The 56,944-nt window shown below is 62.3% G+C and carries 54 protein-coding genes (2 of these 54 cut by a window edge); 38 read left to right on the top strand and 16 right to left on the bottom strand.

Annotated elements, in window-relative coordinates:
- The 8 genes from dnaN to AC0GUR_RS16525 all read left to right on the top strand — a co-directional run.
- A protein-coding gene (dnaN, locus tag AC0GUR_RS16490; RefSeq protein WP_472878591.1) for a DNA polymerase III subunit beta crosses the window boundary here: on the top strand, window positions 1–276 show its 3' end. 825 nt of this gene lie to the left of the window's left edge; only the last 276 of its 1,101 coding nucleotides appear in the window; its start codon lies beyond the left edge, outside the window; its stop codon occupies window positions 274–276.
- Between the two features lie 96 nt (window positions 277–372).
- Window positions 373–1,452, top strand: a complete 1,080-nt coding sequence (gene recF / locus AC0GUR_RS16495; protein WP_472878592.1) for a DNA replication/repair protein RecF — start codon at window positions 373–375, stop codon at window positions 1,450–1,452.
- A gap of 75 nt (window positions 1,453–1,527) precedes the next feature.
- Window positions 1,528–3,948 (top strand): DNA topoisomerase (ATP-hydrolyzing) subunit B, encoded by a 2,421-nt coding sequence (gyrB, locus tag AC0GUR_RS16500; protein WP_472878593.1) that lies wholly within the window; start codon window positions 1,528–1,530, stop codon window positions 3,946–3,948.
- Window positions 3,949–4,265: 317 nt separating this feature from the next.
- The gene (locus tag AC0GUR_RS16505) at window positions 4,266–5,552 is read left to right on the top strand and encodes a tetratricopeptide repeat protein (RefSeq protein ID WP_472878594.1); all 1,287 of its coding nucleotides are present in this window, start codon (window positions 4,266–4,268) and stop codon (window positions 5,550–5,552) included.
- A gap of 201 nt (window positions 5,553–5,753) precedes the next feature.
- Entirely contained in the window at window positions 5,754–6,413 is a 660-nt protein-coding gene (locus AC0GUR_RS16510) for an energy transducer TonB (RefSeq protein WP_472878595.1), read from the top strand.
- 53 nt (window positions 6,414–6,466) lie between these two features.
- Complete coding sequence (locus AC0GUR_RS16515; protein WP_472878596.1) at window positions 6,467–7,213, top strand: MotA/TolQ/ExbB proton channel family protein; 747 nt, start codon at window positions 6,467–6,469, stop codon at window positions 7,211–7,213.
- 11 nt (window positions 7,214–7,224) lie between these two features.
- Window positions 7,225–7,638, top strand: a complete 414-nt coding sequence (locus AC0GUR_RS16520; protein WP_472878597.1) for an ExbD/TolR family protein — start codon at window positions 7,225–7,227, stop codon at window positions 7,636–7,638.
- 5 nt (window positions 7,639–7,643) lie between these two features.
- Window positions 7,644–8,060: an ExbD/TolR family protein gene (locus tag AC0GUR_RS16525; RefSeq protein ID WP_472878598.1), complete on the top strand. Its 417-nt coding sequence runs from the start codon at window positions 7,644–7,646 to the stop codon at window positions 8,058–8,060.
- A 226-nt stretch (window positions 8,061–8,286) separates the two neighbouring features.
- On the opposite strand, the gene AC0GUR_RS16530 is transcribed toward AC0GUR_RS16525, so the two are convergent.
- Both AC0GUR_RS16530 and AC0GUR_RS16535 read right to left on the bottom strand, forming a co-directional pair.
- Window positions 8,287–9,030 carry a pyridoxine 5'-phosphate synthase gene (locus AC0GUR_RS16530; protein ID WP_472878599.1) on the bottom strand — a complete coding sequence of 248 codons (744 nt, stop codon included), beginning with the start codon at window positions 9,028–9,030 and terminating at the stop codon, window positions 8,287–8,289.
- A 72-nt stretch (window positions 9,031–9,102) separates the two neighbouring features.
- Entirely contained in the window at window positions 9,103–9,744 is a 642-nt protein-coding gene (locus AC0GUR_RS16535; RefSeq protein ID WP_472878600.1) for a 4'-phosphopantetheinyl transferase family protein, read from the bottom strand.
- Window positions 9,745–9,859: 115 nt separating this feature from the next.
- Between AC0GUR_RS16535 and AC0GUR_RS16540 the strand changes: the two genes are divergently transcribed.
- Window positions 9,860–13,324, top strand: a complete 3,465-nt coding sequence (locus AC0GUR_RS16540) for a hybrid sensor histidine kinase/response regulator (RefSeq protein ID WP_472878601.1) — start codon at window positions 9,860–9,862, stop codon at window positions 13,322–13,324.
- A 73-nt stretch (window positions 13,325–13,397) separates the two neighbouring features.
- Here the strand turns inward: AC0GUR_RS16540 and AC0GUR_RS16545 are convergent, their stop codons facing one another.
- Together AC0GUR_RS16545 and acs are read right to left on the bottom strand one after the other, a co-directional pair.
- Window positions 13,398–14,075 carry a response regulator transcription factor gene (locus AC0GUR_RS16545; protein WP_472878602.1) on the bottom strand — a complete coding sequence of 226 codons (678 nt, stop codon included), beginning with the start codon at window positions 14,073–14,075 and terminating at the stop codon, window positions 13,398–13,400.
- Between the two features lie 108 nt (window positions 14,076–14,183).
- Window positions 14,184–16,124, bottom strand: coding sequence for an acetate--CoA ligase (acs, locus tag AC0GUR_RS16550; protein ID WP_472878603.1), 1,941 nt, complete (start codon window positions 16,122–16,124; stop codon window positions 14,184–14,186).
- 213 nt (window positions 16,125–16,337) lie between these two features.
- Here acs and AC0GUR_RS16555 point away from each other — a divergent pair, with 213 nt between their 5' ends.
- From AC0GUR_RS16555 to AC0GUR_RS16565, 3 genes are all read left to right on the top strand, one after another.
- Window positions 16,338–17,843 carry a hypothetical protein gene (locus tag AC0GUR_RS16555; protein ID WP_472878604.1) on the top strand — a complete coding sequence of 502 codons (1,506 nt, stop codon included), beginning with the start codon at window positions 16,338–16,340 and terminating at the stop codon, window positions 17,841–17,843.
- Window positions 17,844–18,023: 180 nt separating this feature from the next.
- The gene (locus tag AC0GUR_RS16560; RefSeq protein ID WP_472878605.1) at window positions 18,024–19,682 is read left to right on the top strand and encodes an MFS transporter; all 1,659 of its coding nucleotides are present in this window, start codon (window positions 18,024–18,026) and stop codon (window positions 19,680–19,682) included.
- Window positions 19,683–20,337: 655 nt separating this feature from the next.
- The gene (locus AC0GUR_RS16565; RefSeq protein WP_472878606.1) at window positions 20,338–21,429 is read left to right on the top strand and encodes a PA0069 family radical SAM protein; all 1,092 of its coding nucleotides are present in this window, start codon (window positions 20,338–20,340) and stop codon (window positions 21,427–21,429) included.
- 3 nt (window positions 21,430–21,432) lie between these two features.
- Here the strand turns inward: AC0GUR_RS16565 and AC0GUR_RS16570 are convergent, their stop codons facing one another.
- Window positions 21,433–24,369 carry an autotransporter family protein gene (locus AC0GUR_RS16570; RefSeq protein ID WP_472878607.1) on the bottom strand — a complete coding sequence of 979 codons (2,937 nt, stop codon included), beginning with the start codon at window positions 24,367–24,369 and terminating at the stop codon, window positions 21,433–21,435.
- Window positions 24,370–24,542: 173 nt separating this feature from the next.
- Here AC0GUR_RS16570 and AC0GUR_RS16575 point away from each other — a divergent pair, with 173 nt between their 5' ends.
- The 4 genes from AC0GUR_RS16575 (at window position 24,543) to AC0GUR_RS16590 (ending at window position 27,491) form a co-directional block, all read left to right on the top strand.
- Complete coding sequence (locus AC0GUR_RS16575) at window positions 24,543–24,881, top strand: YadA-like family protein (RefSeq protein ID WP_472878608.1); 339 nt, start codon at window positions 24,543–24,545, stop codon at window positions 24,879–24,881.
- 98 nt (window positions 24,882–24,979) lie between these two features.
- Window positions 24,980–25,840, top strand: coding sequence for an OmpA family protein (locus tag AC0GUR_RS16580; RefSeq protein WP_472878609.1), 861 nt, complete (start codon window positions 24,980–24,982; stop codon window positions 25,838–25,840).
- 304 nt (window positions 25,841–26,144) lie between these two features.
- Window positions 26,145–26,795: a hypothetical protein gene (locus AC0GUR_RS16585; RefSeq protein ID WP_472878610.1), complete on the top strand. Its 651-nt coding sequence runs from the start codon at window positions 26,145–26,147 to the stop codon at window positions 26,793–26,795.
- 3 nt (window positions 26,796–26,798) lie between these two features.
- A complete protein-coding gene (locus AC0GUR_RS16590) occupies window positions 26,799–27,491 on the top strand; it encodes a helix-turn-helix transcriptional regulator (protein WP_472878611.1) in 693 nt (230 codons plus the stop codon).
- A gap of 5 nt (window positions 27,492–27,496) precedes the next feature.
- Here AC0GUR_RS16590 and AC0GUR_RS16595 read toward each other — a convergent pair whose 3' ends face one another.
- From AC0GUR_RS16595 to AC0GUR_RS16605, 3 genes are all read right to left on the bottom strand, one after another.
- The gene (locus AC0GUR_RS16595; RefSeq protein ID WP_472878612.1) at window positions 27,497–29,527 is read right to left on the bottom strand and encodes an alpha/beta hydrolase family protein; all 2,031 of its coding nucleotides are present in this window, start codon (window positions 29,525–29,527) and stop codon (window positions 27,497–27,499) included.
- 191 nt (window positions 29,528–29,718) lie between these two features.
- A complete protein-coding gene (locus tag AC0GUR_RS16600; RefSeq protein ID WP_472878613.1) occupies window positions 29,719–30,645 on the bottom strand; it encodes a patatin-like phospholipase family protein in 927 nt (308 codons plus the stop codon).
- Window positions 30,646–30,960: 315 nt separating this feature from the next.
- Window positions 30,961–31,974 (bottom strand): class 1 fructose-bisphosphatase, encoded by a 1,014-nt coding sequence (locus AC0GUR_RS16605; protein ID WP_472878614.1) that lies wholly within the window; start codon window positions 31,972–31,974, stop codon window positions 30,961–30,963.
- A gap of 336 nt (window positions 31,975–32,310) precedes the next feature.
- Here AC0GUR_RS16605 and AC0GUR_RS16610 point away from each other — a divergent pair, with 336 nt between their 5' ends.
- From AC0GUR_RS16610 to AC0GUR_RS16640, 7 genes are all read left to right on the top strand, one after another.
- Window positions 32,311–32,925, top strand: coding sequence for a DJ-1/PfpI family protein (locus AC0GUR_RS16610; RefSeq protein ID WP_472878615.1), 615 nt, complete (start codon window positions 32,311–32,313; stop codon window positions 32,923–32,925).
- 10 nt (window positions 32,926–32,935) lie between these two features.
- The gene (locus tag AC0GUR_RS16615) at window positions 32,936–33,133 is read left to right on the top strand and encodes a hypothetical protein (RefSeq protein WP_472878616.1); all 198 of its coding nucleotides are present in this window, start codon (window positions 32,936–32,938) and stop codon (window positions 33,131–33,133) included.
- Window positions 33,130–33,534, top strand: coding sequence for a GFA family protein (locus AC0GUR_RS16620; protein ID WP_472878617.1), 405 nt, complete (start codon window positions 33,130–33,132; stop codon window positions 33,532–33,534). The genes AC0GUR_RS16615 and AC0GUR_RS16620 overlap by 4 nt, the downstream gene beginning before the upstream one ends.
- Before the next feature lie 17 nt (window positions 33,535–33,551).
- Window positions 33,552–34,181, top strand: a complete 630-nt coding sequence (locus AC0GUR_RS16625; RefSeq protein ID WP_472878618.1) for a glutathione S-transferase family protein — start codon at window positions 33,552–33,554, stop codon at window positions 34,179–34,181.
- Window positions 34,182–34,397: 216 nt separating this feature from the next.
- On the top strand, window positions 34,398–35,105 hold the full coding sequence (locus AC0GUR_RS16630; protein WP_472878619.1) for a helix-turn-helix transcriptional regulator: 708 nt from the start codon (window positions 34,398–34,400) through the stop codon (window positions 35,103–35,105).
- A 757-nt stretch (window positions 35,106–35,862) separates the two neighbouring features.
- Window positions 35,863–37,521, top strand: coding sequence for a SulP family inorganic anion transporter (locus tag AC0GUR_RS16635; RefSeq protein ID WP_472878620.1), 1,659 nt, complete (start codon window positions 35,863–35,865; stop codon window positions 37,519–37,521).
- A 14-nt stretch (window positions 37,522–37,535) separates the two neighbouring features.
- Complete coding sequence (locus AC0GUR_RS16640) at window positions 37,536–39,302, top strand: DUF885 domain-containing protein (RefSeq protein WP_472878707.1); 1,767 nt, start codon at window positions 37,536–37,538, stop codon at window positions 39,300–39,302.
- A 149-nt stretch (window positions 39,303–39,451) separates the two neighbouring features.
- Here AC0GUR_RS16640 and AC0GUR_RS16645 read toward each other — a convergent pair whose 3' ends face one another.
- Window positions 39,452–39,985 carry an SRPBCC family protein gene (locus AC0GUR_RS16645; protein WP_472878621.1) on the bottom strand — a complete coding sequence of 178 codons (534 nt, stop codon included), beginning with the start codon at window positions 39,983–39,985 and terminating at the stop codon, window positions 39,452–39,454.
- 147 nt (window positions 39,986–40,132) lie between these two features.
- Here AC0GUR_RS16645 and AC0GUR_RS16650 point away from each other — a divergent pair, with 147 nt between their 5' ends.
- Together AC0GUR_RS16650 and AC0GUR_RS16655 are read left to right on the top strand one after the other, a co-directional pair.
- Entirely contained in the window at window positions 40,133–40,525 is a 393-nt protein-coding gene (locus AC0GUR_RS16650; protein ID WP_472878622.1) for an MbcA/ParS/Xre antitoxin family protein, read from the top strand.
- A 193-nt stretch (window positions 40,526–40,718) separates the two neighbouring features.
- Window positions 40,719–41,402: an RES family NAD+ phosphorylase gene (locus AC0GUR_RS16655; RefSeq protein ID WP_472878623.1), complete on the top strand. Its 684-nt coding sequence runs from the start codon at window positions 40,719–40,721 to the stop codon at window positions 41,400–41,402.
- 76 nt (window positions 41,403–41,478) lie between these two features.
- Here the strand turns inward: AC0GUR_RS16655 and AC0GUR_RS16660 are convergent, their stop codons facing one another.
- Together AC0GUR_RS16660 and phhA are read right to left on the bottom strand one after the other, a co-directional pair.
- Window positions 41,479–42,096 (bottom strand): OmpW/AlkL family protein, encoded by a 618-nt coding sequence (locus tag AC0GUR_RS16660; RefSeq protein WP_472878624.1) that lies wholly within the window; start codon window positions 42,094–42,096, stop codon window positions 41,479–41,481.
- Window positions 42,097–42,267: 171 nt separating this feature from the next.
- Window positions 42,268–43,161, bottom strand: coding sequence for a phenylalanine 4-monooxygenase (phhA, locus tag AC0GUR_RS16665; RefSeq protein WP_472878625.1), 894 nt, complete (start codon window positions 43,159–43,161; stop codon window positions 42,268–42,270).
- A 148-nt stretch (window positions 43,162–43,309) separates the two neighbouring features.
- Here phhA and AC0GUR_RS16670 point away from each other — a divergent pair, with 148 nt between their 5' ends.
- From AC0GUR_RS16670 to AC0GUR_RS16730, 13 genes are all read left to right on the top strand, one after another.
- Entirely contained in the window at window positions 43,310–43,786 is a 477-nt protein-coding gene (locus AC0GUR_RS16670) for an Lrp/AsnC family transcriptional regulator (RefSeq protein WP_472878626.1), read from the top strand.
- A 348-nt stretch (window positions 43,787–44,134) separates the two neighbouring features.
- Entirely contained in the window at window positions 44,135–44,953 is an 819-nt protein-coding gene (locus AC0GUR_RS16675; RefSeq protein WP_472878627.1) for a lysophospholipid acyltransferase family protein, read from the top strand.
- Window positions 44,950–45,951, top strand: coding sequence for a YheT family hydrolase (locus AC0GUR_RS16680; protein WP_472878628.1), 1,002 nt, complete (start codon window positions 44,950–44,952; stop codon window positions 45,949–45,951). Before AC0GUR_RS16675 ends, AC0GUR_RS16680 begins: the two co-directional genes overlap by 4 nt.
- 124 nt (window positions 45,952–46,075) lie before the next feature.
- Window positions 46,076–46,480 (top strand): DUF3224 domain-containing protein, encoded by a 405-nt coding sequence (locus AC0GUR_RS16685; protein WP_472878629.1) that lies wholly within the window; start codon window positions 46,076–46,078, stop codon window positions 46,478–46,480.
- A 61-nt stretch (window positions 46,481–46,541) separates the two neighbouring features.
- On the top strand, window positions 46,542–47,636 hold the full coding sequence (locus AC0GUR_RS16690) for a PQQ-dependent sugar dehydrogenase (protein ID WP_472878630.1): 1,095 nt from the start codon (window positions 46,542–46,544) through the stop codon (window positions 47,634–47,636).
- A 46-nt stretch (window positions 47,637–47,682) separates the two neighbouring features.
- A complete protein-coding gene (locus AC0GUR_RS16695) occupies window positions 47,683–48,303 on the top strand; it encodes a YbhB/YbcL family Raf kinase inhibitor-like protein (protein ID WP_472878631.1) in 621 nt (206 codons plus the stop codon).
- A 128-nt stretch (window positions 48,304–48,431) separates the two neighbouring features.
- A complete protein-coding gene (locus AC0GUR_RS16700) occupies window positions 48,432–48,587 on the top strand; it encodes a DUF1328 domain-containing protein (RefSeq protein WP_472878632.1) in 156 nt (51 codons plus the stop codon).
- 89 nt (window positions 48,588–48,676) lie between these two features.
- On the top strand, window positions 48,677–49,042 hold the full coding sequence (locus tag AC0GUR_RS16705; RefSeq protein WP_472878633.1) for an ElaB/YgaM/YqjD family protein: 366 nt from the start codon (window positions 48,677–48,679) through the stop codon (window positions 49,040–49,042).
- A gap of 24 nt (window positions 49,043–49,066) precedes the next feature.
- The gene (locus AC0GUR_RS16710) at window positions 49,067–49,528 is read left to right on the top strand and encodes an ABC transporter ATP-binding protein (RefSeq protein WP_472878634.1); all 462 of its coding nucleotides are present in this window, start codon (window positions 49,067–49,069) and stop codon (window positions 49,526–49,528) included.
- A complete protein-coding gene (locus tag AC0GUR_RS16715) occupies window positions 49,525–49,815 on the top strand; it encodes a hypothetical protein (RefSeq protein WP_472878635.1) in 291 nt (96 codons plus the stop codon). The genes AC0GUR_RS16710 and AC0GUR_RS16715 overlap by 4 nt, the downstream gene beginning before the upstream one ends.
- Window positions 49,812–50,960: an AI-2E family transporter gene (locus AC0GUR_RS16720; protein WP_472878636.1), complete on the top strand. Its 1,149-nt coding sequence runs from the start codon at window positions 49,812–49,814 to the stop codon at window positions 50,958–50,960. Before AC0GUR_RS16715 ends, AC0GUR_RS16720 begins: the two co-directional genes overlap by 4 nt.
- Window positions 50,960–51,418 (top strand): GNAT family N-acetyltransferase, encoded by a 459-nt coding sequence (locus AC0GUR_RS16725; RefSeq protein ID WP_472878637.1) that lies wholly within the window; start codon window positions 50,960–50,962, stop codon window positions 51,416–51,418. The genes AC0GUR_RS16720 and AC0GUR_RS16725 overlap by 1 nt, the downstream gene beginning before the upstream one ends.
- A gap of 175 nt (window positions 51,419–51,593) precedes the next feature.
- Window positions 51,594–52,517 carry a prolyl oligopeptidase family serine peptidase gene (locus tag AC0GUR_RS16730; RefSeq protein ID WP_472878638.1) on the top strand — a complete coding sequence of 308 codons (924 nt, stop codon included), beginning with the start codon at window positions 51,594–51,596 and terminating at the stop codon, window positions 52,515–52,517.
- Here the strand turns inward: AC0GUR_RS16730 and AC0GUR_RS16735 are convergent.
- The 5 genes from AC0GUR_RS16735 to AC0GUR_RS16755 all read right to left on the bottom strand — a co-directional run.
- The gene (locus AC0GUR_RS16735; RefSeq protein WP_472878639.1) at window positions 52,511–53,488 is read right to left on the bottom strand and encodes a hypothetical protein; all 978 of its coding nucleotides are present in this window, start codon (window positions 53,486–53,488) and stop codon (window positions 52,511–52,513) included. The genes AC0GUR_RS16730 and AC0GUR_RS16735 overlap by 7 nt on opposite strands.
- Window positions 53,489–53,619: 131 nt before the next feature.
- Window positions 53,620–54,384, bottom strand: a complete 765-nt coding sequence (locus tag AC0GUR_RS16740) for a LytR/AlgR family response regulator transcription factor (protein WP_472878640.1) — start codon at window positions 54,382–54,384, stop codon at window positions 53,620–53,622.
- Window positions 54,381–55,472 (bottom strand): sensor histidine kinase, encoded by a 1,092-nt coding sequence (locus AC0GUR_RS16745; protein WP_472878641.1) that lies wholly within the window; start codon window positions 55,470–55,472, stop codon window positions 54,381–54,383. Before AC0GUR_RS16745 ends, AC0GUR_RS16740 begins: the two co-directional genes overlap by 4 nt.
- A gap of 93 nt (window positions 55,473–55,565) precedes the next feature.
- Window positions 55,566–56,537 carry a TolB-like translocation protein gene (locus tag AC0GUR_RS16750; RefSeq protein ID WP_472878642.1) on the bottom strand — a complete coding sequence of 324 codons (972 nt, stop codon included), beginning with the start codon at window positions 56,535–56,537 and terminating at the stop codon, window positions 55,566–55,568.
- Between the two features lie 143 nt (window positions 56,538–56,680).
- Window positions 56,681–56,944: the end of an NADP-dependent oxidoreductase gene (locus AC0GUR_RS16755; RefSeq protein ID WP_472878643.1), read on the bottom strand. 771 nt of this gene lie beyond the right edge of the window; 264 of the gene's 1,035 nt are visible here — the last part of the coding sequence; its start codon lies off the right edge, out of view; the stop codon is at window positions 56,681–56,683.

Here is a 56,944-nt window from a genome sequence, read left to right on the forward strand (position 1 = left end):
GAGAAGTACCGCGGCGTGAAGCTGGAACTGTCGCCGGGCAAGCTGCGCATCGTGGCGCACAATCCCGAGCAGGAAGAGGCCGTCGAAGAGGTCGAAGCCGATACGCCGGTTTCGGATCTCGCCGTGGGCTTCAACGTCGGTTATTTGCTTGATGCACTGGCCGCGCTGCGCGGCGAGCGTGCTCGTTTGAACCTGCGCGACGCACAGTCCAGCTGCCTGGTGCAGGAAGACGACAACGATCAGGCCCGCCACGTGATCATGCCGTTGCGCCTCTGATGTCAGTTCATCGTTTGCCGAAGCAGGGCAAGCCACAGTCGAACGCCGGAGCCGTCGCAAGACGCTCCGGCGTTCTTGCTTACGGAGTTGGCTGAAATGTGGCTGGAGAGCCTGCGTATTCGAGGGTTGCGCTGCCTGGGCGACGTCTCAGTGCCGTTGTCGCCGGGAGTTACCGTGATTGCCGGCCCCAATGGGGCAGGGAAGACGAGCTTGCTCGAGGCTGCTTTCTTACTGTCCCATGCCCGGTCTTTCCGAGCCGGCGCAAAAGACGCCTTGCTTCAGCGAGGGGCAGATGCCCTGGCTGTGTTTTCCGAGTTGCGCCATGCGGACGGCCGAAGCAGGCGGCTGGGCCTGGGAAAGCAGGGCGCTCGCTGGGAAGCTCGCATGGATGGCGAGGTGGTGACGCTTAGCGAGTTAGTGGGGGAGTGCGCGGTTGTTTGCTTTGAGCCCGGCTCACATGCCTTGATCGCAGGAGGTGCCGAAGAGCGACGTCGCTACCTGGATTGGGGCGTGTTCCACGTGGAACACGAGTTCATCCTGGCTTGGCGTCGGTATCAGCGGGCGTTGAAACAGCGAAATAGCCTCCTTCGCGCCTCCTCGGCGGTTCCAGAGGCGCAATTTCTTCCCTGGGAGGCGGAACTAGCCGCCACCGCTACCGTTATCGACAACCTGCGCCAGATTTACTTGGCGGCTCTTCGCCCCCATATAGAAACAACCATGACTGGCCTCCTGCCCGAGCTGGGAGCGGTCGAGTTGCGTTATCGGAGAGGTTGGTCGGAGGAGGCTTCATTGGGTGAGCTTCTCGCTACCCAGCGCGGGCGGGACCTCGCCCGCGGCCACACCACTATCGGCTCTCATCGGGCGGATTGGTCCATAGCCTTCGAGCATGCACCGCTACGCGAGCATCTCTCCCGAGGACAGGAAAAGCTGACCGCATTGGGCTGCATGCTCGCCCAGGCCGCTCTGTATGCCGAGCGACGGGGCGAGTGGCCGGTGGTCTGTCTGGACGACCTGGCCTCGGAGCTGGACAAGGCTCACCAGGCCTCTGTCGTGAGCCAGCTGAGGGTAGTTGGAGCGCAGGTGCTGGTCACCGGCACCGAGGTTCCCGAGGCCCTGCAGGATGGCCCGACCCATGTGTTCCACGTGGAACAAGGCCATCTCAACCCCCTGCTATAATCATCGATTATGTCCCCATCCGGCCCTGCAAGGCGCCGAACCGGGTGGGAAAAGGCGCCAGGAATCGGTCACCGAATGAACGATACAACCTACGACTCGAGCAACATTAAGGTTCTGAAGGGCCTGGAAGCGGTGCGCAAGCGCCCCGGCATGTACATCGGCGATACCGATGACGGCACCGGCCTTCACCACATGGTGTTCGAAGTCGTCGACAACTCGATCGACGAAGCGCTAGCCGGCTACTGCGACCACGTCACCGTCACCATCCTGGAGGACGGTTCCGTCAGCGTGACCGACAACGGCCGCGGCATCCCGGTGGACATACATCCGGAAGAGGGCCGTTCCACCGCCGAAGTCGTCATGACCGTCCTGCACGCTGGCGGCAAGTTCGACGCCAACTCGTACAAGGTCTCCGGCGGCCTCCACGGCGTGGGCGTGTCCGTAGTGAATGCGCTCAGCTCGCACCTGTGGCTGACCATCTACCGCGACGGCAAGGAGTACCAGCAGGAATACGCCCTGGGCGAGCCGCAGTACCCCGTGAAGGAAGTTGGCCCGGCGACCAGCAAGACCGGCACTACCGTGCGGTTCCTGCCAAGCACGGGCACCTTCTCCAACATCGAATTTCACTACGACATCCTGGCCAAGCGCCTGCGCGAGCTGGCCTTCCTCAATTCGGGCGTCACCATCGACCTGAAGGATGAGCGTGGGGAAGGGCGTAGCGACCGCTTTGCCTACGAAGGCGGCATCAAATCGTTCGTGCAGCACCTGGCGCAGCTCAAGACCTCGCTGCACCCCAACGTGATCAGCCTGAGCGCGATGCAGGAAGGGATCTCGGTGGAGCTGGCGATGCAGTGGACCGACGCCTACCAAGAGACGATGTACTGCTTCACCAACAACATCCCGCAGCGCGACGGCGGTACCCACCTCACCGGTTTCCGCGCTGCGCTGACCCGTACGTTGCAGGGCTACATCGAGAAGGAAGGTCTGGCTAAGAACGCCAAGGTCGCTCTGTCCGGTGACGATATGCGCGAAGGCCTGATCGCGGTGCTGTCGGTGAAGGTGCCGGATCCGAAGTTCTCCTCGCAAACCAAGGACAAGCTCGTTTCCTCCGAGGTGAAAACCGCGGTGGAGCAGGCCGTCAACGAGAAGCTGGGTGAATTCCTGCTGGAACACCCGAACGAAGCCAAAGCCATCGCCTCCAAGGTGGTCGACGCCGCTCGTGCCCGCGAAGCCGCCCGCAAGGCCCGCGAGATGACCCGCCGCAAGGGCGCGCTGGATATCGCCGGCTTGCCGGGCAAACTGGCCGATTGCCAGGAAAAGGATCCCGCGCTGTGCGAACTGTTCCTGGTCGAGGGTGACTCCGCAGGTGGTTCGGCCAAGCAGGGCCGCAACCGCAAGACCCAGGCCGTGCTCCCGTTGAAGGGCAAGATCCTCAACGTGGAGAAGGCTCGCTTCGACAAAATGCTTGCCTCTGCCGAAGTCGGCACGCTGATCACCGCGCTTGGCACGGGCATCGGCAAGGAGGAGTACAACCCGGATAAGCTGCGCTACCACCGCATCGTCATCATGACCGACGCGGACGTGGACGGCTCGCACATCCGCACGCTGCTGCTGACGTTCTTCTACCGCCAGATGCCCGAACTGATCGAGCGTGGCCACGTCTACATTGGCCTGCCGCCGCTCTACAAGATCAAGCAGGGCAAGACCGAGATGTACCTGAAGGACGATGCGGCGCTCAACGGCTACCTCGTCAACAGCGCGGTCGATGGCGCTGGGCTCCAGCCCTCGGCCGATGCACCGGCGATTTCCGGTGAACCGCTCGAGAAGCTGTTACGCGATTACCAGACCGCGCTCGATCAGATCGAACGCCTCGGTCATCGCTTCGACGCCACTGTGCTCACTGCACTGCTCGAACATGCGCCGCTGGACCCGGTTTTGTGGACTGACAGCGCTGCCATGCAGGGATGGATGAATGGCGTGGAATCGCGCCTTGCGGCGAAAGGCCTGGGCAAGCCCCGCTATCGCCTCGCGCTGCGTCCGGCTGAAGGCGAGCAGCCGGCAGCCATCGAAGTGGTGCGTGAGCAGCACGGCCTGAGTCACACCTGGCTGCTGCCGCAGACGTTCTTCGGCAGCGCGGAGTTCCGTCCGATCCTGCAGATGAGCCAGCAGCTCGCCGGCCTGGTCCAGGCGGATGCCGTGGTTCGCCGTGGCAACGGCTCGCGTGGTGTACAGAGCTTTGCCGAAGCACGCCACTGGTTGCTGGAAGAGGGCAAGAAGGGCCGCATGATCCAGCGCTTCAAGGGTCTTGGTGAAATGAACCCGGAGCAGCTGTGGGAGACTACGGTTAATCCGGAAACCCGCCGCATGCTGCAGGTGGGCATCGAAGACGCTTTCGCGGCGGACCAGATGTTCTCCATGCTGATGGGCGAAGCCGTGGAGCCGCGACGCGATTTCATTGAAGCCAACGCGCTCAAGGTCGCCAATCTGGATATCTGATGCGCAGGCCGATGCGGTGCACCCGAACAACGGTGCATCGCCATCGGCCTCTTCTTTGACATCACGTACTAACGCGTTAATACGATGGTTTAAGTCGAAAAAAACTCTGCCGATAAGGGCTTTCCAAGGCCAGAAAGTCACGGATGGCACGGCCCTTCCGCTTGAAAATCACGTCCAGTCGCTGGCGTATGGCTCAACTTATTGATTCTTAACAATCTTTCTTGTGGCACTGCGACTTGTTATCTGCCGCCGAGTCAGGTTACGCTCAGCGATCCCCCGCGTATCCAACGCGTGAATACCTACACCCGAGGACTGCCATGAAGCGTGTTCCACTGATCAAGATGCTTGCCGGTACGGCGCTGGCCCTGGCCGTGGTGAGCACCCCGGTCATTGCGGGTAGCTCTTCCAAGGACAAGAAGGAAGCGCTTTATCCGAACGCGACGCGCCAGGAACCGAAGCTGGACCTGACCAGTGAGAAGGATCAGAAGGCCATCAACGACGGCCTCGACGCAGTCAACAACCAGGACAAGGCCAAGGCCGAGCAGATCCTCCAGCCGATCGCCGACAGCAGCAAGAGCAAGTACGCCCAGGCGCTGGCTCTGCAAGGTCTGGCCAACGTGCACTACAACGACGGCGACGTGAAGGGCGCCATCGATCTGCTCAAGAAAGCGCTCGACAACGGCGTGATGCCGAATGACACCTACTTCCAGCTCCAGTACATGCTCGCCCAGTTCTACCTGGCCAATGAGCAGTACCAGTTGAGCGTCGACACCGTCGAAAAGTGGCGTGCCGAAGGCAAGAAGGAAACTGCTGATTCGTACGCGCTGGAAGGCAACGCCTACTACCGCCTCGAGAAGTACCCGGAAGCGATTGCTGCCATCAAGAAGGCGCAGTCGATGACCGACAAGCCGAGCGACAGCTGGAACCAGATCCTGATGGCCTCCTACTCGGAGACTGGCCAGAGTGACCAGGCTGCCCAGATGGCACAGCAGCAGCTCGCCGCCAACCCGAACGATGCGAATGCGCTGAACAATGCCGTGGCTGTGCTCATGCAGTCGCAGAAGTATCCGGAAGCGATCGCGCTGATGGAGAAGGCCAAGGCCGCCGGCCAGTTCAAGACCGAAAAAGATTACGTCAACCTCGCCAAGCTCTACCTGATCACCGGTCAGAACAGTGGCGACCAGAAGGAACCGGCGAGCAAGGCTGCCGCCGTCCTGCAGGAAGGCATGAGCAAGGGCGTCGTCACTTCGACGGCTGAGAACTACCAGCTGCTCGGTGCCGCCAATTACATGTCCGACAACACCTCTGCCGCGCTCGCCGCGTACCAGAAGGCCATCCCGCTGGCCAAGGACGGCGAAGCTAACATTCGCGCCGGCCAGCTGCTGATTCAGGACAACAAGTTCACCGAGGCCAAGAGCCTCATCCAACAGGGCATCGACAAGGGCGTGCAGCATAAGGGCACCGCCTATATGTTGCTGGCCGAAGCAAATCGTGGCCTGAAGGACAAGCCGGGCACGATCGCAGCCATGGAAAAGGCGGCACAGGATCCCGAAACCGCAGCCAAGGCGAAGGCCTGGTTGAAGGCCCAGGGAGCCAGCAAGTAAGCCGTGGTTTTAGCGCCTGGGAGACGCAGCCGTATGGACGTCTATCCGCTTTCCAGGTGCTATACAAACGCCATGTGCTGTTGTACCGTTGAAACCTTTCCGTGCTCGCGTCCAGTGGCAAATGTCATCCCTAGGATCGATATGTTGCCAGCTGGGGCTGTGACCACGTCTCACCGATCTATTAGCTCCAGATAGTGACAGATGGCCTCAAGTAACGAAGCAACCGGCCAAGGGCCGTTCAATTGGAGGCGTACCTGGGCGCTGGCAGTTGCCATCGCGCTGCATGCGTTCGCGTTCCTGTTGCTGGTGGCGCCTATGGCACCGCCGAAGCAGGTGCAGAAGGAAAAGGAACGCACCGTCCAGGTGAACTTCATCGAGCCGCCGCCGCCGCCCCCGCCGCCGCCGCCGCCGCCGCCGGAACCGCCGAAGCAGCCGCCGCCGAAGATCATCACGCAGGTGAAGCCGCCGCCGACACCGCCGCCGCCGGCACCGCCGCCGTCGGTGGAAGAGCGTTCGGCCAATGCCGTCGCGGCTGCGCCGCCGGCACCGCCTGCGCCGCCGGCTCCTCCTTCCGACATTGCGGCCGGTCAGGACGTCAGCTACAACAGCCGTATTCAGCCCAAGTATCCGCCGCAGGCTATTCGCCAGCGTCACGAGGGCACGGTCACGCTGATGATCCTGGTCGCGGTTGACGGAACGCCTAAGGACATCAAGGTGGAGTCGTCCAGCGGTTTCCGCGAGCTGGATCAGGCGGCGATTGAAACGGCACGCAAGTGGCGCTTCAATCCGCAGGTCAAGAACGGACAGAAGGTGGAAGCTTTCGTCCGCGTCCCGGTCAATTTCAATCTCAACCAGCTGTAACTTCGGTTACGGTTAACTAATCAGTTCACGCTTGACTTTCCAAGGGTAGCGTTATGTTCCTGCAAACTTCTCCGGCCCCTGCGGGCGGTACCACCAACGCCGAAGCCATGAAGTCGATGGGCTTCGACCATCTCATCCACAACTTCGATTTCCTTGGTTGGATCGTGTTCGTGGTGCTCACGGTGATGTCCTTCGCCTCCTGGTACTTCATCATTGCCAACGCGATTCGCAACGCCATGGTCCGCGGCCGCGCCGACAAGGTCATCAACGGTTTCTGGTCGACTGGCTCGACCCAGGACGCCATCCGCGAGCTGGAAGCCCAGCCCAAGGGCGAACCGTTCTCCAAGATCGCCCTCGACGCCGCTTCGGCCGTTGCTCACCACCAGCAGGCTTCGGCCGGCGGTGGCCGCCTCGCCGAGTCGCTCAGCCGCTCCGAGTTCATTGACCGCGCCCTGCGCCAGGCCGTTGCTCGCGAGAGCCTGCGCCTGGAAGGCGGCCTGACCCTGCTCGCCACGGTCGGTTCGTCGGCACCGTTCATCGGTCTGCTCGGTACCGTGTGGGGCATCTACCACGCCCTGATCTCGATCTCGGCCTCGGGTAACGCCTCGATGGAAGCTGTGGCCGGTCCGGTGGGTGAAGCTCTGATCATGACCGCTTTCGGTCTGTTCACCGCTATCCCGGCCGTGCTTGCCTACAACTTCTTCAACCGCTCCAACCGCCTGACCTACGCTCAGTTCGACGAGTTCGCGCACGACCTGCACGACTTCTTCGCCACGGGCGCCCGCGTCGAAGGCAAGTGAGGATCTGACCCATGGCAATGAGCACCGGAGGCAATTCCGGCGGTCCGATGTCGGAGATCAACGTTACGCCGCTCGTCGACGTGATGTTGGTGCTGCTGATCATCTTCATGATCACGGCACCGCTGATGTCCCATCGAATCACGGTCGAGTTGCCGACTGCCAATCCGAAGGTTTCGGATTCGGAGCCGGTAACGCCCATGGACTTGGCCGTGAAGCCGGATGGCACGATGTATCTTGACGACGTGGAAATCACCGCGGCGGAACTGAAGGCCAAATTCGCGGTTGCGGCGCAGCAGTCGCCGCAGCCCGAACTTCAGATCCGTGCGGACAAGACCACGGAGTACAAGAAGGTGAAGGACATCCTGGCTGCCGCTAAGGGTCAGGGCATGGTCCATGTCGGTTTCATCACGACCGGCAAGGAGTAAGAGTCATGGCATTCAGTACTGGAAGTGGTAAGGGCCCGATGGCTGACATCAACGTCACGCCGCTGGTCGACGTGATGCTGGTGTTGCTGATCATCTTCATGATCACGGCGCCGATGCTTACCCACAAAGTGAAGATCGATCTTCCGCAGCCCAATCCGAACGTCATTCAGCCTGAGAACCCGCCGGAGCCGGTTCGCCTGAAGATTGACCAGTCGGGTGCGCTGTACTGGAACGACACGCCGGTGGACGAGCTGGGCCTCAAGGCGCAGCTTGCCGTGATCGGTGGTCTGGGCGATCCGGCCAAGCAGCCGGAAGTGCAGATCAACGCAGCCGACGCTGTTGCTTACGAGCATGTGGCCCGCGTTCTGGCCGATGCGAAGAGCTACGGTCTGACCAAGATTGGCTTCACTGAAGGCGAGTGATTCCGAAGGGAATCACAGTAACACTACCCTTTAAACCCCCGCCTGGTGCGGGGGTTTTTTTTGGCCGGATCAGGGGTAGTGTTCTAGCTGTTTAGACGGCTAAACAAACTGGAAACTGAGGCGATCGTGGTCGCGCACAAGTGCGCTCCTACAACACAGCGATCTCTCTGTAGGAGCGCACTTGTGCGCGACCGCGCCCATCACTAACTCTGCGCGGGGACTACCCTCAGCGAAGAATCTGCAGATAGTTCCGCACCGTCGGCGCAAGGCCGTCATACAGCGCTTCGCCGATCAACGCATGCCCAATGGAAACTTCCGCCAGGCCCGGAATGGCAGCCTTGAACGTACCGAGATTCGCCTGGCTCAAATCATGACCTGCATTCACCGCAAGGCCAGCATGTTGCGCGCGCCGCGCGGTATCCGCACAACGCTCCAGCTCCTCCTGCACATGGCCTTCGGCAAACGCTTCAGCGTAAGGGCCGGTATAGATTTCGATGCGCTGAATGCCGATCGCCACTGCGGCTTCGAAACCTGTTGCACCCGAATCAACGAACACGCTCACGCGACAACCGATATCTCGCAGTTCGGTCACCAGCGGCCGAAGCGTATCTATGTCACGCGTAAGGTCAAAACCATGGTCGGACGTAATCTGGCCATCGCCATCGGGTACCAGTGTGACCTGGGTCGGGCGGACCTCACGAGCTAACTCAATCAGCCCGGGATACGAGCCACGTGCTGGCGCAAAGGGGTTGCCCTCGATGTTGTACTCGACGCGCCCGCGCGCCAGGGCGGCGAGTGCGCGCACATCGTCGGGACGGACATGACGCTGATCCGGACGCGGATGCACCGTGATGCCGCCACAACCGGCATCAATGCACGTGTGCGCGGCGCGAAGTATGTCGGGCTCGGTACCACCGCGTGAATTACGTAGTACAGCGATCTTGTTGACGTTGACGCTAAGCAGGGTCATGGGCGGAGCATTACTCGCAGCAAGGGCGGCACAGGGCGCCGCAACAATAGCGGGTTGGACACAGTGCGCCGATCAGCTGGCGTCGACAAGTGTCCACTGTCGGATACGTCGTGGCGGGCCTAGCCACGCCAGCGTGCCGATATGGGCGTCATCCAGCGCGAGTCGGCGCAGTTGCCACTGGTTTGCCTCGTGCCCTTCCAGGCGCCCCAGCACCGGCAGATCGGAGGAACCACCAATGCTTAGTCGATCCAGACCAAAGGCCAGCCCTCGCCCCAGCGCCTTCAGTACGGCTTCCTTGGCGGTCCAAAGCTCCAGGAAAGCGCGGTCGCGGCGTTCGGCTGGTAGCGCTTCAAGCGCGGCAGCTTCGTCCGGGCTAAAATAGCGCTGCGCGATCGGCACCGCTTTTGGATGGGGCCGCAAGCGCTCCAGATCGACACCGGGCAGTACGCCGCGGGCGATGGCAATCAGCGCCTGATCGTGGCTGTGCGACCAGTTGAAGGAAAAGGCATCACGCTGGGCGCCGGCGAGCGCCGGCCGACCGTGTTCGGATACCTCCAGCTGCACCTCATCCGCGGGCAGTCCGAGATAAGCACCCAGCATGGCCAGCAAGGGTGCACGCCTGGTGTGGTGGTCGTAGGCCAGCCGCCAGACATGAATCTCGTCATCACCCAGCTGCTCTGCTACTTTCGCTGGCGTCTGGCCGTCCGTCGTCATCATCCCTCCATGTTGCCGGGTGAATGGCGATACTTACAAGCGTGGTGGGCGCCCAGGTGCGCGTGCCATCAATCCTTTACCTGAGCACGGAAGCGCACACTACGGAGAATTGGGCTTGATCGCCGGATGGTTGCTGCTGCTGGTTTCGCTGTTCTACGTGGGGCTGCTATTCGTGGTGGCCTACGCGGGCGATCGACGGCCGCTTTATCCCCGCCAACCTCGGCTGCGCCCGATCGTGTACAGCCTGGCGCTCGCGGTGTACTGCTCATCGTGGACGTTCTATGGCGCCGTTGGCACCGCAGCGCGTGAGGGGTTGGCGTATCTGCCCATTTTCCTGGGCCCCATTCTGCTGTTTGTGTTCGGCTTTGGTTTGCTGCGTCGCTTGGTACTCGTCGCACGCCAACGCAACATCACCTCGATTGCCGACTTTATCGGCGCACGCTTTGGTAAATCACACGGGTTGGGTGCTCTCGTCGCCATCATCGCGGTGATCGCCGTCGTGCCCTACCTCGCCTTACAGTTCAAGGCGGTGGCCATGTCTTACGCCGTACTGGGTGATCTCGGTGTTCCCGGTGCCCCCCAGTTTGGTGACGCCGCACTGTGGTGCGCCGTCCTGTTGGCCACGTTCTCCATTCTGTTCGGCACGCGCACCATCGATGCGACAGAACATCACCACGGCATGATGTTGGCCATCGCGGTCGAATCGCTGATCAAGCTCGTGGTGTTCATTGTGCTGGCTGTTTATGCACTGTGGCGTGGCCCCGGGCTGCTGGCTACGGCGCACATTCCGGCAGAACAGCTATCCCATGGCGTATCGCCGGGCTTTCTCGCGCAAACACTGCTGGCGTTCTGCGCCATGTTCTGTCTGCCTCGCCAGTTCCAGATCGGCGTCGTGGAATGCGAAGACCCCAAGGACCTCACGCGGGCGCGCTGGCTGTTCCCGGTGTACATGGTGATTGTGAGCCTTGCGGTGTTGCCCATCGTGGCCGCCGGCTTGCACCTGCCACAGGTGCAGATGGGCAACAAGGACGCGTGGGTACTCACCCTGCCGATGGCGCATGGCGATCGGGTCATGGCGCTGCTTGCCTTCATCGGCGGGTTCTCCGCCGCCACCGGCATGGTGATCGTGTCATCGGTGGCATTGTCGACCATGATCAGCAACGATCTGGTCATGCCGATGCTGTTGCGCGTGCGTCGCTTCAAGCTTGATCGACACGATGATCTTTCGCAGCTGGTGCTGCTGGTGCGTCGCATCGCCATCATCGCGCTCGCCGCCATGGCCTATGTGTACTACCGCGTGGTGGCCGACAGCGCCAACCTTGCCGCCACTGGCTTGCTCGCATTCGCCGCAGTGGCACAGTTTGCGCCCGCGATCGTGGCGGCGCTGTACTGGCACAGCGCAAGCCGCAAAGGTGTTGCGGTGGGCCTTACCGCGGGTTTCATGGTGTGGGGTTATACCCTGCTGTTGCCGGCCATGAATCGCGGCGCACCGTGGCTCGACACGGGCCCCATGGGCCTCAGCTGGCTGCAGCCGCAGGCCTTGTTTCACCTGAGTGGCTGGGACCCCGTCATGCACGGTACGTTCTGGTCTCTGCTGGTGAACGTCGCATGCCTGATCTTTGTATCGCTGCGTTTCCGCCCCAGTCTGGAGGAACGCTTGCACGCGGCAATGTTTGTCGACCCCTATGCCATCGATAACCGCGGTGCGGGCGACTGGCGTGGTCGCGTGGCAGTGGCAGATTTGCGCACCATCGCTGAGCGTATCGTTGGCGAACGCGCGAGCGAGCGCGCGTTTGATGAGTACGCCGAGCGCCGTGGCAAACCACTTCAGTCGGGTGAAGCCGCTGATCGCTCCCTGATCCAATACACCGAACGTCTGCTCGCAGCTGCCGTCGGTGCGGCGAGTGCGCGCCGTATTCTCATGAGCGCCTTGTCCGGTTCCGGTCTCGATATCGCCGAAGCCATGGCACTGATGGACGAGGCATCCCAGGAACTTCGTTTCAATCGCGAACTGCTCTCCACCACGCTGGAGAACGTATCGCAGGGTATCAGCGTGGTGGATGCCGGCATGCGATTGGTGGCGTGGAACCGGCGTTACCTGGAGCTGTTCGATTACCCGGATGGCATGGTCTATGTCGGCGTGCCGGTGGCCGACTTGATTCGCTGGAACGCGGACCACGGTGATTGCGGACCGGGCCAGGCCGAAGCCCATGTCGCCAAGCGCATCGGTCATATGCGTGCGGGCTCGCCGCATGTGTTCCAGCGCATTCGCCCCGATGGCTCAGTGATCGAAATGCGCGGACGCGCCCTGCCAGGTGGTGGCTACGTCACCACGTATACCGACGTCACCGCCTACAAGCACGCCGAGCAGGCGCTGATTGAGGCGAACGAAACCCTCGAGCAACGCGTGGAACGACGTACGGCAGAGCTCAGTGAGGCGCTCAATGCCACAGCGCATGCGCGTCGCGAAGCGGAGGCGGCCAACGCGTCGAAATCGCGCTTTCTGGCTGCCGCCAGTCACGATCTGTTGCAGCCATTGAATGCGGCGCGCCTGTTCACGTCGGCACTCCGGCAACATCCAGGTTTGGATACGGAGGTGGAGCAACTGGCAGAGCGTATTGATGCTTCCTTCCGTGCCGCCGAAGATCTGCTCGATGCCTTGCTGGATACCTCGCGCCTGGATGCCGGCAGTTATCGCGCCGACATCAGCAACTTTGCCTTGTCGGATCTGTTCGACTCGCTGAAGGCGCAGTTTGCCGTCGTTGCCGAACAGCGTGGCCTGCGCCTGCGCGTGGTGCCGACCAAGCTGGCGGTACGCAGTGATCCACAGTTGTTGCGTCGCGTGCTGCAGAATTTCATTTCAAACGCTTTGCGCTACACGCGTGAAGGCAGCGTCCTGCTCGGTGCGCGCCGCATGGGCGAGGACGTCCGCATCGAAGTTTGGGATACCGGCCCAGGCATCGCGGAAGAACAACGCTCGCGGATCTTCGGTGAGTTCCAGCGTCTGGACCGGCCATCGCCGTGGGGCGAGAAGGGCCTAGGCCTTGGCCTGTCCATTTGCGAACGTATCGCCGGCATTCTGCAGCACCGTCTGGAGCTCGACTCGCGCGAAGGCAAGGGCAGCCGCTTCGCCGTTCGCGTGCCGCGCGCGGAAACGGCCGTACCGCGCCGCCGTGCCGCAGCGCATCCCATCTCCAATGAGCAGTTGCCGCTCACCGTGCTGTGCCTCGACAACGATCCTTCGATTCTTGACGGCATGTGTGCCCTGCTGCAGCGCTGGGGCGTGGATTGCCGCACAGCGCTCGATGTGGCTCAGGCCAAGCAGGAACTGCAGCGCGGACGTATCGACTTGATACTCGCCGACTATCATCTGAGCGATGACATGGACGGCCTGCAAGCCCTGCAACAACTACGCGCCGTGTTGGACGAACTGCCTCCCGTCGCGATGATCACCGCCGACGGCAGCAGCGAACTCAAGCAACGTGCACGCGCACTGGGTTATCCACTGCTGCACAAGCCGGTGCGACCGGCGGCGCTACGTGCTTTGCTGACGGCGCTGGTGAGACGGCAAACAGCGTAATGGCGAGAGGTGAATGATGAGGCGTGAGAAGTGAGAGTGGCGAGTGCGCCACTGTCTTCGCACGTCTCTCCACTCACTCCTGGCTTTCGTCATCAGGCATGGTCCGCATCGTTTCCTGGTCGATCGCGAGATGGCTCGCCGCCAGTGCCACCTGAGTGCGGTTGCTGACACCGAGTTTGCGCATGATGGCGGTCATATGCGCTTTCACCGTGGCTTCCGATACGCCAAGGTCATAGGCGATCTGCTTATTGAGCAAGCCTTCGGCGATCATGGTGAGCACACGAAACTGCTGCGGCGTGAGGGTGGCCACGCGGTCGGCCACAGCTGCTTCGTCAGGCTTCAGTTCCGCGCCGCCACCCACCAGTTGATGCGGCAGCCACACATCGCCGTCGAGCACCTTGCGGATCGCGGTGATGATCTCCTCACCCGGCGTGGACTTGGGGATATAGGCCGCTGCGCCATGCGCAAGCGCGCGCCGCGCCACCTGCACGTCCTCGTGTCCTGACACCACGATGGTCGGCAGGCCTGGAAACTGGCCGCGAATATGCGCCAAAGCTGAATAGCCTCGCGCGCCGGGCATGTGCAGATCCAGCAGCAACAGCTCCGCATCCGGGTACTGTTCGATCAAGCTGAGCAGGCTGTACACGCTATCGGCGCAATGCACCTGCGCATCAGGAACGGCTGCCACCACGGCACGCTGCAGCGCGTCGCGGAACAAGGGATGGTCGTCGGCAATCAGTACGTCAGGCATGTTGTTTCATTGCTTTTTTGTAGGAGCGCACCCTGTGCGCGATCAACGTGCGACACGGTATCAGCGTAGCGCCGAGGTCGCGCACAAGTGCGCTCCTACAGGAGGCACTTACTTGATCAGTCGCTCGTCCACGAGGTTCTTCACCACGCCAGGGTCAGCCAGCGTGGAAATGTCGCCCAGCTGGTCCGTGGCGTTTTCGCCAATCTTGCGCAGGATACGGCGCATGATTTTACCGGAGCGCGTCTTGGGCAGGCCCGGCGCCCACTGCAGGTAATCCGGCGTGGCGATGGGGCCGATTTCCTTGCGCACCCATGCGATGAGTTCCTTGCGCAACTCGTCGCTGCCCGCTTCGCCGGCGACCAGCGTCACGTAGGCGTAGATGCCCTGACCCTTGATCTCGTGCGGGCAGCCCACCACGGCCGCTTCCGCCACCTTCGGATGCGACACCAAGGCGCTTTCGACTTCCGCCGTGCCGATGCGATGGCCACTCACATTGATCACGTCATCGACGCGACCGGTGATCCAGTAGTAACCGTCTTCGTCACGACGCACACCATCGCCGGTGAAGTAGTTGCCGGGATAGGCACTGAAATACGTATCGATGAACCGTTGGTGGTCACCGTAAACCGTGCGCATCTGGCCAGGCCACGAATCGCTGAGCACCAGGTTGCCCTCGGTAGCACCCTTCAACACGTTGCCGCTGGCATCCACCACGGCCGGCACGATGCCGAAGAACGGCTTGGTCGCCGAGCCGGGCTTGGTGTCGATGGCGCCTGGCAGCGGGGTAATCAGGATGCCGCCGGTTTCGGTCTGCCACCACGTATCCACAATCGGGCAACGCTCGTCGCCTACCACGCGGTAATACCACTCCCAGGCTTCCGGGTTAATCGGCTCGCCCACCGAGCCGAGCAGGCGCAGCGACGCGCGCGACGCTTTCTTCACCGGGCCTTCACCCTCGCGCATCAGCGCGCGGATGGCGGTGGGCGCGGTGTAGAACAGCGTGACCTTGTGCTTGTCCACCACGTTCCAGAAGCGGCTGGTATCCGGGTAGTTCGGCACGCCGTCAAACATCAACGTGGTGCCGCCGTTAGCGAGCGGGCCGTACACCACGTAGCTGTGACCCGTGACCCAACCCACGTCGGCGGTGCACCAGTACACGTCGTCCTCGCGCAGGTCGAACACCAGTTCGTGCGTGTAGCTGACATACACAAGGTAACCACCCGACGTATGCAGCACGCCCTTCGGCTTGCCGGTGGAGCCGGAGGTGTAAAGGATGAACAGCGGGTGCTCGGCCTCCAGCGGAGTCGGCGGGCAGTCGGCCGATTGGCCGTCCATCAGCGTGTGGTAGTAGCGGTCGCGCGGCGATTGCATGGGCACTGCGCTGCCGGTGCGACGCACCACGATCACGGTTTCCACGCTGTTGGTGCCGGGGCGCTCCAGCGCAGCATCCACATTGACCTTGAGCGGAATCTTCTTGCCGCCGCGCGTGCCCTCATCTGCCGTAATTACGACCTTGGCGGTGGAGTCGGCGATGCGGCCAGCCAGCGAATCAGGCGAGAAGCCGCCAAACACCACTGAATGGATGGCGCCGATGCGTGCGCAGGCCAGCATGGCCACCGCCGCTTCAGGGATCATCGGCAGATAAATCGCAACGCGATCGCCCTTGGTGACGCCAAGGTGCTTCAGCGTATTGGCGAACTTGCACACTTCCGTGTGCAACTCCCTATAAGTGATATGGCGCGACTCGTTGGGGTCGTCGCCCTCGAAGATGATGGCGGTCTTGTCGCCACGCGTGGCAAGGTGGCGATCCAGGCAGTTGGCCGAGACATTCAGCTCACCATCTTCATACCAGCGGATATGCAGGTTGTGTGGGTCGAAGGAGACATTCTTGATCTTGCTCGGCGCTTTGCTCCACTGCAGGCGCTGGCCCACCTTGCCCCAGAAACCCTCCGGATCCTTCACGGATTCGGCGTAAAGCCGCTCGTAATCATCCTTGCTGATGCGGGCTTTGGCGGCGAACTCGGGCTTGACGGGGTAGAGCTTGGTCATCTGGGGCTCCTGCGGCCGGATCGCCGGCCTCATCATGCGTGGTGAATGCCGCATGGCAGCACTGCCAGCGGTGACCACCGAGTGTAGCGGTTGCCCGGTGATCGGTACGTTCTGCCTCGCTTTCGACTTTGGTCGAGGTTCGACCAATGGGGAATAGGCGACCGCGTTGCAGCATGGACATGCTCGGTCTGTCATCGACCTGGGGAGGACGCCATGACACAACCGATCACCGCCCGCCGCAGCCGGTTACTCGCGCTCAGCATCGCCTGCGCGCTCGCCCTGCCTTTGGGTGCACACGCGCAAAACACTCCGGCAAGCACGGCAAGGACCAACACGCGCGAACAGCAACTCGAAAGGCGGGTGAATCAGCTGGAGCAGGAACTGGCCGAGCTCAAGGCCATGATCCAGGAACAGAAGGCGGCCACCAGCCAGGCCAGTCAGACGGCTCAGACCGCTCAGGTCACGGCCGAAAAGGCCAATACCACCGCACAGGCCGCACAGACCAAGGTGGAGTCGGCACCCGCGCCACAGTTCACCACGGCCAAGGGTCTGACCGTGGCTTTGCATGGCTTCGTCAGCGCTTCTGGCTTCGGCCAGGACAAGACCTTTCTCAACTACGGTAACGGCCAGAACGCCCTGGTGGTGGCGCCGACCACCGCGGCCAACAAGGCGAACGGCTATGACGGCTCGCTCAGCGGATTCGACGTGCGCAACACGCGCTTCTGGCTGGACATCACCGGTGCGAAGTTCAACGAGGACTGGGGTGGCGGCGGACGCATCGAGATGGACTTCTTCGGTGGCAACAACGGCACGGGCGCCTATGCGCAGCAGCAGCCTATCCCGCGCCTGCGCCAGGCCTACATGGACATCACCAATCCGAACAGCGGCAGCACCATCCGCATCGGCCAGCAGTGGGACCTGATGTTCCCGTTGGATAACACGCCAACCTCGCTGAGCCACATCGCCTTCCCGCTTGGTTACGGCACCGGCTTTGTTGGCTGGCGCTTCCCGGGCGTGATCTGGATGCAGGATCTCAACCACGGATCGGACGGCATCAAGTGGCGACTGGATATGGCCGTGCTAGAGGGTAATTGGGGCGGCCCGCAAAACGAGGCCGGCAACGCCAACACCAACTACCTCAATGCCGGCGCCGCCAACTTCCGGCCGCAAGTGGAGGCTCGCCTCCGTGCGCAGGGCAGCAACTGGCTGGCTTACTTCGCCGCGCACTATTCAGAGATCAAAGTCGCGGGTGTGGGCGATATCAATAAGAAGCCACTGGAAAACACGCTCGACAGCGTTGGCTACGAGCTGGGCGCGCAGTGGAGGCCCGGACCGTGGACGCTCAAGGGCCTGATCTACGGTGGCAAGGCCTTGGGTGAAATCTTCGGCGCCATGTCGCAGTTCGGCGACATCAATGAGTCGGGTGGTTTTGTGCAGGCCACTTACAACTTCACTCCGAAGTGGAGCGTCAACGGCTTCTTCTCGGCGAATCGGCCGAACAACGACGACGTCATCAAGTGGACCACCACCAGCCCGACCGCGGGCCAGGCTCTGCTGCGTAGCAACCTTTCCGCCCTCAGCGTGCAGTACGCCTCGGGCAACTACGAGCTGGGCGTGGAGTGGATGTACAACCGGTTGCGTTGGCAATTGGGCTCGGAAGGTCCGCGCCAGAACACCAGCGGCAATCAGGTCAGCGTGAGCGGTCTGTACAAGTTCTAAGCAAGCGACGCGGCGGCAGCGCGCAGCACGCTGCCGCCGGTTCAACCGGGTAGGGCATGGAGATGCCCCAACCGTGAACAAGGAGAGGGAAGCACAGGGTGGCCGCCGCCGCTCTAGAGGTTTGCACCCTGAAGAAAGCCATCCATCGACCTGATTGAATGTGACAACGAGGGCAACACTATGGCCACGACCGCCGTCGACATGCGCGGATCGCTCAACACCAGCCACCGCCGCGTCATTCTGGCTTCCAGCCTGGGCACGGTATTTGAGTGGTATGACTTCTATCTGTACGGCTCGCTTGCGGCGCTGATCGGCAAACACTTCTTCAGCGGGCTCAATGAAACAAGCCAGTTCATTTTTGCGCTGCTGGCGTTTGCCGCGGGTTTCGCAGTACGCCCGTTTGGCGCCATTGTGTTTGGCCGTCTAGGCGACATGATCGGTCGCAAGTACACCTTCCTCATCACCATCGTCATCATGGGTCTGTCGACCTTCTTTGTCGGCTTGCTGCCCGGCTACGCGAGCATCGGTGTCGCCGCGCCTATCATCCTTATCGCCTTGCGCCTGCTGCAGGGCCTGGCACTGGGCGGCGAGTATGGCGGCGCTGCCACCTACGTGGCCGAGCATGCTCCGGATGGCAAGCGTGGTCTGTACACGAGCTTTATTCAGATCACGGCGACATTCGGTTTGTTCCTTTCGCTGCTGGTGATCCTTGGTACACGCCTGAGCGTCGGTGATGCCGCCTTCGACAGCTCGTGGTGGCGCTTCCCCTTCCTGGTGTCGTCGTTGTTGCTGGCCGTGTCGGTGTACATCCGCCTCCAGCTCTCCGAATCGCCGGTGTTCCAGCAGATGAAAGCCGAGGGCCGGCACTCCAAGGCACCGCTCACTGAAGCGTTTGGCCGGTGGAGTAACCTCAAACTGGTCATCCTTGCGCTGCTTGGCGCAACCGCAGGTCAAGCCGTGGTGTGGTACACGGGCCAGTTCTATGCGCTGTACTTCCTGACTCAAAGCCTCAAGATCGACGGCACCACCGCCAACCTTTTGATAGCCGCCGCACTCGCCATCGGCACGCCGTTCTTCGTACTGTTTGGATGGCTATCTGATCGCATAGGTCGCAAGTCCATCGTGCTGGCCGGTTGCCTTCTTGCTGCGCTCACCTACTTCCCTATCTTCAAAGGCCTCACCCACTTCGGTAATCCCGCTATCGAAGCGGCAGCAGCAACCGCACCGGTCAAAGTCATCGCTGACCGCAACGCTTGCAGTTTCCAGTTCGACCCGGTGGGTAAAACCCGGTTTACCAGTTCGTGCGATGTGGCCAAGAGCGCATTGGCCAAGAGAGGCATTCCGTATACCAACATCGCCGCGGAGCGGGGCGCCGTAGCTCAGGTGACCATTGGCGACCGGACTATCGCTTCCTTCGAAGGCGGTGCACTGGATAGCAAAGCATTTACCGAACAGAGCAAAGCCTTCGGCACCGAGCTGGGCGCTGCGCTCAAGACCGCCGGGTATCCCGAAAAAGCCGACCCCGCCCAACGCAACGACGTCATGCTGATCGTGTTGCTGTCGATTCTGGTGTTCTACGTGACCATGGTGTACGGGCCGATTGCGGCATGGCTGGTGGAGATGTTCCCCACCCGCATCCGCTACACCTCCATGAGCTTGCCGTACCACATCGGCAATGGGTGGTTTGGCGGTTTCGTGCCCACCATTGGCTTCATGCTGGTGGCATGGAAGGGTGATATCTACTACGGGCTGTGGTATCCCATCATCGTGGCTCTAGGCACATTCTTCATCGGCCTGCTGTTCCTGCGCGAAACCAAGGATGTGGATATTCGCCACTGATTATCCACATGGCATCGATGGCAAGAGCGCGACGGGAAACTGTCGCGCTCTTGCTTTTTGGAAATGCCATCCGATCAACAAATAGTCGAGCGCTGGATCGGAGTCGTCATCCCTGCGAAGGCAGGGATCCAGCGTCCTTGTTTTTGCTGGGAATCAGGTCGGGAGAACAACAGGCACTGGATCCCTGCTTTCGCAGGGATGACGAGCCGAAATCCGGCTTCCACCTGTGACCAACCATCAAGCATCAGATACCACTAGCGCTGAGCCAAACAAGCCTGCAAAAGCGCAAGCACCCGCGGCTGCAGCTATTGCACGCGTTGACATCGGACAACGCGAATCCAGTCGAAGGCAACATGCGGTGGCACTTCCGACTGTGTCCGTGCAATGACCCGACATCGATGGGCTGGACAATCTCCATACCGGAATTCGCCGAGATGGATCGGCAGTTCACTTGGCACTACCCGCTGAAATCCCTGGCGGATGCCCAGGTGCCCCAACTGAGCAATTTTGTAGGAGCGCAGTTGTGCGCGACCGCAACCTGGGGGGGCTAGCGACCGCGGACGGTGGGGGTCGCGCACAAGTGCGCTCCTACAGGACCTCGGTAGCGTGCGAGGTGTCGCGCCCGCTGAGACGTCACAGGCGCAAGCTTAGGCCCATGCCCGATATCCCCATGCCGCTGCAGGCCCTCAAGGGCCGTGGTGCCGCTTCCAATCCGGAAGGGCGCTTCGAATCGATCCGTCATCATGCCGAGGACGACGGCTGGCAAAGCCTGCTGCTGGATGAGCAAGCCCCGCGTCCGCGCACCGAAGTCACCGAAGAGCGCGCCCGCAGCGTCCTCACTCGCAATGACTCGCCGGACATCGACTTCGATCAGGCACTCAATCCCTATCGTGGCTGCGAACACGGCTGCATTTACTGCTTCGCGCGGCCCTCGCACAGCTATCTCAACCTGTCACCCGGGTTGGACTTTGAAACCAAGCTGCGCGCCAAGAGTAATCTCGCTGAGGTGCTTCGCCATGAACTGGGGCGCCCTGGCTATAAGGTGAGCCCCATCAACATCGGCAGCAACACCGACCCCTATCAACCTGTCGAGCGTCGTTGGAAACTCACCCGCGCCGCGCTCGAAGTGCTGGCGGAATGTCATCACCCATGCACCATCGTTACCAAGAACGCCATGGTGGAACGCGATCTGGACATCCTCGCTCCCATGGCCAAAGAAGGTCTGGTGCAAGTGTTTGTCTCAATCAACTCACTCGACAACCATCTCGCATCCAAACTTGAACCGCGTGCGAGTGCACCACACCGTCGCATTCAGGCCGTCCGCACCTTGGCGGAGGCCGGTGTGCCGGTAGGTGTGCTGGTGGCACCCATCATCCCCGCACTCAACGACCGCGACATGGAAGCCGTGCTCGAGCAAGCCGCTGATGCTGGCGCCCGCTGTGCGGGTTACACGACGCTACGCCTGCCGTATGAGCTGAAAGCGCTGTTCCGCGAATGGCTCGTGTTGCATGTGCCGCAACGCGCCGAACATGTCATGAGCCTGGTGCAGCAAATGAACGGCGGCCGCGATTACGACAGCAACTTCGCCACGCGCATGCGTGGACATGGTGTGTTTGCTGAACTCATTCGCCGCCGCTTTGACATCGCGTGCCGCAAGCACGGCTTTGGCCGCGCTCGCGAATTGTGGCTGGACACCACCCGGTTCGTACCGCCGCGCGAACCTTCACCGCAAGGTGAGCTGTTCTGACGCCTACCAAACGACGCGCACACCTAGCCGCCCACCCATACCGTGGCTGTTGCCCACGCCAATGGTGTGGCTGTACTCCAGCGAGCCAAACAGACTCACCATCGAGCTAAGCTGCGCGGCGGTGCCCAGTTGCGCTTCAGCCCACCTCCCACCCAGGCTGGTCTGGAACGGAAAGGCGGCGGGCCCGCTGACAGCGGCGAACGTGGTTTTGGGGTCCGGACCCATGACATCCCAGAAGTTCACGCGCGCCCAGCCGGTGATGGGGTAGTTATTGCCCCACGTCCAGTCACGCACCAGCCGAAGGCCGAGGCGGCCATACAGTGCGTTGCTTCCGTTGTATTGGATCTGCGCATAGGGATCGCGCACGTCGTTGAGCGATACACGTTGGTAGATCAGTTGCCCTTGCGGCTCCAGCGACCACCCGTTACCGATCACGTACGGACGCCCACCTTCCAGCGAAGCGGTAAGCCCCCATCCCGAAGTCTTCAGTTCCAGTCCGTAGATCGAGCGCGCCTTGATGTTGTCAACGCGTGTCGCCTGCAACACCGTATCAACATACCAACCGTTGTCGCCTTTGCGCGTCCAGTAGCCACCCAGCGTATAGCCGTTCATGTCGACGGTACCCGCTTCCATGCCATCGTAAACACTCTTCACGTTGCTGGTGATGCGATTGGCCCCGAAATACACACCAGACATAGTGCGCAATCCATTGTCGTCTGCGCGGTAAAGGTCCAGGCCGGTCTGAAACCCATAGAAGTCGTAGTTGTACGACGGGCCGTACGTTGAGAAACGGTTGTAGTGGTCATACTGGTCGCTGGCGCCGTAGCCAACACTGTTGCTGCCACCGAATACACGCCCCCAGCCGCTGCTGGGATTGAAGCCTGTGTTGTCCGATGCGCCAAGTCCCGCGTAGTCCTCGCCCTGACGATCGTGATACGTGCCAAGCATCTCCAAGCCCAGTTGAATCGCCAGCACCGGCACGGCCATATCCACCGGCGCCTCGGGGCGATAGTTGGGCAAGGGTGGACTGGGAGGTGCCGGAGGAATGGGCGGATAAGGCGGCGCCGGCGGGTCCGGCGGCACGGGTGGTCCTGGCGGTCCCGGGGGTGAAGGCGGCGCGGGTGGCACCGGTGGCACCGGTGGCGGCGTGAAGGTATCGCGCAAGAACCAGTCGTCGCCATTCACCGACCCACCGCGAAACAGTTCGTACTCAAACGGTCCCGCCGCAACGCGTTGGCCGAGTACAAACGAATTGGCGTTGGTCGTGGCACCGTTGATCGTCGCCACCAGTTGAATGCCGTCACCCACAGTAATACCGCCCGCACCGCCGACATTGTTGACGATGATGGACGCGGTACCGCTGGTGGTGGTGCGACTAAGCAGCAACCGATCGCTGTTCTGTACGGTCGCGTCGTTGAGCTCGGTGTTGAACAAGATCGTGCTTCCCGGCACAAAATTCACGTTGGCTGCATCCATGCCAAACACGCTGCGTACACCTGGCTGACGTCCGGCGAGATTAAGTATCGAGCCGGTTTGAAAGGTCACCTGATCAGCCACGATCGCGCCAAACACACCACCTTGCAGCATGGCGCCGTTGTCGACCGTAAACGTACTCGGCACTGTTCCATTGACGTTGACATTCGAAGCCCGCACGCCATAAGCCGCCGCATTGGCCACTTCAAACGTGCCGGCTTGAACCTCGGTATTGGCATACACCTGTGACCAGCGGTCCAGCAGTGCGGTGTACTGCGACCCATCAAAACTGACCAGGCCGGCGCCAGTCTTGGTGACCGTGATCAACCCCTTGGTGCCATCGTTCTGAATCGGATCGTAAAAGGTCATGCTGTTGCCCGTGCCCGCATTCAGCACGACTGACGTATCGCTGTTGATGTTGGCGATATAGATGGCATTCGCCCGACTCGCGCCGCCGACGGTCTGCGTGTTACCCGCGAAAACAAGATCGCCACCCGTGGCATTGAGCGTCAAGATCGTGGGATCGAGATAGATAGCGCCACCGAGGTCGCCAGCATGGTTTTGGGCAAACGTCAGTGAGCCACCGGTGACATTCACGGTCATGCCGTTGCCACCCCAAATGGCGCCACCCTGTTGGGTCGCCGTGTTGCCGCTTACGGTCGATACGCCACTGGTATTTAGCGTCACATCGTTCTGATCGTCGTAAATCGCACCGCCAGCCAGGCTTGCCTGATTGTTGGAGAGAGTGACGGCGCCACCGGTGACGGTTACCGGGCCATGCGCGTAAATGGCACCACCATACGTGCCGCTATTGCCGGTGGGGGTGCCAAGTGCGTCAGTCCCACCGACAATCACTGTTGCGCCCGCGTGCCCAATCGACACGCCGCCATTAGACAAAATGGCACCACCGTTCTGCGCTGCCGAGTTGCTGGCAAGCAAGACATCGCCACCGGTCGTCGCCAGGCTCACATCACCCGCCGAGGCGTAGATGGCACCGCCGAAGCCGTCGGATCCCTGGGCTGCGTTACCACTCATGCTCACGCCACCCGTCACGGTGACGTTACCGTTGGCCACATCCATGACGCCACCACGGCCATCCATGGCGGTGTTCTGATCCGCAATGAGGTTGCCGTTCACGGTGACTGACCCGGTGGTGGAGATGCCACCGCCCATCCCAGTCGCCACGTTATTGGAAAGGGTGATGGTGCCGCCGGTTAGCGCGAGGTCGCGGCGAGAGAAAATCGCACCGCCCCCCGCAGGTCCCGGAAGCGCTACCCCAGCACTACTGAAGCCCGCTTTGTTACCGGTGATCGTCAGGGTGCTACCGCTGTTGCCCAGCGAAACCGCGCCATTCGCCGCATAGATCGCGCCGCCATGTATCGACGCGATATTTCCGGTCAACGATACATCGCCGCTGGTGGTTGCCAGGTCCACATCGCCATTGGCAGCGTAAATGGCACCACCCACGCCATTGGCAGCGGCGTAGTGGTTGTGCCGATATTGATCGCACCACCTGCGCGAAAGGCCCCGCCAGGTCCGCCCAGCGATTTGTTGGCATCGACATCAATGCTGCCATAGGAACCATTGATGTCGATGTCCAGACCCTGAATCAGGGCGGTTCGGCCACGACGATCCACAACGTGGCGGCGGGTACCGCCACTACCGATGCGGTCAACGTTGGTCAGCTTCAGCAGTCGCAAAACTGGGCCCAGAACTACACCGACAGCAAGGTCAACCAGATGGGTCGCCGCGCCGACGCGGGCACGGCATCGGCAATTGCTGCTGCCAACCTGCCGCAGGCGTATCAGCCCAACCAGAGCTCGGCGGGCGTGGCGTTCGGCAACTACCGCGGCCAGAACGCCGTGTCGGTCGGTGTCTCCACCATCACCGAGAGCGGTCGCTACATCTTCAAAGCCAGTGCGTCGGCAACCTCGCATGGCGACGCAGGTGTAGGCGTCGGTGCCGGCGTCGTCTGGTAAGCGAACAGCCTGACTCCCTCCGTCCGCGCGACGGTGGGAGTGCTTCCTGCCTCTTGGATCAAGCGGCAACACCGCCAACGAATTCGGGTCACAACATCATGCGTATCACCATCAATACTTTCAGGACCGCTACGCTGGTCCTTGTAGCGACTGCGGCCCTAATCGGTTGCGGCAACGTCAGCCACCATGTCGCCAAGGATGGTCAATCGGCTGGGTCGCTGGTATGGCCAGTGGCAAGCGATACCACGCCGATGCATAAAGGCGGCACGTTCCCCAACCGAGGCAATGTGATGCAGCTGCAGGATGGCCTCAGCAAGCAACAGATTGCCGATCTGGTGGGCTATCCGCACTTCAGCGAAGGTGTGTGGGGCGTGCGTGAGTGGAACTACGTGTTCAACTTCCGCGAGCCAGAAGGCAGTGCGAATGTGGTGACATGTCAGTTCAAGATTCTCTTTGACGACAACAAGATCGCGCACAGTTTCTACTGGCTGCCGGAGTCCTGTGCGCGCTTCCAGAAGCCGCAACAGGCGCCAGCAGCGGCTGCTGCGCAGGTGAGCACCGAGCGAGTCACCTTCGCGGCCGACGCACTGTTCGCCTTCGATCGTTCGTCGATTGCCGATATCACAGGCAGCGGTCGCGCGCAGTTGGACGAGTTGGTGCAGGGCATCCAGCAGCATGCCAAGGATGTTCAGAGCATCCGCGTGCTTGGCTATACCGACCGTCTGGGCAGCGGCGCTTATAACAACACGCTATCGCAGAAGCGCGCCGACTCAGTCAGGAACTACCTGATGAGTCATGGCGTTGACGGCGATCTGATCACGGCGGACGGGCGCGGAAGGTCGGACCCGGTGAAGGAGTGCTCCGACACCGATCATGCTGGCCTGGTTACCTGCCTTGCACCGAATCGCCGAGTGGAGATTCTTATTAACTCCACCCGCAAGGCGGCTGCGCCGAACTGATGGTTGCGCTTGAGATCTGGCGGGCGCGGTGAGGACTGCGCCCGCCTTTATTTACTGTCATCGGTGGGTCGGGCGGCTGGATTGTCGGCGTCATACATACCGCTTCCCACTCACTGGGCGAAAGGTTCTTGGCCTCTGGGCTGGATCTACACCGTCCCTGAGGCGGAAAGCCGAATGGCGACAGGTCATGCCTGAACGATCAGAAGCTTTGGTATATCTACTTTACACATAGATATATTGAGTCAAAATGAGTCCCGGTCAGACTTATCCGGTGTCGCCTTTCGCGACTTACTGGAGGTGTGCGATGAAGACTCAAGCATGGATTTTTACGGTGGCAGGCGTGTGCTTCGCTACCACAGGGTTGGCCTCGGCAATGCCGGCTGCCCATGACATGGCCGCCATGGCCGCGGCGCCGGTCGCTGCGCCCAAGCTGCAGGCTGCGTTACGTACGTTGTGGGAAGGCCATGCCGTGCATACCCGCGAATATGCCCTGGCTGTGCACGCGCACGATGCGGCCAAGGCAAAAGCCGCCGAGGAAGCGGTGGTCGCAAACGCCAAGCAGCTTGCCGAAGCGGTGGGTGGGTTCTATGGCAAGGCAGCAGGTGATCAGACGCTGCAGCTGCTTGCGGGTCACTGGGGCGGCGTGAAGGCGCTGACGGATGCGACGGCCACGAATAACAGCGCTGCCGAACAGAAAGCCATGGCTGATCTCAACACCAACGTGACCGCCATCGCCAAATTCTTCTCCAGCGCCAACCCGAATCTGCCTGAGAACGCGGTGCAAGGCCTGTTTGCCACCCACGTGGCGCATCACGCCAGCGACATTCAGCAAATCATGAAGGGCGATACCAAGGACGAGCAGGCTACCTGGGCCACCATGCAAGCGCATATGAACGCCATTGCAGATGCATTGGCCAGCGGTATCGCCAAGCAATTCCCGGACAAGGCGAGCTAAGCGATGTCCTCGCTCAGGCAACTCGGCACCACGCAGCAGCGCTTGTTGCGCCAACTGCTGATGACCACGGCGGGTGGTACGGTCGAGTCGTTGTGTGAGCAGTTGCATATCAGCCACAACGCGGTACGCCAGCATCTGAGTGCTTTGATGGCTCGCGACTATGTGGAGCGCACGCAGTCGCGTCCCAGTGGCGGTCGGCCGACGGCGTGTTACCGCCTTACGGAGGCGGGGCATGCCTTGTTCCCGCGCAACTACGGCGCGATCGCCACCGCCCTGCTCACGCAGTTGCAGGCGCGGTTTGGCACCGATGGTATGGAGCAGCTACTACGCGAGCTGGGTCATGGGCTGGGTTCACAAGAAGTCGCGCCACCCGCCAGTACGCCGCAAGCGGAGGTGGTGAAGCAGCTTGCGCGGCAGCTCGATGCGCTGGGGTATGAAGCCATCGCAGCGAAGCAGGGCGATGAGTGGCAGGTCGAGGCGTTCAACTGCGTCTTTCACGCTTTGGCGCAACAGCACCCTGAGGTGTGCAAGTTTGATCTTGCCTACATGGAAGCAGCGACTGGGCGACGCATTCATCATATGGAATGCATCGTGCGTGGCGGGCAGATGTGTCGCTTTAGAGTGGGGGCGTCGTTGGCTGTGGAAAACGACGACCCTCCACCTGACTTCCTCTCCCCTACGGGGAGAGGAAGTTAGTGTCGTCAATTCAGCGCTGGCAAGTACTTTTCAAACCACACCAGCGCACGCTGCAGTACATCGCGCTGATGGCTGGCATCAACGAAGTGATGCCCCTCGTTCGGATACACCACCAGCGAGGTGGGCACGCCTTGCGCGCGCAGCGCATGCCAGTACTCGAATGACTGTGGCGCGGGGCATTCCGCATCGCGATCGCCGACCACAACCAGCGTGGGTGCCTTCACCTGTTTGATGAAGTTGATGGGCGAGCTCTTCGCGTAGACCGCCGCATCGTCGTACACGGACGCGCCAAAGAACGGAATCATCCACTGATCGATCAGGTTCTGGCCGTAATAACTCTGCCAGTTGGCGATACCTGCACCGGCGACGACGGCACGGAAACGCTGGGTTTGCGTGGGTATGAACATGCTCATGAAGCCGCCGTAGCTCCAGCCGGTAAGGCCGAGGCGCTTGTCATCCACCGGCAGCTTCTTTTCGATGGTGTCGATGCCGGCGATGATGTCGCGCAGATCGCCGTGACCGAAGTCTTTGCGGTTGGCCTGGACGTAGGCCTCACCCTGGCCAAAGCTGCCGCGAGGGTTGGGCATGAACACGAAATAGCCCAGTGCGGAGAAGGGTACGCCGCCGAAGCCGACGCTGGGCCAGCGCGGTATCACGGCCGCCGACGGGCCGCCGTGCACGTTGACGATCATCGGATACGACTTCTTGGCGTCGTAGTTGGCTGGATACAGCAGCCAGCCTTGCACGTGGCGGCCTTCGTTATCCCATTCCACCGACTCGGCCTTGCCCCAGCCGGGTTTCAGCGCAGCATTGATGGCCGTAACGGCAGCGGGCGGCGTATCACCAAGCGTGCCTGCGTAGACCTCAGGTGCGGCGGCGTAGGAGCTCTGCACAAAGGCCACTTTGCGATGGTCAGCAGAGAGCGACAACGCCATCGAATCGCTGCCGTCGCTGATGCTGGCGGGCAGGGTGAATAACGTGCGCGTCGCCGTCGCTTTGTCGCCGGTCACGGCATAGGTGGCGACCTGGCTCTGGCCGTTGCTGACCTGCGAGACCAGCCATTGCTGCGCGTCGGTCCAGGTGAACCATGCGGGTGTCACGCGGATATCGGGCGTGAGGTTGATCGGTTCGCCACCCGTGCTGGCCACGGCATAGATATCGCCGCCGGTGGAACCCTGATCGCTCATCAGGCCGCCAATGAAGGCGATGCGCTTGCCATCCGGTGACCAGCGCGGCAGCGCGATCTGCAGGCCGCGCAGTGAACCTTTGACGGTGGATGGATCAAGCACGGTGGTGGCCTTGGCATCGACCTGTACGTTCTGCGCATACAACTTCGCCAACCACCAGTTGTTGTCGCCCGGCGGCACCGCGCCAACGTAGGCGATGCGCTGACTGTCCGGCGCCCAGGCGAATTCGTAGACATAGGTACCGGCGGCGGTGAGCAGGCGCACGGCGCCACCCGTGGCATCCACCGTGGCTACGCGCTGCACTTCCAGGCCGTCCACACCGATTTCGCCCGCTGCCGGTTTGGCGGCGTAAACCGCGCTGGCGCGACGCGTGCCGTTGGGTACGTAGAGGAAGCCCACGGTTTTGCCATCCGGCGACCAGATCAGGTCCTGTGCCACGCCAGGCAAAGTGGCCGTGTGCCGGGGTGATTCCTCTGTCGAGGTATCGGCAACCAGCATGTCCTTTTGCTTACCGCCGTTGTTGCAGCTGGAGAGGAAGGCGAGATGACGGGAGTCCGGCGCCCAGGCCAGATCACTCTCATTGCATTCGCCGGTCTTGGCGTTGGTGAGGCGATGCGCGCCGCTGCCGTCTGCCTTGGCAACTTCAACTGCGTCCTTGCCGTTCGTGCGCACCACCCAGGCGAGCTGGTTGCCATCGGGCGAAAGCTGCACCGCGCTGATCTGGCGCACCTTGGCCAGATCACCGAGCAGCTGCTCGATGCGTGGGTCAACGTTGGTGGGCTTGGCCTGGATGGCGGGAACAAAGGCCGCTGCCATCACAAACGGCAGCAGGCGGGTGGCGTGTCGCATGGAGAAAGCCCGAGTTGCGTGGAAAGCCTCCAGCTTACAGGCGCAGGCGACCGCTGTAGGAGCGCACTTGTGCGCGACCGCGGCATGGGGGGCGCCTCGGTGTTGGGTTATGGCGAGAACGACGACGGAGATATCGACGCGGCTCTGCGGTCGCGCACAAGTGCGCTCCTACATTAGAACTGGGAAGGGCATCAATGCGCGGCAACGGCCTGCTGCTGGCGCGCTGCCTGCACCGCCGCGAGCTTCGCCTTGATCGCCGGCATCGCTGCCAGCGCGGCGCGCTCGCCTTCCAGAATCGCCTGGTTCTTTTGCTCGAAATCCGCCGAGCCGATCTGGTTCACCTTGGGGCGGATCACGATGTCCGCTCGCGCCAGCTCCTGCTCGCCAAGCTTCTGGCCCATGATGGCGATCGACTGACCGACGATGCCCAGCATGCCTTGCGGGTTGGTGCCGCTGGCCTTGCTGGAGATATCTACAGCGATCACCACGTCAGCGCCTAGCTGGCGCGCGGCATCCACTGGCACCGGGCTCACCACGCCACCGTCGACGTAGTGCTTGCCATTGATATCCACCGGTTCGAACACGCCCGGAACGCTGCTGGACGCGCGCACCGCCTGACCGGTGTTGCCGCGCACGAACACCGTGCGCTCACCGGTTTCCAGCTGGGTGGCCACGGCCGCAAACGGCACGTTGAGCCGATCCAGCGGACGGTTCTTGACCATCTGGTTGACGTAATCCTGCAGCTTCTGCCCTTGCACCACGCCACCGGAGAACAGCCGCACATCGCGAATCTGGCTTTGGTCCATGGCGGAGGCCGTTTCCTGGAGCTGGAACGGATCCATGCCGCCGGCATACAACGCGCCGACCACGCTACCCGCGCTGGTGCCCGACACCACGTCCGGATGGATGCCGTTGGCTTCCAGCATCTTGATCACCCCGATATGCGCAAAACCCTTGGCGGCACCACCGCCGAGCGCCAGACCAATACGCAGCTTCACCGGTGCCGGCGGCACCACGGTGACCGGTGGCGGGGTGGGCTTGGTGCTACCGAAGCAAGCGCACAGCACGAGGCTGGCGAGCATGGGCAGGAGGGGGCGAAGGCGGCGGGTGGACGTCATGTCAGGGGCGCAGGCGGCTGAGTGAAGGGTGGCCGGTCCGCTGATCCGTCAGGAGGCCGGTGGTTGGCGGGCGAGTGTACGACTGCCGGAGGGCGCCATGATGGCGGAATGGAGTGAGTGTTGGGCGGGCACTCAGCTGGCGCCAACTTCCACGCCCGTCATCCCCGCGAAGGCGGGAGGCGCTTTGCAACAGCGAAGCTGGTCATCCAGCGTCTTTCGTTCTTGCCTGGCACCCCAAAGGCACTGGATCCCCGCCTTCGCGGGGATGACGGTGAGGGGGGGATGTGCCCTTCTGGCAGCATCCCCCGTTTCGAATCACACCGCCGCGTCGGCCTCGACGTGGTAATGCGTCGCCACTTCCACTTCCTTCTTCGAGCCGAGGAACACCGGCACGCGCTGGTGCAGGCCGCTGGGCTGGAGGCCCATGATGCGCTCGCGACCCGTGGTGGCAGCGCCGCCGGCCTGTTCGACGATCATGGCCATCGGGTTGGCTTCGTACATCAGGCGCAGCTTGCCGCCCTTGGATTTGATCTTGGCGTCCAGCGGATAGAAGAACACGCCGCCGCGCGTGATGATGCGATGCACGTCGGCCACCATCGAGGCGACCCAGCGCATGTTGAAGTCGCGACCGCGCGGGCCGTCCTTGCCGGCCAGTAGCTCGCCGATATAACGCTGCATCGGTGCTTCCCAGTGGCGCTGGTTGGACATGTTGATGGCGAACTCGCCGGTTTCTTCCGGAATGCGAATGTCGCGGCGGCTCAGGATGAAGCTGCCCACTTCGCGGTCCAGTGTGAACTCATGCGTGCCGTGGCCGAAGGTCAGCACCAGCACGGTGGCCGGACCGTAGACCACATAACCGGCGGCCAGCTGGGTCGTGCCAGGCTGAAGGAAGTGCTCAGCCTTCGGGTCGGTCACGCCATCCGGGCAGCGCAGCACCGAGAAGATGGTGCCGACGGAGATGTTCACGTCGATGTTGGAGCTGCCGTCCAGCGGATCGAACAGCAACAGGTGATTGCCCTTCGGGTACATGTCGGGGATCGGCTGCGGGTCTTCCATTTCCTCCGACGCACAGGCGGCGAGCTGGCCACCCCAGGCGTTGGCTTCCAGCAGGATCTCGTTGGAGATCACGTCCAGCTTCTTCTGCGCTTCGCCCTGGATGTTGCCGGTGCCGGCCTCGCCAAGCACGCCGCCAATGGCGCCTTTGTTGGTGGCCACCGCGATGCGCTTGCACGCACGCGCCACGACCTCGATAAGCAGGGAAAGCTCGGCATGGATGCGGCCGGCGCGGCGTTCCTCGATGAGGAACTGGATAAGCGAGATGGACTTCATGACAAACCCGCAAGCAAAGGGACGCCTATTGTCCCGGGAGACCCCGTCGTTTGTCAGCACAAAGTGTGACCAGTGTGTTCATGTCCGTGTTCTGAAAACCTTTTCCTCCCAACCACCCACGACGGCGTCCACCCTGTAGGAGCGCCCTTGGGCGCGACCGCGGCGCCGGGTTGGCGCCTCACCCGTTGGTTCTCGTGCCTCTGGATGCCGCCGGAAACGACAGGCCCTGTGGTCGCGCCCAAGGGCGCTCCTACAGAAGGTGGGTGGCACCCCTGCTGACAATACGTTGGCAGCAGGGGGTACCCACACTGTGCCTCGTCACAAGGAGGGAGTCTCATGCGCGACACGGTGTATTTCCTGGCATTCGACGGCTTTGCGGACTGGCACGCGGCGCAAGCCCTGTGCGAAATCCGCCGCCCGGGCGAATGGCGGCTGCAGACGGTGGGGTTTTCCATGCAGCCAGTGCTGTCGATGGGCGGGCTGCGGGTGGTGCCCGAGCTGACCCTCGATCAGCTGGACCTCAAGCGCGCAGCGCTGCTGATTATCCCGGGCGGCTACCTGTGGGAGCGCGGGCAGGGCGATGAAGCCGTGAAAGCTGCTCGCCGCGTGCATGCCGCGGGCGCCCCGGTGGCCGGCATCGATAGCGGTGTGCTGGCGCTGGCCCGGGCTGGCCTGCTGGATGCTTGCCGTCATACCGGCAGCTGGCCCGGGCATATTGCTGCCCACGTGCCGACCTATGCGGGAGTAGACCAGTACGACGCCCAGGTGCTGGCCGTCAGCGATGGTGGCGTGATCACCGCCAGCCAGCTGGGCAGTGTGGAGTTCGCCCGCGAAGTGATCCGCACGCTCGATCTCTACAGCCCCAGTGACCGCGAACACTGGTACCGCCTGTTCAAGCACGCCCTGCCGCCGCCGTGGCTGGCAGGCGAACCCGCCGCTGTGGCGGCGTGAGGAGGGAGTCGTGGCATTTCCGATCGGAAAAATCCTGATGGCCTACCGGCCCCTGTATCTGCGTGGCCTGTTGATGGACGGCCAATACCGCCTGCCCGCAAGCGCACCAGCACCGGAGCAGGGAAAGAAAGTCAAAGCCAATCGCGAAGTGGTGGCCCAACGCATGCCGGCCGCCACGTCCAAGACCCTACGAGGAGCCAACGCATGACCCGTATTTATCAAGGCAGCTGCCATTGCGGCGCTGTTCGCTACGAGGCCGAGGTGGATTTCGCTGCCGGCACCGGACGCTGCAACTGTTCCATCTGCCGCAAGCTGCGCTATTGGGGCGCGAGGGCCAACCCCAAGACATTCCGGCTGATCAGCGGCGAGGACGCGTTGACCGACTACCAGTTCGGCACGAACAGCGCACACAATCTTTTCTGCCGTCACTGTGGCGTTCATGCCTTCCATCGTGGCTACATCGAGCAGATCGGCGGCGAGTATGTCTCCGTCAACGTTGCTTGCCTCGATGACGTCAGCGATGAGGAATGGGCATCGGCCCCGGTGCGTTTCGCCGATGGCCGCGACAACAACTGGCGCCAGACGCCGGCTGTTACCAGTTACTTGTGAACTGCGAGGTTGCCGCCATGAGCATCGAACGCGTCACCTTCTATCACGCGCCCAACAGCCGCTCTGGCGGTACCCGCGCCCTGCTCGAAGAACTGGGCGTGGAGTACGACATGCACGTGCTCAACTTCAAGAAGAACGAGCAGCGCGATTCGCACTACATGGCGGTGAATCCCATGGGCAAAGTGCCGGCCATCTGGCATCGCGGCGAGTTGGTGTCCGAGCAGCCCGCGGTGTTTCTCTATCTGGCGGATTTGTACGCAGAGAAAGGGCTGGCGCCGACCGTCGATGATCCGTTGCGCGGCCCGTACCTGCGCTGGATGGTGTTTTACGGTTCGTGCTTCGAGCCCGCCATGGTGGATCGCGGCATGAAGCGCGAACCGGTGCCGCCATCGACCTGTCCGTACGGCGATTGGGACACGATGTTCAACACACTGGTGGCGCAGCTGGAACGCGGGCCCTACATGTTGGGTGAGCGCTTCAGTGCATTGGACGTGCTGTGGGGCAACGCGTTGCATTGGATGGTGATGTTCAAGCTGGCGCCGGAGTTGCCGGTGATCTGCGCGTATGTGGACCGGGTGATGTCGCGGCCGGCGCAGCAGCGCGCGATGGCGCTGGATGCGGCGTTGGCTGAGGCGCTGGCGGCTTGAGGCCATGTGTCATTTCCCCTCATCGTCATCCCCGCGTAGGCGGGGATCCAGTGCCCTTGCGCTTGTATCGCAAGGCCAAAAGACACTGGATCCCTGCTTTCGCAGGGATGACGTAATAGGGAATGCATGGCAGTTCTGTGGTTACCCAGCCATGCATCTCCCAAACCATGACTCCCGACGCTGGCCGCCGGCCCGTCGCTCGGCCATCATGTGCCGATGCGTCGTGCCGACCGGCTCTTCCTCATCATCCACGCCTTGCGCGGGCGTCGTACCGCGTTGCAGGCGCGCCAGCTGGCGGGCACGCTCGGCGTCTCGCTGCGCACGGTCTACCGTGACGTCGCCGACCTGCAGCTTTCCGGCGTTCCCATTGAGGGCGAGGCCGGCGTGGGCTATCTGCTGCGCAAGGGCTCGGACATCCCGCCGCTGATGTTCACCGCCGACGAACTCGAATCGCTGGTGGTCGGTACGCGCTTCGTACGCGCGTTCGCCGGCCAGAAGCTGGCGGAAAGTGCGCAGGCGGCGCTGCTGAAAATCGAAGCGGTGCTGCCCCCCGAGTTGCGCGAGCGTGCCACCAAGACGCGCATCTATGCGCCCATCTGGCGCGATCCGAACAAGACCGAGTTCGCCGCGCTGATCGACCGCCTCAACGCGGCCATCACCGATGGTCAGGTGCTGCGGCTGGACTACAGCGACGAAGCGGGACGCACGTCCACGCGTGAGGTCGAGCCGCTGTGCCTGTCGTTCTGGGGCGGCAAGTGGACGCTGGGTACGTGGTGCCGTTTGCGTGTGGGGTTTCGTAATTTTCGGCCGGATCGCATTGCCAGCTGCACGATTACGGGGGAGCGCTTTGGTGAGGTGGAGGGGCGCAATCTGGATGCTTATTTGCAGGCGATGCAGGGGTATTACGAGGGGATGGAGAGTTGAGCTTGGGTTCCCTCTTTCCCTTGGCTGAAGCGTAGTTCACTCCCTCTCCGCCCGGAGAAAGGGTTGGAGCATTGCCTCCTTCACGGTAGTGAGGGGCAGGTGCTCGCGGAAACGCGTGTTTCCCCCTCACCGCCATCCCCCGCGAAAGCGGGACATGCGCGCGGAACGTATGTCTCCCCTCACCGTCATCCCGGCGAAGGCCGGGATCCAGTGACTTTGCTTTGGGTTTTGCTTGAGCGCTACCGCCAGCGTGCCGCCTACGCGGCGGGCGTTTCGATCGTCTGCCGACGCTCGAGTCACTTTTCTTTTGCTGGCCCACGCACGCGCAGGAGCGCGTGCGAACGGCGAAGCCGGCCCGAAGGGCGAAGGGCAGGATGCCCGGAGTCAAAGTCCCACGGGGATTAGCTTCGCGTCAAAAGTAACCCAAAGAAAACGGCCTGATGAGCGGGGCTGCCTTAGCGTCGTGATTAATACGAGCCTTTGCGGCCGCGAAGCCCGGATCGTCACGATCGCCCGACACGCGGTACGGCTACACCGCAACGCGCCATCGCGAAGAGGACTTAAAGCGCAGGAGCGCTGCACGCTCCTAGCTCCCTCTCCCCTTGTGGGAGAGGGCTGGGGAGAGGGGGCCAATCTTGCGCCACCGCAAAACCTTGCCGTCATCGCGACCACTCCCCCTCATCCTCGTTCTTCTTTAGAGAACCAGCAAAACAACCAGATCAGCTACCCTCGACTCGCCCCCATCCCGGAGCGATGGATGTCCGTCACCAGCAACCCCGCGCTATCCACCTGGCGTCCCGACCTCATCGCCGGGCTTTCCATTGCGGGTCTGTTGCTGCCGGAGGCGGTGGCGTATTCCAGCATCGCCGGCTTGCCGCCGGGGGCAGGTGTGATTGCTCTGTTTGTCGGTCTGGCGACGTATGGGTTGCTGGGGCAGAGCCGCTACGCGATTGTCTCGGCGACGTCGTCGTCGGCGGCTGTGCTGGCGGCGGGTAGCCTCGCCCTGGCGGGCACGGACGGTGTTTCGCGCGCCGCAGTGGCTGCCACCTTGGTGCTGCTGGCGGGCGTATGTTTTCTGATCGCAGGCGCGGCGCGCCTGGGGGGCCTGTCGCAGTTGATCGCGCGGCCGGTGTTGCGCGGTTATACCTTTGGTCTGGCCTTCGTGATTGCGTTGAAGCAGCTGCCGCACCTGCTGGGTGTGGCTGGTTTGCATGGTGATTTCCTGCCGGCGTTGTTGGGCCAGTTGATCGTGGCGATTCCTCAGGTGAAACCAGCGGCACTGCTGGCGGGTGCGGTGGCGCTGGTGTTGCTGTTTGCGTGTGAGCACCTGAAACGTTTGCCGGGCAGTCTGTTGGTGATTGCGCTGGGTGTGGTGGCGTCGGGCTGGCTGGCTGCGCGTGGGGTGGAGCTGACAGGCGAGATTCGTCTTGCGGTCCCGCTGGAGTGGCCGACCTGGCCACAAAGCGGTCAATGGGTGCCTAGTGTCGAACTGGCAGCGGCGCTGTTGTTGATCCTGTATGCGGAGTCCTACAGCTCCATCCGTGGCTTTGCGCTGAAGCATGGCGATCGCGTGAATCCGAATCGCGATCTGCTGGTGCTTGGTGTGGCTAACGCCGTTTCCGGTGTGCTGCACGGCATGCCAGTGGGCGCGGGATATTCCGGTACCTCGGCCAACGAGGCGGCGGGTGCGCAATCGCGACTCGCAGGGTTGATCGGCGCGGCCAGCGTGCTGGTCTTGGTGCTGCTGGCGTTGCGCTGGATCGAGCGCATCCCACAGCCGGTGCTGGCGGCCATCGTGATCCATGCGGTGAGCAAGTCCCTGCGCCTGTCGATTTTTGCACCTTATCTGCGCTGGCATCGCGATCGGCTGGTGGCGTTGGCCGCCGTGCTGGGGGTGCTGTCACTGGGCATCCTCAACGGCTTGTTGGTGGCTATCGCCTTCAGCCTGGTGATGCTGCTGCGCCAGTTGGCGACGCCACGCATCAGCGTGTTGGGCCGACTCGGTGATGGGCACGACTTTGTGGACGTGAAGCAGCACCCGGACGCCACCCAGGTTCCGGGCATGCTGATCGTACGGCCGGAGGAGCCGTTGTTCTTCGCCAATGTCGAGGCGGTGCTGGCACAAACGCGACATCGGGTGGGGGCGACCCCAGACCTGCGGCGGGTGGTGCTCAGCCTTGAGGAGTCGCCGGATCTCGATGGCACTGCGCTCGAATCGCTCGGCGATTTCGCGGCCTGGCTGAATGCTCGTGACATCGAGCTGCGCGTGGCACGATTGAAGGACGATGCCTGCGATGCCCTGACACGCTTGGGGTCACCCCAGCTTCCGCCACAGGCGTTACAAGACTGGAGCGTGGACGATGCCGTGTTGGCACCGTTTTCAGGCACCTTTATTTCCAAGGGAAACACGAAGTGATCAAAGCGCAACGCATGACCTGGCTGGCCCTGGCCGCCCTGACACTGACCGCTCCGGCCTGGGCCGACCAGAATGTCGATGCCCGCTTCAAGCAGATCTACGAGCAGGAATGGGCATGGCGCAATGGCCAGTCCGGCATCTCGACTTCTGGCGAGGCGCAGCCCAATGGCGCGCGACTGGACAATGTGGATGCCGCCAGTCAGCAGAAGCGGCTGGATTACTGGCAAAAGGTGTTGAAAGACCTCGACAGCATCGACGTCAAACTGCTGTCGCCGGAAGAGCAGATCAATTACGCGGTGTACCGCGCGCAGATCCAGAACCTGCTGGCCGCGCAGCAATTCAAGCAGTGGCAGATGCCGTTCAACAGCGACTCGGCGTTCTGGAGCGAGCTGAGCGACGTGCTGGACAGCGATAACCTGCGTACCACCCAGGACTATCGCCATTACCTCGACCGGTTGGGCCAGGTGCCGGCGTACTTCCAGCAGCAGACCGACAACATGCGCGACGGCCTCGCACGCGGTTTCACGGTGCCGCGCGAAGTGCTCAAGGGGCGCGATGTGTCGATCGCTTCGGTGGCTGAGCTGAAAGACCCCACCCAGAGCAACTTCTACAAGCCGTTCGAGAAAATGCCTACGTCCATCGCGCCGGCCGACCAGGCGAAGATGCGTGAAGAGGCCAAGCAGATCATCAGCGCCAAGGTCATTCCGGCCTATGGCAGCCTGCTCACGTTCTTCCGCAACGAATACGTGCCCAAGGCGCGCACCACGCTGGCGGCCGAAGCCATGCCGGACGGCAAGGCGTGGTATCGCCAGCAGATCATCGAATACACCACGCTGGATCTCAGTCCCGACCAGATTCACCAGATCGGTCTGGACCAGGTGGAGAAGATTCACGCCGAGATGGTCAAGACCATGCAGGAGACCGGCTTCAAGGGAAGCTTCGCCGACTTCCTGCACTTCCTGCGTACCGACCCGCAGTTCTACGCCAAGACGCCCGACGAACTGCTGATGCGCACCTCATGGGTGGCCAAGCAGGTGGATGCGCAGCTCGGCAAGGAATTCGGCCGCCTGCCGCGCCAGCGTTTCGCCATCGTGCCGGTGCCGGCGGATATCGCGCCGTACTACACGTCGGGTCGCGGTGGCGCGGGCACCTACTTGGTGAACACTTACGACTTGCCGTCGCGCCCCCTCTACAACATGCCGGCGCTGACGTTGCATGAGTCCGCACCGGGTCACTCGCTGCAGCTGGCACTCGCAGCCGAGCAGCATGGCCAACCCGCGTTCCGTCGCGAAGGCTATATCTCCGCCTACGGTGAGGGCTGGGGCCTGTACTCCGAGTATCTCGGCAAGGAGATGGGCATCTACAAGACGCCCTACGAGCGCTTCGGTTACCTCACCTATCAGATGTGGCGTGCCACCCGTCTGGTGGTGGATACCGGCATCCACCATCTCGGTTGGACGCGCCAGCAGGCCATCGATTTCATGACGCAGAACACCGCGTTGTCCGATCGCGAGATCGCCAACGAAGTCGATCGCTACATCAGCTGGCCGGGCCAGGCACTGTCGTATGAGCTGGGTTATCTGAAGATGCTGGAGCTGCGCCAGAAGGCCGAGCAGGCGCTGGGACCGAAGTTCGACATCCGCCACTTCCACGACACCGTGCTGCAGATCGGCTCAGTCCCGCTGCCGGTGCTGGACAAGCGGATCGATCGCTTCATTGCGGAAGGTGGCCCGGAGCCGGATTTTGGCGGCGATGGCGGGAAGGAAACGAAGGCTCACTGACACGGTTATCCGTGCCAGCAGCCTGAGGGCTCTTTGTAGGAGCGCACTTGTGCGCGACCAGATGCCTCTCACGAAACTTCAGCGCGCGGTAACACCGCAGCGCTGAGGTCGCGCACAAGTGCGCTCCTACAGAAAAAGCAGGGCAGTTTTCAGGGCTTAGCTTTCCCAGTCTCCGCAAACCGCTGCAACCGCTGCAACTGATCCATCAACATGCCGTTGGCGGCCGGTGCGATTTTGTCCAGGCCGCTGGCGCTGGAGCCGTTGACGCGATACTCGAATTGCAGCGTCGTACCTTCCGGGGCTGGTTTCAACGTAAACGTCATGACGCCTTGCACGGCCATGTTCTGCATGGGCCCTAGTGCGGTATCGAGTCGAAGCAGGTGTCCCGGCGATGCCCAGATCACGCGCCCATGCGCCACGCTCTGGTTGGCCCAGCGTTCGCAGAAGCAACCGCCGGCTTCGGCCTGGATGCTCAGGTGTGAGGCGTCGCCGGAGTAGGTGTGCTCGCTGTTCCACCAGTGCCCGACATCGATGAGGGTGGCGTAGAGCTTGTCCGGTGGCACGTGAATCGCGCGCTGGTCTTGGATCAGCAAGTGGTCCGGGCCCGCCTCCTTCACTTCCGCCTGGGCGACGGATGCCAGCAAAGCCAGGGAAACCAGGGTGGCAAAGGCGCGGATAGGCATATCGGCGACTCCCGGGAACGGTGGCCGAGTATGCGGCTGGCCAGTATCCGCTGTGCACTAGCCGTAAGGCGGAGCGCGGGATACCCACTGGCGAAAAATTCACCAGTAAAGTAGACTCACTACTAACTTCACTGGGAGAGTTACGCCATGGCTGCTCATCTCCTGCCTGAAACCATCCCCGCCGCCGACCTGAGCGGCCCCGCGTTGCGCGCCTTCTTCAACCTGGCCGAACGCTGGAACCTGCGCATCGCTGACCAGCGCCGGCTGCTGGGCGACCCGCCGGAATCGACCTTCTACAAGTGGAAGCGCCTGCAGGGCGGCCTGTTGGGACGCGACACACTGGAGCGCATCAGCTATCTGCTGGGCATCTTCAAGGACCTGCAGATTCTGTTCCCCGACCCGCAGCAGGCAGATGGTTGGGTGCATCGCGCCAACCAGGCCACGCTGTTCGGCGGGCAATCGGCCATGCAGCGCATGTTGTCAGGCAACGTCGCCGATCTTTACGTGGTACGCCAATACCTCGACGCCCAGCGAGGCTAAGCATTTCTGTAGGAGCGCCCTTGGGCGCGACCGCAGAGCAGCGTCGCCACCCATCCGCGACGAGGTCTCTTTGAGCCCGACAGGTCGCGCCCAAGGGCGCTCCTACAGTGGGATCCCAACCACGTCGCAACCCCCGATACGCCGACTTGCGATACTCGCCTCCTCCAGCAGATCGCGCGAGAAGGTTCATGTCATGGCTGACACTCCCCCGCTCAAACGCATCCGCTGGAGCCACGCGTATCGCATCGTTCCCAGCCGCTTTCCGCCGATAGGCGTGTTTGATCGCATTGCCGCGCCCGGTGATCTGGAAGCGCTATACGCCATCGAAGCCATGACCAACCCGCGCCTGCGCGACGAAATGGGCGAGCTGCAGCTGGTGCCGCCGGAGCGGCGCGTCAGTGGTCCGGGCACCACGCCGGTGATGGCGGCCTTTACGCATCTGAACCCGGAGGGTAGCCGCTTCTCGGATGGCAGCTGGGGTGTGTTCTATGCCGCGCATAGCGTGGCGACAGCGGTGGAAGAAACCGTCTATCACCGCGAGCTATTCCTTGCAGCGACGTCAGAACCGCCGTGTGACATCGAAATGCGCTGTTACAGCACCAGCATCCAGGCGAAGTTGCATGACATCCGTGGTGGATGGAAGGCCGAGCACAGTCCCGACAACTACGCCGCGGGCGTAGCGTTGGCACGGCGGCTGCGCAACGCGGGCTCCGATGGCCTGGTCTACGACAGCGTGCGTCATCGCGGCGGCGAGTGTGTGGCGGTGTTCTATCCCGATCGGGTAGCGCCTTGCGTACAGGCGCAACACCTTATGTATCGCTGGGACGGCAAACGTATCGCCCAGGTGCTCACCGTCGATGAGTGGAAGCGTGGCTGATGAAAAGACGCCCTTAAAAAAAGGCCCCCCTTGCGGGAGGCCCGTCCAGCATCCATGCCAGTAACCCTTTGAAGGGTCAGAAGCGATAGCCGAGACTGACGCCGAAGACGATCGGGTTGATCTTGGCCTTGCCGACCTTGTCACCGTCGACCTTCACGTCGCTCTCGATGTTGACCCAGCGAACGTCTGCCGTGGCCAGCCACTTCTCGTTGATCTTCATGTCGAAGCCGACGCGTGCCGCCACACCGAAGCTGTTGTCGATGCTGACGTTACTGCCATACAGCGCACCGGCGCCCTTGGTGTTGTAGAAGTTGGTGTAGTTGAGGCCGACACCCACGAACGGTGACCAGTTGCTGTTGGGCATGAAGTGGTAGTTGAGTCCCAGGGTCGGCGGCAATTCCATGGTGCGTGCCACGGTGCCGACGCCATCCAGCTTCACGTCATGCTTGAACGGCCATGCCACGAGCAGGTCGACACCGAGGTTCGGGGTGAACATGTATTCGATGCTGCCGGTCGGGCGTGCGCTGCTGGAGGTGCTGGACTCGATGCCAGCCAGCTTGCCGGTGTTGTTCTGCGGAACGACGTCATGCACACCGAAGCGCACAACCCAGTTGTCGTTGGTATCAGCGTGAGCTGCAGGAGCGGCGACCGTGCCAAGTGCTGCGGCGATAACGAGGGGAAGCAGGACTTTCATGGATTTCATCCGTTGGTTTTTCTGCGGGGTGAATCCATGCTCGTAAGAATTTCGTTGTGCGCTTTTGATCTGAATCAAGCAGGTGTAGGGCATACGGCCGCAGGTTCGTCAGCCTTTAAAGCAAACGGCCCGCACAGGGCGGGCCGCTTGGCATGACGCTATGCGCAGTCATCAAGTGTCGGCGTTGGTCGCCCAGCCTTCGCGATTGCCGCGTGTAAACACGCGATCATTCTCCAGCACCGCTCCTGCGGCATGCGCGGGTTCTTCGCGCAGCTTGGCGTAGATCGGCGTGAAGTCGGGACGCGTTGCCTCAAACAACTGCTCGAAGCTGTCGATCACGAAGTACGTTTGCTGATAGGTGTCGATGCGGTAGCGCGCGCTCATCACACGCTCCAGACCAAAACCGATGCGATTGGGCGACGCCGAGTCGAGCGAGTAGATCGACTCGCCCTTGGAACTGACGATGCCCGCGCCGTAGATGCGCATGCCTTCCTTGGTGTTGATCAGGCCGAACTCCACCGTGTACCAGTACAGGCGCGTGAGATTCATCAGCGCTTCGGGGCCGATGGCGAACGCCTTCATGCCGCCGCGGCCATAGGCCTGCATGTAGTCGGCGAAGACCGGGTTGAGTAGCAGCGGCACGTGACCGAACAGGTCGTGGAACAGATCGGGTTCGCTGAGGTAGTCGAGCTGGTCGGGCTTGCGGATCCACCAGCTCACCGGAAAACGACGGTGGGCGAGGTGATCAAAGAACACTTCGTCCGGCAGCAGGCCTTCCACCGCCACCAGCTCCCAGCCAGTGGTGGCGCCGAGCACCTTGTTGAGATCGGCAAATTTCGGAATGCCGCCATCGCCCAGGCCGAAACGCTCCACGCCGTCCAGGAACTCCTGGCAGGCCCGGCCGGGCAGCATCTCGCGCTGGCGCTTGTACAGGGTGTCCCACACCTCATGGTCCGTGCGGGTGTAGTCCGACCACGGCTGCTCGACCACCCCGGTGGCATACACCGGCACATAGCCACGGTCAGTCTGCTGATGTTCGACGCGGCGGGGTGTGGTGGTGTCCATGGAGGCTCCTGGCGCTTAAGCCGTGATGTTGCTGGGGATAAGTCAGCATAGGGCCGTTGCCACGCACGAAGATTGTTTTGTTGCTTCCGCTGGAAGCATTTGCGCAATAATCATGCGCATAGGTGTCACAAATGGGAGTTTTATTGCCATGACCAACCTCGACCGTACCGACCTGCGTATCCTGGCCGTGCTGCAGAGCGACGGCCGCATTACCAACGCCGAGCTGGCCGAGCGGGTGAGCCTTTCGGCATCCGCCTGCCTGCGGCGGCTACAGCGCCTCGAGTCGGAGGGCATCCTCACCGGCTACTCGGCCCAGGTGGACCCGCAGGCGGTGGGGCTGGGGCTGGAAGCCTTCGTGCGTGTGCAGCTCAGCAAGCACGAAAGCGCCGCGGTGGAGCGCTTCGTTCAGCTGGTCAACGGCTGGGATGAAGTGGTGGCTTGCTACGCACTTACCGGGGACATGGACTACCTGCTGCATGTCTATGTGGCTGATCTGCAGGACTTTTCACGCTTCCTGCTGGACCGTTTGCTGAACGCGGCCGGTGTGGCTGACGTCAACTCAAGCTTTGTGTTGAGGACCGTCAAACGGTCAGCCGCTCTGCCGCTGGCTCAACTTGAGCGTTAAGGATAGGGATGCTCTGATCTATTCCACGTACCCGGCATGACGTCCAGAAGGCCCGCAGGTTGTGCTGCGTGGCGCCGGACAGACTGGCCGTCTGTTCAAGCCGCGCGGCGCAGCCTGCGGGCCTTCTGGACGTCACCCCCGCTATTAAATTCAATACGTTGGGGCCGATCTGTGTGCGCGCACCGCTTTGCTCCGCCGTCTCGACAGCCAGCCAGGCTGCCTTCGCCGACGGAACAAAGCGGTGCGCGCACACAGATCGGTGACAGGTGCGTGGAATAGATCAGAGCATCCCTAAGCCTGCGGCAAGGGGCCGCAGACCGCCCGACTAACGCTAAACTAACTGGACTGATGAACACCCAAACCGTTTCCGCCCCGGACCGCCGCGACCTGTTGCGACCCCTGCGTTATGCCTGGCGTGTACCACTGCTGCTGCTGCACGTCGTGCTTGGCGTGCTGTTGTGCGCGTTTGTCATCACCTGGGGCCGCAATGCGGTGATGAAGAACGGCCGCGAGCCGTTTGCGCATCGCACCATCCGTTGGTGGTCCACGGCGCTGCTGCGCATCTTTGGACTGCGCTCGGTGCGGGTGGGTAAACCGCTGCCAGATGCAGTGCTGTTTGTGGCCAATCACACCTCTTGGATGGATATCGAACTGCTGCACAGCCAACGCGCAGCGTGCTTCGTAGCCAAGGCCGAGATTGCCAGCTGGCCACTGGTGGGTTGGTTGGCCTCTTCGGGCGGCACCATTTTCCATCGTCGCGGCAATAACCACTCGTTGGCGGCGGTGATGCAGGTGATGGTCGAGCGCTTGCGCGCGGGCCGTTCGGTGGCGGTGTTCCCAGAAGGCGGCACCGGCCATAACGGTGTGTTGCGTGTATTCCATGCGCGTATCTTCCAGGCCGCCCTCGATGCCGAGGTGCCGGTGCAGCCGGTGGCTCTGCGCTTTGCCCGTGATGGTCATCGCGTGATCGATGCCGGCTTCCGCGAACGCGAAAACTTTATGCAGAACTTCCTGCGCTTGCTGGGCGAAGCGCCTATGGATGCCGAGGTGCACTTCCTCGAGCCGGTGCCGGCGACGCCGGATGCGCGCCGCCGCATGGCTGAGCTGTCGCGCGAACGCATTGCCGCGGCGCTGGAAGACGAGCCGGCTCGCGATAACCGCGCATGACGCTCCCGACGGGAAAGGACTTCCTTCCGCCGTGGCCGCTTCGTAGTGGCCACATCCAGACCATGCTGTCGTCCAGTGGTGTGCGCCGCGTGCTGTTGCCGAAAGCTGCGCAAAGCGTGCTTGAAGGGGCAGAACCGGTGATGGTGAGTGGTGGCGATGGCGTGCGACTCACCGGCGCGTACACGGCCCAGAAAGTGCGGCCGCAGTCGCATGGCCTGGCAGTGCTTTTCCACGGTTGGGAAGGCAGTGTCGATTCCACCTACGTGTTGCAGACAGGCAGCCGCCTGCTGCGCGACGGCTGGGATATTTTCCGCCTGAACTTCCGTGACCACGGCGACAGTCATCACCTCAACGAGGCGCTGTTCCATTCGTGCCGTATCGACGAGGTGGTCCATGCATTGGGCGATATCGCCCAGCGCTACCCCGGCCGCCCGATGGTGCTGGCGGGATTTTCATTGGGCGGCAATTTTGCGCTCCGTGCGGCGGTGCGTGCTCCGGCAGTGGGTTTGCCGCTGGCTTACGCATTGGCGGTGTGCCCCATCATTGACCCAAGCGAAGGCCTGTTCTCGCTGGAGGGCAATGCGCCGTGGTTCTACCAGGCGTACTTCATGCACAAGTGGCGTCGTTCGTTGCAGGCAAAGCAAGCAGCATTCCCTCATCAGGAATACTTCGAGCTGTCCGAACTGAAGCAGAATCTGCGCGGCCTCACCGCGTCGCTGGTGGCGCGTCATACCGATTTCAGTTCGCTGGAAGCGTATTTGGACGGCTATTCGGTGGCCGGTCGAGCGCTTGCCGATCTGCATGTGCCCGCCACCATTCTCACTGCACGTGATGATCCCGTGATTCCGGTGGATGCGTTCGATAAGCTGGAGCTGCCGGCCAACGTCGAGCTGGATATCGCTTCCTTTGGCGGCCACTGCGGCTTTATCCGCGGCTGGGACATGACCAGTTTCACTGACGAGTACATCGCCGCACGTTTCAATGCGGTAGTCGCCTGAACTGCAGGCGCGCACTTGTGCGCGACCTCAGCGCTTCGGCGTGTCCGTAGAGTAAGGTCCACCGTGAGGGGCGTGTCGCGCACAAGTGCGCTCCTACAGAGATCACCGCATGGAGGAAACGTGTATGGCCAGACTCGCCCAGGGCAGGTTCGACGTGAAGATGTTGCCGCTGCCGGCACAGGACGATGCGGGCGATGCCGCCATTGGTCGGATGGCGCTCGACAAGCAGTATCACGGTGACCTGGAAGGAGCCGGCAAAGGGCTGATGCTGGCGGTAGGCACAGCGGTGGACGGTTCGGCCGGCTATGTGGCGATGGAGCGCATCATCGGCAGCCTGCACGGTCGACACGGCAGCTTTGCGTTGCAGCATTGTGGGGTGATGAATCGCGGCACGCCGAAGCTCTCCATCGCCATCGTGCCTGACTCAGGTGCCGAGGCGCTGGCTGGTATCGCCGGTACGCTCGAGATCACCATTGCTGGCGGCGTCCACACCTACGCGCTTTCTTACTCGTTGCCTGACGAAGCCTGAGAGTTCGCATGAGGCTGCCGTAAGCGCTACGCTGTTCCACTCGATGATGGAGGCTACGTCCATGCGCAAGCTGATGTTCGCCTTGCTCGGCCTGCTGGTGGCGCACACCGCTCTTGCCGCGCCGCAATTGGACAAGCTCACCCTGCCCAAGGGTTTCCATGTCGCCATCTATTCCGACCAGGTACCCAACGCGCGCGAAATCACGCTGGGCGCCAAGGGCACCGTCTTCGTAGGGTCGAACAGCGCAGGCAAGGTCTATGCGCTCACCGACAGCAAGGGTGATGGTCGCGCCGACAAGGTGCGGGTGATTGCTAGCGGCTTGCAGCTGCCGGTGGGCGTCGCCTTCAAGGACGGTGACCTGTATATCTCCGCGGTCAGCAAGATCCTCGTACTACGCGACATCGAGAACCACCTGGACAATCCACCCAAGCCCGAGGTCGTCTACGACAAGTTTCCCACCGAAACGCATCACGGCTGGAAGTTCATCGCGTTCGGTCCCGACGGCAAGCTCTACGTGCCCATCGGTGCACCTTGCAACATATGCGACAAGGGCAAGGACTACGCCAAGATCACACGCATGAATGCTGATGGCAGCGGGCTGGAAGACGTGGCCTATGGCATCCGCAACACTGTCGGTTTCGCCTGGCAACCAGGCACCAAACAACTGTGGTTCACCGACAACGGGCGCGACCTGATGGGTGACGACATGCCCAGCGACGAGCTCAACAAGCTCGGCCATGTCGGCGAGCATTTCGGTTTTCCTTATTGCCACCAGGGCGACACGCTCGACCCGGAGTTCGGTCAAGGCAAGCGCTGCAGTGACTACACGCCGCCGGTGCTCAAGCTCGGTGCGCACGTGGCCTCGCTCGGCATGCGCTTCTACGAAGGCACGCAGTTTCCGCCGAGCTACAAGGGCGCCATCATCATCGCCGAGCACGGCTCGTGGAATCGCACCAAGAAATCCGGTTATCGCGTCATGACCGTGCGCCTCAACGGCGATAGGGTGGTTTCCTATGAACCCTTGCTCGATGGCTTCCAACAGGATGAGAAGGCGTGGGGCCGACCGGCCGATGTGCAGCCGCTGCCCGATGGCAGCCTGCTGGTCAGTGATGACCTCGCCGGCGCGGTCTACCGCGTGACCTATCAAACACCCTGACGTTCGCCATCGCGGGCGTGACACAGAAACTTTCAGGAGAACCACCTTGCAACTGCGCAGTGACAACTTTGAACACGGCCAGCCGATTCCGGCCCCACTCGCTTTCGCCAAACGCGGCTCGCCGATTGCCTTGTCGGAGAATCTCAGCCCGCATCTGGCATGGAAGGACGCGCCGCTCGCCACCCGCTCCTTCGTGCTCACCTGCATCGACTTCGACGTGCCAAGCAAGCCCGACGACGTCAATCAGGAAGGCCGCACGGTACCGGCAGACCTGCCTCGCGTGGAGTTCGTGCACTGGCTGATGGCCAACATCCCCGTGGAATGCGGCGAAATGGCCGAAGGTGCATGTAGCGATGGCATCGTGCCTCGCGGCAAGCGCGCACCGTATGGCCCGCCGGGCTGCGTGCAAGGCATCAATGACTACACCGGCTGGTTCGCCGGTGACGCAGACATGCGCGGCGAGTATCTCGGCTATGACGGCCCGTGCCCGCCATGGAACGATTCCATCGTGCACCACTACCACTTCCGCCTGTATGCGCTGGACGTGGACAGCCTCAAGCTTGCCGACGGTTTCACCGTCACTGAGCTGCGTGGGGCAATGGACGGCCATGTGTTGGCGGAAGCCGAGCTGATGGGAACGTATGCGCTCAACCCCGCCTTGGGCTGAGCACTGTCAGAGTCGCGTGAACGGCGCACAACGGCGTGTTGGCGCAAGCGCAATTTCACGCGCACAAGGCAGGCGCTGTGGATGAATGGCGATGGGGCGCAACACGGCCCCGTCGAGAGGACTGCACCATGCTCCATTACGCCCTGGTATTCCTGGTTATCGCCATCATCGCCGCCTTGTTTGGTTTCACCGGTATCGCCGGAACGGCGGCAGGCATCGCGAAGATCCTGTTTATCGTCTTCCTGATCCTTGCCGTGATCGCCTTCTTTCGCCGCACGAGCTGAGCGGCAGCGCACCGGTGCTTGTCCAACCCGGTGCGCACCCACCTTGCCAGATTGGTAAAGTGATTCCCCCCGCCTCATCGGAGAACGTCATGAACAAGCAAGTCCAGGCGCATGAGGAAAGCAGCGCCGCCGAGCGCATCGAGGAACGTGCAGATCGCGTCAAGCACGCCACCTCCAGCGCCGTCGCGAGCACCAAGGAAGCCGTGGAACGCGCCGCGGACCACGTCGAGGAACGCCTGCACCAGGCCACCGACAAGGCTGCCGACGCCGCCACCAAGGCCAGCGCCAAAGCCGACGAATACCGCCAGCGTGGGCGCGATGCCTATGACGACGCCAGGGATCGAGCCGACGAATGGCTGGATCGCGCACGCGACTATGTGCGCGAGAAACCGGTGCAGTCCGTAGCCATCGCCCTTGGCGCAGGTTGGCTGCTGGGCCGCATACTCCGCCGCTGATACAACACCTTCTGAGGACAGCGGATGGACCAGACCGGACGCGATGACGCGCCCGCCTCGCCTGACGGGACGCCGTCGGCAGCACCAGGCCTGCTCGAAGACCTAGGCCGGCTGGGCCGTGCGTTCAAAACCTTGTTCGGCGCCCAGCTCCGCCTGTTGGCGAGTGAACTGGGGCTGGCGCGTGCCGCCGTTCATTGGCTGCTCGCCGCCGGCCTGGTGGCCACGGTGGCGGCCGTGGGTTTTGGCCTGACCCTGCTTGGCCTCATTGGCTGGCTGCTGGCGCAGTGGTTTGGGTCGTGGACCTGGGCGCTGGTGGTGCTGGCCCTGGTGGAACTGGCCTTTCTGTTCGGCGCCATCGTGCTGTTCCGCCGTTGCATGCATTGGATGAGCCTGCCCGCGACGCGCAGCGAATGGAATGCGATCATGCGGGAAACCCTGCGTCGTCCCGAGTCGCAGGAACCGTCCGGTCCGGAGGACAAGCCGTGAGCCTCGCCAAGCATCTGCATGCCGTACGCACGGCAAAGAATCGTGCACAGGAAGCGCGCCATGAACTGGCTGTGCCGGCGCAGGCGTTGCTGTCGCGTGGTCATCGCTACCCGCTGACGACGGTCGGCATGGCTGCCGGCGCGGGCTTCGTGCTGGGTCAGCTCGACGTGCACCCGCTGCGTGTCCCTGGACTCGGTGCGCTGCTGAGTGGCACCGCCGCCGAAGTGGTGGGTCAGGCAGCACGCCTGCTGGCTGAGTTCGCGCAAGACAACTTCGATATCACATGAACGGTCCCGAGTCAGCGTCAACGCCCGCCACCTCCAGTGACGCGGCGCGCCTCTCGGCATCCGTAACGCGATCGCACGAACGCCAGTTGCGGCAAGCACGCAGCATGCGCAGTAACCTGCGTGCGATACGCATCGCGTTGAACCTGTTGCTGTTGCTGGCGCTGATGTACACCATCACGCTGATCAAGGGCTTGCTGATACCGCTGGTGCTGGCCGCCTTCATCGGCCTGGCGCTCAACCCCATTGTGGCCAGCGGTGCACGGCTCGGTCTGCCGCGCTGGCTCTGCGCAAGCGTGTTGATGCTTGCCCTGATCGCGGGCATTGGCAGCGGCATCAGCGCGCTGGCACAGCCGGCGCTCGGCTGGTTCCACGAGGCACCGGCAGCCATACGCGGCTTCGTACCCAAACTGAAAACCGTGCTGCAGCCGATCGAGGCGGCGAGCCGCGCAACGCAAAGCCTGGTGACCGGCCAAGTGGTGCGTGCGCCGGCTGCCACACCTTCATCCATGGCGATAAGCATGTGGGATGTCGTGGCCACCACACCCAAGGTGCTGGCAGCAGTCCTCACCGTGGTTTTGCTGGTGTTTTTTTTCCTGGTCTACGGAGATCTGCTGTTGCGCCGGTTGGTCGAGTCGGCGCCGAGTTTCAGCATCAAGCGCCATGCGGTGTCTGTGGTGCGTGGCATCCAGACCGAGGTGTCGCGCTACATCCTCACCACCACGCTGATCAACCTGATGCTTGGCACCATCACCGCCGGCATGCTGTGGCTTTATCACATGCCTGATCCGGTGCTGTGGGGCGCGGTGGCCATGTTGGCCAACTTCATTCCTTACGTCGGCGCGATCACCACCACCACGGTGTTGGCCTTGGTGGGCTTGATGAATTTCAATGATGCCGGCCACGCCTTGCTGCCGGCGCTGACTTTCGCCGGCATCACCGCTTTCGAGGGCAACCTGATCACCCCGATGATCCAGGGACGGCGCATGCGCCTCAGCCCGATCGCTATTCTGTTGTGGTTGTTGATTTGGGGTTGGCTGTGGGGCATCCCCGGCGCATTGCTCGCCGTACCCATGCTCACCAGCTGCAAACTCGTGGCAGAACGCGTGCGGGGTTGGCGATGGTTCGCGATGATGGTTCAACGCTGATGCAAACCTTCGAAGTCAGGTCCATTACGGATGCTGACTTCGATGCGTGGAAGCCGCTGTGGGATGGCTACAACGCGTTCTACGGGCGTAGCGGCGTCACGGCATTGCCGGAAGCGATCACCGAAGTTACCTGGTCGCGTTTTCTTGATCCGCACGAGCCGATGCACGCACTGGTCGCCGAACGCAACGGCGAACTGTTAGGCCTCACACATTTCCTGTTCCATCGCAGCACCATCAGCGAGAGCAACAACTGCTACCTGCAGGATCTCTACACCGTGCAGGCATCGCGTGGCATGGGTGTCGGACGGGCGCTGATCGAGGCCGTCTACGCCAAAGCGCGCGAAGCCGGTGCGGGGCGGGTGTACTGGCAGACGCATGAAACCAACGCGACGGCGATGCAGCTTTACGACAAGCTTGCAGAGAAATCGGGGTTCGTGGTGTACAGGAAACCGCTTTAGTAGTTAGTTCTCCAAAGCCCGTCTGTCGATCAAGGACGAAGGTCGACCAGTGAGGGGTGCATTTCGGGATTTGTGGCGCATCGCCAGCCGTTGTAGCGTCGCGCGCACCCCAACTTGTGCCAGGTCTCCCCCAATGTCTGTCGCATTTTCGTGTTCAACGCGCAGGCGCCATCCGTTGGCGAACGCGGTCGCAGTCGTCGTACTCACCGTCAGCTGCAGCCTACCGATGTATGCGTCGGCGCAAACGCCGGACGAGCACCCTGTATGCACCAGTCCATCTTCGACCGGCTATCCGGTAGTGGCACGAACCACGCTGGCGGGTGTGCCAGCCATCCTGCGCATCCCGGAGCATGTCCGGAAACCGCCCATTGTCCTGTGGCATGGCTTCGGCCCACCCGCGAGCGAAGACGCGATGATGGACGCACTGCCGCTGGATGATGTGGATGCGGTGAAGATTTATCTCGGCCTGCCATTGTTCGGTGCGCGTGCGCCTGCCGGTGGTATGAAGGAACTCGCCCGCCGGCAGTCGGAAGACGTTGGCCTGCAGGTTTTCAAGCCGGTCGTTGCGGGTGCGGGTGATGAGCTTCCGGGTGTCGTTGCCGCGCTGCAGAGCGGGGCATGCATCCAACGTGGCGAGGCTATCGATTTGATCGGCTTCTCTGCTGGCGGAGCGGCGGCTTTGTACGCGCTGGCGCAAGACAAAGTGCCCGTCAATGCCGCGGTGTTGATCAACGCCTCCGCCGGCTTGAGCGCGTCCGTGCAGGCCTATGAACACGCCACCAAGAAGACCTACGCGTGGTCCCCGGCATCACGTGAGCTGGCGCAGCAAACCGACGCAGCCGGTCGCGCCGCGGACATCGCTAAGAAGCATCCCGCTGTGCTCTTCCTTACCGGCACCGCAGATTCGGTGGTGGATGCCGGTGCCATATCCGCAGTCTATGAAAAGCTGAAGCCGTACTACGGGAACGACGAAGTACGGCTTCAGTGGAAAACGATGCCATCCATGGCTCATCAATGGGCTACCGACCCGCAGTCGCTGACCAGCGTGCGTCGTGCAACGGCCGAATGGATTACGGGCGCTTCAACGCAGCCTCAGTGATCGATGCCGTTGGCCTTCAGCGCGTCGCTGATGTCGAATAGCCAGAGATTTCGGGAGCCGTTGAGCGGCTCCTGCAATCGATGCTGGAGTGAATTGAGATCGTCCTGCGTTTTGGGGAACTGCACTACGTCTTGGCGATTGCTCGACACGTAGAGTTCGCCAAAGTGGCGGCCCAGTGACGGCGCATTCTCCAGCGACTGCGAATTGACGTCGCCCGACAGATGCACGGGCTTTCCCCAGTGTCCGTTTGCATCGCGGAAGGCGATGTAGATGTCGGCGCTACCCAGCGAATCACCCTCGTTGCCGGCGTAAACCAGAAAGCGTTGCTGCGGGTCAATGCTCGGATCCATGCGGTTATGGGCAACATCCCCAAGCTCGATGCGCTCCGGCGTTGCGTAGCCAGTCTTGGTGCGACGGGCGACGTATATCTGATAGGCCTTGCCGGAATCGCCGCGATGCGCGGAGAAATAGATGTCGCCGTTGGCTGCCACTGAGGGGCTGTAGATCATTGCGCCATCATTGAGCGCGCCATCCACATGCACGGGTTTGCCCCAGCTACCACCGGGCTGCATTTCCACGTACCAGAGATTCTTGCCGGAGAAAGTTCGCCCATCCATCTCCGCCATCACCGGTCTGGCGCCCGGCTGCGGCGGTCGGTTGGAAACAAAGTAAAGGCGCTTGCCGTCCGGCGACAGCGCCGGCTCCGAGTCGTGCCACTGCCCGGAGAAAGGCGCGATCTCCGGCGTACTCCAGTTGTCGCCGGTGCGGTGGGTGACAAGGATGGTGTCATCCTGCTCGGCGAAATCCGAACGCATGAAATACAACGTGTTGTTGTCAGGACTTAGCGCGGCTGACGTCTCCTGCAGTCCGGTGGAAATCACGCCCGGTCCGACCAGTTCGCCCGCGCATATCGGGGCGGAGATCAGCGCGACGATCAAGGACGTGGTCACAAAGAACGGCTTGGACGGCATGCAAAGCGCTCCTTCAGGGGTGGGGACGGTGAAGTAGGGTCAGGATGCGTGGGACGACTGGCGTCACGCAGCAGGTTTGTGATTGGCGGTGTCGACCGCGTGACAAGCGGTCGTCGCGCACATGCGGACGGTCAGGCCATGCCGAGAGCGCGACGCGCCTGCACGCGAAAGCGCCGGCTGAGGTTCAGCCGCGTGCCATCCTGCAGTACCACCTCGGCGCTGCCCTGGAACAGCGGATGCACTTCGCGGATACGCTCCACGTTCACCACGATGCCGCGATGGATGCGCAGAAACCTGGCCGGATCGAGCACACCGAGCAGATGCCGCAGCGATTCGCGATGCAGATAGGTCGCCGCGCCCGCATGGATATGCACGTAGTTGCCATCGGCGCGGATCCAGTCGATGTCGTTAGCTGCAACCACGCGGATGTGTTCACCCTGTTGCACGCTGAGCCGCTGCAGGTAGGGCGACGGCGCGGGAAGCGATGTGGTTGCACCGGATGGCACTACCGTTGCCTGCAGCCCGTGCCAATGCCGCCGCACGCGCGCCATGGCCTGGTCAAAGCGCTCCTGGTCGATGGGCTTGAGTACGTAGTCGATGGCATTGGCATCGAAGGCGCGCAGGGCGTGCTGCCCGTACGCTGTTGCAAACACCACCATCGGCAGGCTGTCGCGTTTCATGCCGTGTAACAGCTTGAAACCATCCATGCCCGGCATGCGGATATCCAGAAACAGCAGATCCGGATCAAGCGCGGCGATGGCCTGCTTCGCTTCGCTCGCATTGGCGCATTCACCGACGATGGTGACATCGTCGTGCGAAGCCAGCGCCTGCCGTATCGCCAGCCGCGCCAGCATTTCATCGTCAACCAGCAAGGTGCGGATGGGCGGCAGGGTCATGCGGCGAGTTCCCGATACGGAAAACGCAGCTCCACGCGCGTGCCGCCTCCGGACTTGCGTTGCAGATCCACCGATGCCGCGCCGCCGAATAGCATGTCGAGTCGCGTGCGTGTGTTGCCGAGGCCAATCCCGTCTTTGGCCCCTTCTGGCGGCAAGCCGATACCGTCGTCATCGACCCGCAGCAGCAGGTCGTCACCGTCACGGCGGGTGACGATGTGCAGCGTGCCGCGTTCGGTCTTGTCGAGCAGGCCGTGGCGCAAGGCGTTCTCCACCAGCGGTTGCAGGATCATGTTGGGCACCAGCGCGCGCAGGGTATCGGCGGAGACGTCGAGATGCGTGGTGAGACGATCCTGAAAGCGTACCTGCTGGATGCCGAGATAGCAGTTGAGAAACTCCACCTCGCGCGACAGCGGCACCTGCTGCGCGTGGCGTTCCTCTAGCGTGAGCCGGAGGAAATCACTGAGGCGGGCGATCATCTGGCGCGCCTGCACGGGGTCGGCCAAGGCTAGGGCCGAGATCGCATTGAGCGTGTTGAACAGGAAGTGCGGCTGCAACTGCACGCGAAGCGTCTGCAATTGCGATTGCACCAGCTGTGTCTCGAGCTGCGAACTGCGCAGCCGTTCGTCGCGCAGTCGATGCTGCGATTCGATAGCGCGCAGCACCACCAGGATCACGCCATAAGTGAGCCAACTCAGGTGGAAGTTGTACGCAAACTGCATGCGCGCGAACGCGCCGAAGCTCAGGTCTGGCTTCGATGCGGGCGGTCCGCAAAGCACCCAGTAAACCCCTAGCACCAGCCCCACCTGCGCAGCGGCAAGCAGGATGCTGCTCGCTCCGTGCACCGCCCAGAAACGCCCCCAACCACCACCGCCCCCCTGACGCCCCAGCCACGCGACCACTGGCGTAAGCAGCATCCACAGGTACGCGTTGGTGAAGTTCCAGGTGAGCGGACGAGTCCAGGTGAACGCCTCGCCCTCGCTCATCATCGAGATCACCGAGCTTGCCGTGTACGACAGGGCGAGCACAGTCCACAGCGCGAACACGAGCGCCCAGATCTTCCAGCGTGATGCAGTCATCAGGTCAGACACGGTAGCCTCACCGGCGCGGGCCGCAGCAGCGAACCGGCATAGTGTGGAAGCGGCATCGTCAGGGCGACAGTGCCTGAAGGCGCACCCGGCCGATCAGCCAACGGTGCAGGCGGGCGCGGCCGTGGGTGTCGTCTCGCCGTGTGCTGCGAGCCACGGCGCCAGAGAGATCCGCCAGAAGTGGTCGCCGCCGGCCTGGCTTTTGGGGTCGCGTGGAGCGTCCGACGGCGATGGACTGCGGTCGCTGGAGTAGTACAGCGTGCGGTGGTCGCAACCCAACTGTGAGCCCATCGAGTACGTGCCGCCATTCACTGAGTCGCCCAGATCCTGCGGCGTGCTCCAGTTGTCTGCGGTATGGAAGGCAATGGCGAGGCGGTAAGGTTGCTTTGAGTCATGCCGAATGCTGAAGACCATGAACGAGCGATCCGGTGCGATGGCGACGTCGCGGACTTGTGCGTCCTTGTCGCCCACCGCTACCACATGGGTCATCGGGTAGCTGCCGTTCTCATAAGTCGCATGCATCGGACGAATCACGCCATCCGGCGCGCAGCCGATGTAGTAGATGCTGCCGTCGGCTGCCACGCTGGGTGCAAAGCTGCTGTTGCACGCCGTGTTCACCGTGTCGGGCAGGCGTACCGCCTCACTCCAGCCGTCGCCCCTGCGGTCCACGCGCCAGAGATTCATGCCCATGCCCGTCAGCACCTTCCCGTTGCGCTGGGTATCGATCGGCTGGCCACCCTGCTTGGCCGGTCGGTTGGAAATGAACACCAGAAAGGAGCCATCCGGCGACATGGTCGGATCGCCGTCACGCCATCGACCTGAAAAAGGGGCGGCTACCGGCGCCGTCCATTCACCGTTCACCCGATGCGACTCCATGACGACCGCACTCTTTTCCGAGCCCCGCCCGAAGTAGACGGTGTTGCCGTCCGGCGTAAATGCGGGTGACTCGCCGCCAGCGAGATCGCCGGGCAGAAACACGCGGGGCACTGGCGCGGGTGGATCAACCGGCATTGGTGTGATCAGCGGCGATATCGCCAGCAGTACGACACACATCATCTGTTGCCACATGGCGGCTACTCCCTCGAAAGCGCACTGGATACGGCGCTAAAAGCTAAGGCGAGCCGGGCCGGTCGTCGCCGGTTTTGTGACGACCGGTACCCTCGATGCCATGAACGGCGATACAGGTGTGGCAAAAGGTGCGGGCGACGACGTCAGCCCTCCGCTACACGTATCACCAGTTTGCCGAAGTTCTTTCCTTCCAGCAGTCCGATAAAGGCCTCGGGCGCGTTCTCCAATCCATTCACTACGTGCTCGATCGCCTTCACCTTGCCCTCGGCGATCCACGTTTCCATATCGCGGCGGAACGCATCGAAGCGGTCGGCGTAATGGTCGAGGATGATGAAGCCTTGCATGCGTATGCGCTTCATCAGAATCGCGGACGTCACCTGTGGCAGACGATCCGGAACGATAGATGG

Source organism: Dyella sp. PARNA 12/25 (genome assembly GCF_055702865.1).

Coding starts and splice junctions, on each gene's coding strand:
- recF (WP_472878592.1), top strand. CDS start 373: ATGTGGCTGGAGAGCCTGCGTATTCGAGGGTTGCGCTGCCTGGGCGAC.
- gyrB (WP_472878593.1), top strand. CDS start 1,528: ATGAACGATACAACCTACGACTCGAGCAACATTAAGGTTCTGAAGGGC.
- AC0GUR_RS16505 (WP_472878594.1), top strand. CDS start 4,266: ATGAAGCGTGTTCCACTGATCAAGATGCTTGCCGGTACGGCGCTGGCC.
- AC0GUR_RS16510 (WP_472878595.1), top strand. CDS start 5,754: ATGGCCTCAAGTAACGAAGCAACCGGCCAAGGGCCGTTCAATTGGAGG.
- AC0GUR_RS16515 (WP_472878596.1), top strand. CDS start 6,467: ATGTTCCTGCAAACTTCTCCGGCCCCTGCGGGCGGTACCACCAACGCC.
- AC0GUR_RS16520 (WP_472878597.1), top strand. CDS start 7,225: ATGGCAATGAGCACCGGAGGCAATTCCGGCGGTCCGATGTCGGAGATC.
- AC0GUR_RS16525 (WP_472878598.1), top strand. CDS start 7,644: ATGGCATTCAGTACTGGAAGTGGTAAGGGCCCGATGGCTGACATCAAC.
- AC0GUR_RS16530 (WP_472878599.1), bottom strand. CDS start 9,030: ATGACCCTGCTTAGCGTCAACGTCAACAAGATCGCTGTACTACGTAAT.
- AC0GUR_RS16535 (WP_472878600.1), bottom strand. CDS start 9,744: ATGACGACGGACGGCCAGACGCCAGCGAAAGTAGCAGAGCAGCTGGGT.
- AC0GUR_RS16545 (WP_472878602.1), bottom strand. CDS start 14,075: ATGCCTGACGTACTGATTGCCGACGACCATCCCTTGTTCCGCGACGCG.
- acs (WP_472878603.1), bottom strand. CDS start 16,124: ATGACCAAGCTCTACCCCGTCAAGCCCGAGTTCGCCGCCAAAGCCCGC.
- AC0GUR_RS16555 (WP_472878604.1), top strand. CDS start 16,338: ATGACACAACCGATCACCGCCCGCCGCAGCCGGTTACTCGCGCTCAGC.
- AC0GUR_RS16560 (WP_472878605.1), top strand. CDS start 18,024: ATGGCCACGACCGCCGTCGACATGCGCGGATCGCTCAACACCAGCCAC.
- AC0GUR_RS16565 (WP_472878606.1), top strand. CDS start 20,338: ATGCCCGATATCCCCATGCCGCTGCAGGCCCTCAAGGGCCGTGGTGCC.
- AC0GUR_RS16580 (WP_472878609.1), top strand. CDS start 24,980: ATGCGTATCACCATCAATACTTTCAGGACCGCTACGCTGGTCCTTGTA.
- AC0GUR_RS16585 (WP_472878610.1), top strand. CDS start 26,145: ATGAAGACTCAAGCATGGATTTTTACGGTGGCAGGCGTGTGCTTCGCT.
- AC0GUR_RS16590 (WP_472878611.1), top strand. CDS start 26,799: ATGTCCTCGCTCAGGCAACTCGGCACCACGCAGCAGCGCTTGTTGCGC.
- AC0GUR_RS16595 (WP_472878612.1), bottom strand. CDS start 29,527: ATGCGACACGCCACCCGCCTGCTGCCGTTTGTGATGGCAGCGGCCTTT.
- AC0GUR_RS16600 (WP_472878613.1), bottom strand. CDS start 30,645: ATGACGTCCACCCGCCGCCTTCGCCCCCTCCTGCCCATGCTCGCCAGC.
- AC0GUR_RS16605 (WP_472878614.1), bottom strand. CDS start 31,974: ATGAAGTCCATCTCGCTTATCCAGTTCCTCATCGAGGAACGCCGCGCC.
- AC0GUR_RS16610 (WP_472878615.1), top strand. CDS start 32,311: ATGCGCGACACGGTGTATTTCCTGGCATTCGACGGCTTTGCGGACTGG.
- AC0GUR_RS16620 (WP_472878617.1), top strand. CDS start 33,130: ATGACCCGTATTTATCAAGGCAGCTGCCATTGCGGCGCTGTTCGCTAC.
- AC0GUR_RS16625 (WP_472878618.1), top strand. CDS start 33,552: ATGAGCATCGAACGCGTCACCTTCTATCACGCGCCCAACAGCCGCTCT.
- AC0GUR_RS16630 (WP_472878619.1), top strand. CDS start 34,398: ATGCGTCGTGCCGACCGGCTCTTCCTCATCATCCACGCCTTGCGCGGG.
- AC0GUR_RS16635 (WP_472878620.1), top strand. CDS start 35,863: ATGTCCGTCACCAGCAACCCCGCGCTATCCACCTGGCGTCCCGACCTC.
- AC0GUR_RS16640 (WP_472878707.1), top strand. CDS start 37,536: ATGACCTGGCTGGCCCTGGCCGCCCTGACACTGACCGCTCCGGCCTGG.
- AC0GUR_RS16645 (WP_472878621.1), bottom strand. CDS start 39,985: ATGCCTATCCGCGCCTTTGCCACCCTGGTTTCCCTGGCTTTGCTGGCA.
- AC0GUR_RS16650 (WP_472878622.1), top strand. CDS start 40,133: ATGGCTGCTCATCTCCTGCCTGAAACCATCCCCGCCGCCGACCTGAGC.
- AC0GUR_RS16655 (WP_472878623.1), top strand. CDS start 40,719: ATGGCTGACACTCCCCCGCTCAAACGCATCCGCTGGAGCCACGCGTAT.
- AC0GUR_RS16660 (WP_472878624.1), bottom strand. CDS start 42,096: ATGAAAGTCCTGCTTCCCCTCGTTATCGCCGCAGCACTTGGCACGGTC.
- phhA (WP_472878625.1), bottom strand. CDS start 43,161: ATGGACACCACCACACCCCGCCGCGTCGAACATCAGCAGACTGACCGT.
- AC0GUR_RS16670 (WP_472878626.1), top strand. CDS start 43,310: ATGACCAACCTCGACCGTACCGACCTGCGTATCCTGGCCGTGCTGCAG.
- AC0GUR_RS16675 (WP_472878627.1), top strand. CDS start 44,135: ATGAACACCCAAACCGTTTCCGCCCCGGACCGCCGCGACCTGTTGCGA.
- AC0GUR_RS16680 (WP_472878628.1), top strand. CDS start 44,950: ATGACGCTCCCGACGGGAAAGGACTTCCTTCCGCCGTGGCCGCTTCGT.
- AC0GUR_RS16685 (WP_472878629.1), top strand. CDS start 46,076: ATGGCCAGACTCGCCCAGGGCAGGTTCGACGTGAAGATGTTGCCGCTG.
- AC0GUR_RS16690 (WP_472878630.1), top strand. CDS start 46,542: ATGCGCAAGCTGATGTTCGCCTTGCTCGGCCTGCTGGTGGCGCACACC.
- AC0GUR_RS16700 (WP_472878632.1), top strand. CDS start 48,432: ATGCTCCATTACGCCCTGGTATTCCTGGTTATCGCCATCATCGCCGCC.
- AC0GUR_RS16705 (WP_472878633.1), top strand. CDS start 48,677: ATGAACAAGCAAGTCCAGGCGCATGAGGAAAGCAGCGCCGCCGAGCGC.
- AC0GUR_RS16710 (WP_472878634.1), top strand. CDS start 49,067: ATGGACCAGACCGGACGCGATGACGCGCCCGCCTCGCCTGACGGGACG.
- AC0GUR_RS16720 (WP_472878636.1), top strand. CDS start 49,812: ATGAACGGTCCCGAGTCAGCGTCAACGCCCGCCACCTCCAGTGACGCG.
- AC0GUR_RS16725 (WP_472878637.1), top strand. CDS start 50,960: ATGCAAACCTTCGAAGTCAGGTCCATTACGGATGCTGACTTCGATGCG.
- AC0GUR_RS16735 (WP_472878639.1), bottom strand. CDS start 53,488: ATGCCGTCCAAGCCGTTCTTTGTGACCACGTCCTTGATCGTCGCGCTG.
- AC0GUR_RS16740 (WP_472878640.1), bottom strand. CDS start 54,384: ATGACCCTGCCGCCCATCCGCACCTTGCTGGTTGACGATGAAATGCTG.
- AC0GUR_RS16750 (WP_472878642.1), bottom strand. CDS start 56,537: ATGTGGCAACAGATGATGTGTGTCGTACTGCTGGCGATATCGCCGCTG.